A 57,671-nucleotide genomic window follows, 5' to 3' on the forward strand; every position below is an offset into this window, starting at 1 on the left:
GGACCATTGGAGTCGGTGCACAGATTTTGCGTGATGTAGGGGTACAACAGATGCGCCTGCTGAGTTCGCCACTGCGCTTTAATGCCCTGTCCGGTTTTGATCTGGAAGTGGTGGAATATGTGAGTCCTGAACAGCGATAAGTGAAGCACTGCTTCACCGCTGTGCAAGGCGAAGGCTGTGCCTGAGCAAAGAGGGTAAAGCAGATGCAAGACCTTGCGGCATCTATGCCTCATCTGCCCGAGCGCAAGACCGAACTGTAAGCGAAGGTAGAAAGCAGCAAGCAGAGCCACCAAGTCTTGCGAAGCAGTATTTGTCTTCTACTGCTGCGCAGCAATCAATCATATGATGTGACAAATAGGTCTCTCAATGCGCTTAACGTCCAGACAGGCTGATCACGCATTTACATTATTAACTGGTTATTAATTATTTTTGAGGTTAAACATGAGTATTCGTACCGTTGAAGGTCAGTTGCATCAGGGCAGTGAAGACCGTTACGCCATTCTGGTTGGCCGTTTTAACAGCTTTGTGGTTGAACATCTACTGGACGGCGCTGTGGATACCCTCAAGCGTCATGGTGTGAATGAAGCCAACATTACCATCGTCCGTGCTCCCGGTGCCTGGGAGTTGCCAGTGGTGGCCAAAAAGCTGGCAGCCAGTGGCCAGTATGATGCCATTATTGCACTGGGCGCTGTAATCCGTGGCAGCACCCCGCATTTTGATTTTGTGGCCGGTGAATGTGCCAAGGGTCTGGGCGTGGTTGGTCTGGAATACAGCCTGCCGGTGATTAATGGCGTACTGACCACAGACAGCATTGAACAGGCCATTGAGCGTTCGGGCACCAAGGCCGGTAACAAGGGCAGTGAAGCCGCAGTGACTGCAATTGAAATGGTTAACCTGCTCAAGGCGATTTAATAACATGAGTCAGCAGCAAGACACATTTAAGTATCCAACCACATTTGCCGCCAAGCGCAAGGCCCGGCGTTTTGCCTTGCAGGGTTTGTATGAATGGCAAATGACCCATAATCCGGTACATGAAATTGAAGCGCGTACCCGTGCTGAAAATGCCATGCACAAGGTGGATATTGCCTATTACCACCAGCTATTAACGCAGGTGATCCAGCACACGGCAGCACTTGATGAGTTGATCAAGCCATTGATTGACCGTGATTTAAGTGCACTGGATGGGGTGGAGCTTGCCACCTTGCGTCTGGGCACTTTTGAGCTACGTGACCGGCTTGAAGTGCCTTACCGGGTAGTTATTGATGAGGCCATTGAGCTGGCCAAGCACTTTGGTGCAACCGACAGTCATAAATATGTAAATGGTGTACTGGATCGGCTGGCTCAGCAGTTGCGGGCTGCGGAAAAAAACCAGTAAAGGAAAACCTAAGTTTTGAGGCAGGATATGGGCAAGCTTTCTCTTGAACCGTTAAGCAAAATTGACGGCTTTGTTGCAGCAGCAATGGTGGATTGTACAAGTGGACTGACACTGTCCACTCTGGGTGGCGGGATTGACCTTGAGCTGGCAGCCGCAGGAAATACCGAAGTGGTCATGGCCAAGCGTAAAGTGGCTGAAGCACTACAGCTGGATGACAACATTGAAGATATCCTGATTAGTCTCAGCAAGCAGTATCACCTGATCCGGCCACTGGAACGCAACCAGCAACTGTTTTTGTATCTGGTGCTGGACCGTGCAAAGTCCAATCTGGCCATGGCACGTCATGAGCTGCGTAACTTTGAACGAGACCTTGAATTCTCATAATTGTATTCACCAGAACCGTCAGCTTAGCCTTGGCGGTTTTTTTATGCAAAATCAACCTGAGCGCTTGCCGCGGTTGTGTCTTATGATCAGCCCATGAATGAATTTGCCCTAATCCAGCACTATTTTAAGCACGCCGCTTTAGCCGCACAAAATGAACCGGCCAATGGCGTTGTGCTGGGTATTGGAGATGATGCTGCCATTGTGCAGCCGCCCGCCAACCAGCAGTTGGTCATTACCAGCGATACGCTAGTGGCAGGCCGGCATTTTCCGGAAAACACCGCAGCCCATGCCATTGGCTGGAAGTCTGCTGCTGTTAATTTATCCGATATTGCGGCCATGGGCGCGCGCCCGTATGCCGTGCTGCTGGCTATTAGTCTGCCGCAAGTTGACCCGGACTGGCTGGCACAGTTTAGTCAGGGTTTTTTTGCATGCTGTGCGCCTGAGCAGGTTCAATTGATTGGTGGTGATACCACCAGAAGCAACCTGCTGAGTATAACGGTTACGGCTCTGGGCTGGGTAGAACAGGGCAAGGCCATCCGCCGTGATGGGGCAAAGCCCGGTGATCTGGTGCTGGTATCCAATACGGTGGGCGATGCAGCCTATGCGCTTCATCAGCCAAACAGTGATGTGCAGGCCCGTCTGGACTATCCGCAGCCGCAAAACCGTCTGGGCATGGCTTTAAGCGGCTATGCCAGCAGCATGCTGGATGTGTCGGATGGGCTGGCACAGGATCTGGGCCATATTCTTGCGGCAAGCCATGTGGCTGCTACAGTGCAGCTGGAAAACCTGCCGTTGTCATCAACCTTGCAGCAATTGCCGGCACAACAGGCATGGCAGCTGGCCCTTACCGGCGGTGATGATTACGAGCTGTGTTTTACCATGGCGCCGAAGCGCTTTGATCAATTTTGCCAGCGCTATGCCGGACAGTTTCAGTTGCAGGTTATTGGGCATATTACCCAAGGCACAGGCCTTACCCTATGGCATCAGCAGCAACCTTATGACATGAATTTACAAGGATACCAGCACTTTGACTAAGCAGCCCGCGCAAAAAATTGCCGTGGATTTTCGCCAGCTTTCCGTACTGGACAAGATTTTATACAGTCTGGGGGTGGGCTTGGGTTCTGGTCTGGCACCCAAGGCGCCGGGCACCGTGGCGTCTTTCATGGTGCTGTTTTTGGCCCCGCTGTGGCTATGGCTAGGTATAGGTGCCACTATTATTAGCATTGTTTTTATGACGGTGCTGGGCGTGTGGATTTGTGACCGCACCGCCGACATTATGCAGGTGCATGATGATGCGCGTATTGTCTGGGATGAGTTTGCCGGTCAGAGCATTGTATTGCTGCCACTGATGGCACTTAACCAGATGCACTGGCTGGGCATACTGGTGGCATTTGGCCTGTTTCGCCTGTTTGATATCTGGAAACCGTGGCCAATCCGTTATGCAGATCATCAGTTAACGGGCGGTTTTGGCATTATGGTTGACGATATTTTGGCAGGAATCATTGCTGCTGCGGTATTATACGCCGGATTAATCATGGTAATTGATTATCCGGGAATCTAAGAGTTTGGGATACACAGGTTTAGGGTTTAAACAACAATGACATTATCAGTAATTATTCTCGCTGCGGGTAAAGGCACACGCATGAATTCGCGCCTGCCCAAAGTATTGCAGCCGCTGGCCGGACAGCCATTACTGGGCCATGTATTTGCCCAGGCCAGCCGTTTACAGGCAGAACGGGTGATTACCGTAATTGGCCATGGCAGTGCGCATGTCAAAGCCACATTTAGCCAGCAGGCCGTGGACTGGGTAGAACAAACCGAGCAACTGGGAACCGGGCATGCCGTGCAGGTCACGCTGCCGGTATTGCCAGCCACCGGCCAGAGCCTGATTTTATATGGTGACGTACCGCTTATTCGTGCCGAGACCCTACAGCAGTTGCAGGAAGCAGCCAGTGGCGGTATTGCCATGATGACCCTAACAGTGGCTAACCCCGCTGGTTACGGCCGTATAGTACGCAAGGATGGCAAAATCCAGCGCATTGTGGAGCATAAGGACGCTAGCGCGCAGGAACGCGAGATTACTGAAATCAACACTGGCATTTACTGTGTGGACAATGCCTGTCTGCATCGCTGGTTGCCCAAGCTGTCCAATAATAATGTGCAGGGCGAATATTATTTAACGGATATTGTGGAAATGGCGGTGGCTGACGGGCTGGAAATTGGCAGTGTGCAGCCCGAATATGAGTTTGAAGTGGAAGGCGTGAACGATCGCCTGCAACTGGCAGCACTGGAACGCCGTTATCAGGCCTATCAGGCCGAACAATTGCTTAAAGCCGGTGTTACCCTCACTGATCCGGCCCGCTTTGAATTGCGCGGTAACCTGAGTACTGGTCAGGATGTGCGCATTGATGTCAACGTGATCATTGAAGGCGATTGCCATTTGGATGATGGCGTGCAGATTGGTGCAGGCTGTATCCTGAAAAATGCCAGAATTGGGGCTGGTACGGTGATTTTGCCGTATAGCATTCTGGATGATGTGGTGGTGGGCAGTAATGCGCATATTGGCCCATTTGCCCGCTTGCGTCCCGGCACGGCACTTGCAGATGAAGTCCACGTTGGCAATTTTGTGGAAATCAAGAATTCACAGGTGGGTCAGGGCAGCAAGGCCAATCATCTGGCGTATGTCGGCGATGCCATCATTGGTAGCGGCAGCAATATTGGTGCAGGCACCATTACCTGCAATTACGATGGCGCCAACAAGCACAAGACCATTATTGGTGACAAGGCCTTTATTGGTTCAAATTCTTCGCTGGTGGCACCCGTGCAGATTGGCCATGGGGCCACGGTTGGCGCAGGTTCTGTAGTCACCAAAGACGTCCCGGAGACTGCACTGGCTGTTGCGCGCGGGCAGCAACGCAATATTGAAAATTATCAACGTCCCGTTAAAAACCCTACTTAAGAAAAGGTAAAAGCTATGTGTGGTATTGTTGGGGGAATTGCAGAGCGTCATCTGGCTGCTGTATTGATTGAAGGCTTAAAAAAGCTGGAATACCGTGGTTACGACTCTGCCGGGGTGGCGTTGCTGGAAAACGGCCAAATTGCACGCGCGCGGGAAGCAGGTAAGGTAGCCCTGCTGGAAGCCAGTGTTAAAATATCAAAAATAGATGGGAGCATTGGCATTGCCCACACCCGCTGGGCCACGCATGGCAAGCCTACGCAGGACAATGCCCATCCGCACATGTCGGGTGATGTGGCGGTGGTGCATAACGGGATTATTGAAAACTATCAGGAACTTAAAGCCGAGCTTGAACAGGCGGGCTATGTGTTTTTGTCCCAAACTGATAGCGAAGTGGTGGCGCATCTGGTGCATCAGGCACTACAGCAGCAAAACAACCTGCTTAAGGCGGTACAGGCCATTGTGCCGCGCCTGCATGGGGCTTATGCACTGGGCATTATTGATGCCAACCATCCGGATGAACTGATTGCCGTGCGTCAGGGTTCGCCACTGGTACTGGGGCTTGGCATTGGCGAGAACTTTATTGGTTCCGACCAGTTGGCGCTGCTGCCGGTAACCAACCGTTTTATTTATCTGGAAGAAGGCGACATTGTGCGCCTGACCCGTAGCGATATTGAAATTTATCATCAGGGCGAATTGGTCAGCCGTGCCGTGAATGAGCTGGACATTAGTGTCAGCAGTAGCGACAAGGGCGGCTTTAAGCATTATATGCTCAAGGAAATCTATGAGCAGCCGGATGCCATTCAGCACACCCTGTCGGTGGGACTGGATCATGACCAGTTAAAAGATGATTTTTTAAGCAGTGGCAATGCTGTGTTGCCAGCTATTCAGCATGTGCAGATTATTGCCTGCGGGACCAGTTACCATGCCGGCATGGTGGCCAAATACTGGTGCGAACAACTGATAGGCCTGTCCTGTCAGGTGGAAATTGCCAGTGAATTCCGCTATCGCAGTCCGGTGGTGCTGAACAACACGCTGTTTATTTATATTTCCCAGTCGGGTGAAACCGCAGACACCTTGGCAGCCCTGCGCGATATTGACAAGCGCGCTGCAGCAGCCCAGAAAAATATTGTCTCACTGGCGCTGTGTAATGTACCAACCTCATCGCTGGTACGCGAAACCGACCTGCATTTACTGACCCAGGCCGGGCCGGAAATTGGCGTGGCTTCTACCAAGGCCTTTACCACCCAACTGGCCGCCTTAATGCTGCTGGTGTTAAAGCTGGGCAAGATTAACGGCACACTGGATGACGCACAGGAACAGGAACTGGTACAGGCCCTGTGGCAAACGCCCAAGATTATTAACCAGTGTCTGGCGCTGGACAAGGACATTGAAGCCATGTCGCGCCAGTTTGTGGAAAAACGCCACACGCTGTTTTTAGGTCGTGGCACGCAATACCCGATTGCACTGGAAGGGGCGCTCAAGCTCAAAGAAATTTCCTACATTCATGCCGAAGGCTATGCGGCGGGTGAGTTAAAGCACGGCCCGCTGGCACTGGTGGACAATGACATGCCAGTAGTAGTGCTGGCCGCCAATGACTTTATGCTGGACAAGCTCAAATCCAACATGCAGGAAGTGCAGGCGCGTGGTGGTGAGCTGTTTGTATTTGCTGATGAACACAGCGGCATTGCCAACAGTGACCGCCAGCATGTGGTGTATATTCCAACTGCCAATGCCTGGATTGCGCCGATTGTGTATAGCGTACCGGTGCAGTTGCTGTCTTATCATGTGGCGGTATTGCGTGGCACCGATGTAGACCAGCCACGTAATCTGGCCAAAAGTGTGACCGTCGAGTAAAACAAGCATCCATCCGGAATAAACCGTATGCACCTGCACTGGTTTCGCAGCGACCTGCGTATTCATGACAATACCGCACTGGATGCTGCAGCCAGTCAGGGGCCAGTGGTTGCCCTTTACTTCATAACGCCAGCGCAATGGCAGCAGCATGATGACGCTGCCTGCAAGCTTGACCTGTGGCGGCGTCAGCTCATTGAGCTGTCTGCTGAACTGGCACTTTTAAATATTCCCTTACTCATTCGGCATTGTGACTGGTGGCAGGATATTCCAGTGCTTATGCTGGACATTTGCCAGCAATACCAGATTGAGCATGTGCACTGTAATGCCGAATATGCAGTGAATGAGCGCCTGCGCGACACCGCTGTTCAGCAGTGTTTACAGCAACAGCAGATCGGGTTTAGCAGCTATCTGGATCAGTTGCTGTTTGAACCCGGCAGTATAACCACCAAAACTAACAGCTATTTCAAGGTGTTTGGTCCATTTAAGCGGGCATGCCAACAGCGTCTGTATGACCAGTTACCTGTACTGTTGCCTGCACCCAAGCCACAAGCTGCCCTCGCCATTTGCAGTGATCCTGTTCCAGAACACATTGATGGGTTTCAGCCGGTTGATCCACATATCGTGCAATGCTGGCCCGCTGGTGAAACGCAAGGCTGGCAACGGCTGGATGCTTTTGTCGAGGATGCCATTACGGATTATGCCACGCAGCGTGATTTCCCGGCCTTAAGCGGCAGCAGCCAGTTATCGCCGTACCTGACCGCAGGTATTATTTCCATCCGGCAATGCCTGCATGCGGCACTAAAAGCGGCCAATGGCGAGCTGTTTGGCCCTAGTGATGGCATTAATACCTGGATTACGCAGTTGCTGTGGCGTGAGTTTTACCAGCATATTGTAGTAGGCTTTCCGCAAGTTAGCCGTCATCAGCCATTCAAGCCGGAAACCCGTAAACTGGCATGGCGGCAGGTATCCGATGACCTGCAACGCTGGCAACAGGGCCAGACCGGCTTTCCCATCATTGATGCGGCCATGCGCCAACTGCAACAGACCGGCTGGATGCATAACCGCCTGCGCATGATTGTGGCAATGTTTTTAAGCAAGAACCTGCTGATTGACTGGCGGCTGGGCGAGCAATGGTTTATGCAGCACCTGATTGATGGTGATCTGGCAGCCAACAATGGCGGCTGGCAGTGGAGTGCATCTACCGGAACCGACAGCGTGCCATATTTCCGTATTTTTAACCCGGTTACCCAGTCACAAAAAATTGATCCGGACGGCCAGTTTATCCGCCAGTGGCTGCCAGAACTTGCCCATCTGGACAATAAATCCATTCATGCCCCACATTTATCCCGTACTGTACAGGCCGGGACACTGGATTATCCGCCGCCCATGGTTGATCTGGCGACAAGCCGTGAACGGGCTATTGCTGCGTTTGCGGCCTTAAAGGCTTAAGCTTGCCAAAGATTTAACAAAAAATTTGTCCAAAATAAGGGTAAATACTTGGCAAGGCAGATAAAAGCGCTAATCTATGCTCACTTTAGGGTAATGAAAACTGCTGGCCAGTATGATAAAAAGATCATGTCATGCACAGCAGGCACAATGATTGTATTAATGATGGAATTTTTATGAGTAAAGCGCTTCCCGTTGTTCTTGCAGCCATAATCATCGGTGGCGCATTAACCCCGATTTATCTGGCCAATCAGGCCACCCCGGGTCAACAGGCCAAGTCAGGCCAGACCACTGCGGCCACCAGCAATATTCAGAAAATCAGCTATGCGCTGGGCTATCAGGTGAGCAGCCAGACACCGCCGGACATGGACAGCGAGCTGTTTGCTGAAGGCATGCGTGATGGTCAGGCCAAAAAGACCCCGCGTTTTACCGAGCAGGAAATCAATCAAGCCCTGATGGCGTATCAGCAGGACATGCAAAAGCAGCAGCAACAGCAATTGCAGCAGGAACAACAGCAGCAACAGGCCAGTGCGCAAAGCAGTGTTCAGGCCGGGGACGTCTTTTTGGCGACCAATGCCAAGAAGCCGGGCGTGGTGACGACTGCCAGCGGTCTGCAATATCTGGTGATCAAGGAAGGTACAGGTGCCACGCCAACCGCGTCATCAGAAGTAAAAGTGGACTATGAAGGCAAGCTGATTGATGGCACGGTGTTTGACAGTTCCATCAAGCGTGGCGAGCCGCTGGCTTTTGGCTTAAGTCAGGTAATTCCGGGCTGGACCGAAGGTTTGCAACTGATGAAAGAAGGCGCGCATTACCGCTTCTTTATCCCGGCCAAACTGGGCTATGGGGAAGCAGGTGCCGGTGAAGCCATTCCACCCAACAGTACCCTGATTTTTGATGTCATCCTGATTAAGGTAAACCCTTAAGGGTTTTTTCTCCAAAAGACAGCGGCATTAGCCTGTAGCTGGCCGCTGTCTTTTGACCAGGCTGTATTTATTGCAAGAGCTTTGTTTGAAATCGCTTTTATTAAGCTGAGTTTTATTAAAGTGGCTTAAGCAAAAACACTGAACCAAAATCATTGAAGCAAAACCACTTGCCCAATCAAGTAATAACCAACCTGTAAGACACATCAGTACCTGCCCTCAGACTAATGGATAGAATGGAATTGAAGTCATGAAAAAAATTGTTTTAGGACTAACCTGTGGCGTATTGAGCGTTTATGGAACTGCCTATGCTGCACCCGCCAAAAGCACATCGAACAGCGCCGCAGCCAGCAGCCTTACTGAAAAAAGCTCGGAGCTGCAAAAAGTAGGTTACAGCTTTGGCTATATTATGGGTAAAAGTAATACGGAGTCGGTAAAAGACCTGGACGTGAATACGTTTATTCAGGGCTTTCGGGATGGGTATGCCGGCAAGCCGGCCTCGCTGACTGAAGAGCAAATGAAAGCGGCGTTACTGGAATATAAGCACAGGCAGGAAGCGCAGGACATGAAAGCCTTTGAACAGCAGGGCAAGCTCAATGCAGATACGGGGGCCAAGTTTCTGGCGGAAAACGCTAAAAAAGCCGGTGTCACTACTACAGCCAGCGGCTTGCAGTATGAAGTGATCAAGCAGGGAACGGGCAAGCGTCCTGCGGCCACAGACAAGGTGAGTGTGCATTATGAAGGCAAGCTGATTGACGGCACCGTGTTTGACAGTTCCATTGACCGGGGTGAACCAGTAACTTTTCCATTGAACCAAGTGATTACAGGCTGGACCGAAGGCCTGCAACTAATGCAGGAAGGGGGCAAATACCGCTTCTTTATTCCGGCTAAACTGGGCTATGGCGAAACTGGTGCAGGCAATACCATTGGGCCAAACAGCACGCTGATTTTTGATGTTGAACTGCTCAAAGTAGAAGAATAAGCTTTAAGCCATGCTTTTATAAGACGGCATGGCTTGTAAAACTTCGGGCTGTCGCGAACTAAAAAAGCTGAAAACCGGATTAACCCGTTTTTCAGCTTTTTTTATGGCTGGCTGGTTTGCCAGTAATGTAAAAACAACACAGCGACCAACCTGAAAATGGCAGCAGGCTATTTCAGGTTAGCCGTTGACAATCGAACCGCCGTTGACATGGATAATCTGGCCGGTAATGTAACTGGCATCATCAGAAGCCAAGAATAAATACGCTGGTGCCACTTCGCTGGGCTGACCCATGCGGCCCATGGGGGTATCTTTACCAAACTTGGCCACTTGTTCGGCATCAAAGCTGCTGGGAATAAGCGGTGTCCAGATTGGCCCCGGTGCCACGCCATTCACCCGGATGCCGCGCTGCTGCTTCATCAGGTTGGTGGACAGGCTACGGGTAAACGTCGTAATGGCCCCTTTGGTAGAGGCATAATCAATCAGCTGGTCATGACCCTGATAGCTGGTAATGCTGGTGGTGTTAATAATGCTGTCACCTTCCTGCATGTGCGGCAGCACGGCGCGGGTAATATTGAACATGCCAAAGATATTGGTTTTAAAGGTGCGTTCCAGTTGTTCATTGTCGATGTCGGTCAGGTCTTCCTGTGGGTATTGCACCCCGGCGTTATTGACCAGAATATTAATTTTACCCAACTGCTGAATCACCTGTTCCACGGCTTTTTTTACACCGTCATTATCGCCCACATCCTGCTGGATGGTGAGGCAGCGGCGGCCTTCATGTTCCACCAGTTTTTTGGTTTGCGCTGCATCATCATTTTCATCCAGATAAATAATGGCAACATCAGCGCCTTCACGCGCAAACAGCACCGCAGTTGAGCGGCCAATACCACTGTCGCCGCCGCTAATCAGGGCAACCTTACCATCCAGTTTGCCACTGCCTTTATGGCTGGCCTTGATAATTTCCGGTGCCGGATACATGGCATCCTGATCGCCCGGCTGATGGGTTTGTTCTTGTGCCGGCGCGCCTTTGGGATAGTCTGAAACCATATTGTTCATTGCTTTCTCCATCACACAAAATTGTCAAGGCACTACCCTAACAAAGCAGTTTGTGCGAATCATTGAAGGCTGGGTCAGCTTTTGGTAAGACAAGGCAACGGACTGCTAATCTCTGTAGTGCGTGGTTAACGACAGTTATCTAATGTTTAGTTTGGGTGATTAAAACATAGACAAAAATGGCAGGGCTTAGCTTGCCAGTTCCGGCAACTGGGCACGCAGGCGAACCAGTGCCGTGCGCAGGCCTTCTTCCAGTACCGGATGATAAAACGGCATGGCCAGCAGTTGCGGGACAGTCAGACCCTGCTGAATAGACCATGCCAGCAAATGCGCCAGATGTTCAGCCTCATTGACCAGCAGCTCAGCACCCAAAAGCTTATGGGTTTGGGGACAGCCGTAAAGCTGAATCGCGCCTTCGTTTTTATCCTGAATGGTGGCGCGGCCTTGCGAGCGATAGGACACTTCGGCACAGGCAAAGGCTATTTTGGCTTTTTCCAGCGCTTGGTGCGTCTGGCCAGCTGTGGCCATTTGTGGCTGGCTAAAGACAATGCTAAGGCCAGTATACGGCTCAAATTGTTTGATGTCTGGATAACGCACTGCATTAATACCGGCAATCCGTCCGGCATTGGCAGCTTCATGCTGGAGCGCCTGCGTGGTAGACACGTCACCGGCAATAAAAATGGGTAAGTCATCCAGTTGCATTGTGAGGGGGTGCTGGATTGCGCCTTTAATAGTCTGATAGTTAGGGGCGATATTATCCAAGCCTAGCGTATGAATGCTGCTTTCACGGCCAATGGCAGCCAGCAGGTATTCAGCCTCAACCTGTCCGCTTTGCTGGTTGCGCTGGTAATGCAGGATGACCTGATCATCCTGCAGGTATACCTGCTCAATGGTGCTGTGATCAATATAGTTGAGTTCCTTGGTGATCAGCGCCGTGGCCAGCTTGCGCAGGTCAGGGTTGCTTAGGCCACCAATATCACTGCCTTTGCCCATAAGGGTTACTTCAACCCCAAGCCGTGCCAGCGCCTGTGCCAGCTCAATACCAATGGCACCATTGCCCACCACAATGATACTTTTGGGCAATGCTGGCAAATTAAAAATGCTATCGCTGGTCAGCAGCTTGTGCATAAGTGCCTGTTGCCATTGCGGGTCAATGCGTGGCGTAGAGCCTGTGGCAATAATGCTGGTTTTGGTGCAAATGGTGTCCTGACCCACTTCAAGGGTATTGGCATCAAGATAGCGCGCCTTGCCCTGTTTTTTGTGCTCATCCGGCCACTGGTCTACCAGCGCCTGTGCATGACCGGTAAAGTAATCACGCAGTTGCTGCACGCGCTGCATGGTCGCCTTGGGGTCAATACGGGTCTGGTTGTCAATGCCAAATTCGCTGGCATGCTGGCTGGCATGTGCGTACTTGGCTGCTTCAATCAGCAATTTGCTGGGCATGCAGCCAACCCGCGCGCAGGTGGTATCCCATGGGCCAGCATTGACCACCAGCACATTGCTGGTGTGTTTGACCACCTGATTGTAGGCCGACTGGCCGGCTGTTCCGGCACCAATAATGACCACATCGTAGCTATGCTGGCTCATGCCCACGGTATTCCTAAAAAGGTTTTATAGCTTGCTAATATAGCGAACAATGCAGGCAGTAGCAGGCATCCACCGCAAAAATTAATAAAAGCCAAACATTCAAGAATAAGGAATGCTACACAGCCTGCGATACATACAGCAGGGATGGTCACTTCAACACCATACAGGATGCTCCCTACAATCAACCCACAGGCGACTGTTTGTTTGCCGGACAAAAAACGCTATGCTGTGCGGTTTAATAATCTATCTGTAACGCACCTCACTGCATGCAAGGACGGGACCATGAGCCAGCCATTTCAACTTAAAGCCCAGTATCCCCTGTATCTGGCTAACCAGCCGGTTGAAACCGGATCATGGCTGGAGGTTACCGACAAATATAGTGGCCAGGTAGCGACCCGCGTCGCACAAGCCGATACAGACACGCTGAATCAGGCCATTGCTGCTGCAGTGCAGGCGGAAAAAGCCATGGCGGCGTTAAAGCCCTATCAAAAACAAAAAATCCTGCAACATTGTGTACAGCGCTTTAAGGAACGCAGTGATGAGCTGGCACAAATTTTAGTGATTGAAGGCGGCAAGCCGATTGCAGCGGCCAAGGCCGAAGTATTACGCCTGATCAGTACCTTTCAGCTGGCTGCCGATGCAGTGACCCAAATGGATCAGGGTGTGGTCATGCCATTGGCGGTGACTGAAGCCGCGGCCAGTTATCGCGGTATGGTGCAGCGCGTGCCAGTGGGCGCGGTGTCGTTAATTAGTCCGTTTAACTTTCCCTTGAATTTAACCGCGCACAAGATTGCCCCGGCCATTGTGGCGGGTTGTCCGTTTGTATTAAAGCCCGCCAGCCTGACGCCGATCAGTGCCATTATTATGGGTGAAGTGCTGGCAGAAACCGACTTGCCAGCCGGTGCATTTTCCATCATGCCGTGCCACCGCGATGCCGCCGACATTATGGTAACCGATGACCGCTTTAAGCTGCTGAGCTTTACCGGTTCGGATCAGGTGGGCTGGGACATGAAAGCCCGTTCTGGCCGCAAGAAAGTGGTGCTGGAGCTGGGTGGCAATGCCGCGGTCATGCTGGATGAAGATGCGCATGTCGACAAGGCACTGGACCGCCTGATTGCCGGTAGTTTTGGACAGGCCGGGCAGGTGTGCATTAGCGTACAGCGTATTCTGGCCCACGAAAAAATTTATGATGAACTGAAAGACAAGTTTGTGGCACGGGTAAAGCAGCTTAAAGCCGCTGATCCTGCCTTGGCCGATACGGTGGTTGGGCCAATGATCAAGGAAAAGGAAGCGCTGCGCCTGAAACAGTGGGTGGATGCTGCGGTGGATGAAGGCGCAAGTTTGCTGACGGGTGGCGACTTAAATGGTGTCATGCTGGAAGCCACCGTACTGGAAAATGTTGATTCAGAATCAGATGTGTACCAGCATGAAGCCTTTGGCCCGGTGGTTATTCTGGAAAAATACAGTGATTTTGATGAAGGGATAGCACGCATTAACCAGAGCCGTTTTGGCTTGCAGGCTGGCGTTTATACCCATGATTTGAACAAGATGTTCAAGGCATGGGATAACCTGCATGTAGGCGGTGTCATTATTAATGACGTGCCGACCTTCCGGGTGGACAACATGCCGTATGGCGGCGTCAAGGACAGTGGGCTTGGCCGTGAGGGCATCCGCGCGGCAGTGCTGGACATGACCGAGGAACGCGTGCTGGTGATTAAACAGTAAGCCGTATACTGGAAATTTAATGCATTCCCTTGAATAACAACTTGTTCAGGCGATTTAAGATAATCGGCAAAAACTAATTGGCACAAAGTGTGGGATACGCCATGAATTAACCGTGAACGCACAAGGCAGTTTTTTTGCCGTATCCCTACAGGGCAGTAAACCGGTTTTAGGTATAATCTGCCGGTTATTGATTACATCAGGCAAGGACGTTTAGCATGTCACAAGTGCGTGAAAACTGGTCAGCGCGCTCAGGCTTTATTTTTGCTGCTGTGGGTTCGGCGGTAGGTCTGGGCAATATCTGGCGCTTTCCTTATGTTGCCTATGAAAATGGCGGTGGCGCGTTTTTGCTGCCCTACCTGATTGCACTGCTAACCGCAGGCCTGCCTTTGCTGTTTCTGGATTATATTGTGGGGCACCGTTACCGGCGCTCACCCCCATTGGCCTATCAACAGATTACCCCGAAGGCTGAAACACTGGGCTGGTGGCAGGTGATGGTGTGCCTGTTTATTGGCATGTATTACGCCAGTGTGCTGGCCTGGGCGGCAAGCTATGTGTATTTTTCCTTTGGGCAAAAATGGCAGGGCAACCCCGAACAGTTTTTTATGCAGGACTATCTGCAAAGCAATGGCGGTAGCAGTTTAAGCTTTGAAATTATTCCGCACCTGTTTTTTCCAATTTTGGGCATGTGGGTGCTGGTGCTGCTGATTTTGTATCTGGGCGTCAAGCGTGGGGTAGAGCTGTCCAACAAGATTTTTATTCCGCTGCTGATTGTGCTGTTTATGATTCTAGTGGTACAGGCGGTACGCTTGCCGGGTGCGGTGCAAGGCCTGAATGCCTTTTTTACCCCAAATTGGCAGGCCATGACCGACTACAAGGTGTGGCTGGCGGCTTATGGCCACATCTTTTTTTCGCTGTCGGTTGGCTTTGGCATTATGGTGACTTATGCCTCTTACCTTGGCAAAAAATCCAACCTGACTGGCGCTGGGCTGGTGGTGGGGCTGGCCAATTCCTCATTTGAGATTCTGGCCGGGATTGGGGTATTTTCTGCGCTGGGTTTTATGGCGCATGCACAGGGCGTTCCGGTTAAGGAAGTGGTGAGCGGCGGCATTGGGCTGGCCTTTATTGCTTTTCCGCAACTGATTAGCAGCCTTGGCAGCAGTGGTGACTGGTTTGGTTTCCTGTTCTTTAGCTGTCTGGTGGTGGCTGGGGTGACGTCACTGGTGAGCGTGATGCAGGTGCCCATTAGTGCCTTTCAGGACAAGACTGGTTGCAGTCGCCAAAAAGCAGTGCTTGGGATAGGCGGCGGTACGGCACTGTTGTCGATTTTGTTATTTTCTACCGCCAATGCCATTACGCTGGTGGATATTATTGATCACTTTATCAACAATATTGGCATTGTACTGGGTGCGTTGCTGTCCATTACACTGGTGACGTGGCTGATGCGCAGCAAGCTGGATGATTACACCCGGCACAGCAACCAGATTTCCAGTATCAAACTGGGCAAGGTCTGGCAATTGCTGCTGACTATTGTCACGCCACTTAGCCTGCTGATTACGCTAGGCTTAACCCTGAATGGGCTGCTGGGTAGCGGTTATGGCAATTATCCGGGCTGGCTGGTGATGATTTTTGGCTGGGGCAGTGTGCTGTGCTGCCTGATTGGCGCATTTTTGCTAAAACATTTACTGCCGGTGCAAAAGCCGGTACAGCCCGCACAGGATGAGCCTCAAATCCAAACAGGAGAACAACCATGAATGGCAGTGCGCTGGTGATGATGGTATTGTCTATTGTCCTGCTATGGGGCGGCTTGCTGGTGGCTGCCATTCACCTCAGCCGTCATCCGGATGAGTAAACCGCGTTTTTTAGCTCATTAAAATGAACTGGGTGAACGGGCTGCAACAGTGGCCCGTTTGCTACCTGTAAGACCTGTCCGGCTTTGACCAGAATTACCACTAAAACCGGACACGTGGAGGCACGAGAAACCCAAACAACAGATCCCTAACCAAGTGAACTTGAAGTTTAAAAATTTCAGGTTCATGGTAATGATACAGCATGTTTGGAAGCTATTTCATGCCTGAAATTACAGCATCAACCCTATTTATTGCATTTGCCGTTACGCTGGCGGCTGGCCTTGCCACCGTGGTTGGCAGTTTTCTGGTACTGGCCAGCAAAAAGCCCAGTCCGCGCCTGCTGGCCTTTGGGCTAGCCTTTGCCGGTGGTGCGATGGTGTATGTGTCGCTCTCGGAAATTTTAAATAAATCCATTGCAGCCTTTAACAGTGTGTATGGCGACCGGCTGGGTTTTACTTATGGCACGCTGGCATTTCTGGCCGGGATATTTGCCATTTTGTTGCTGGACCATGTGATTCCCAACCCGCATCAGGCGCTGGAAACCAGTGATCCGTTATATCAACAGCACAACACGGCTTATATCAAGCGGGTGGGTTTGCTGACGGCAGTGGCAATTACCCTGCATAATTTTCCTGAAGGGCTGGCCACGTTTTTTTCCATGCTGGACAGTCCCGGTATTGGCGCCCCGCTGGCTGCTGCCATTGCCATTCATAATATTCCCGAAGGCATTGCCATTGCCGTGCCTGTGTATTTTGCCACCCACAACAAATGGTATGCCGTGGGAGCGAGCCTGATTTCGGGTTTGGCCGAGCCACTGGGCGCGCTAATTGGCTATGCCTTACTGGCCCCGTATTTATCGCAAACGGTATTTGGTACGGTGTTTGGCATAATTGCCGGGGTAATGGTATTTTTGGCGCTGGATGAATTGCTGCCCGCGGCCAAGCGCTATGCACAAGGCCATGAAACGGTGTATGGACTGGTCAGTGGCATGGCAGCGCTGGCCATTAGCCTGATTTTATTTAAGTGGTAATTGTTCATTGGTAGATCAGGCTGCCTGTACTACCCTAAAAATACAGAAGGCAAGCGCAGTTGAACTTGTACAGCGCAACCCATGCAGCTTGGGTATAATGCAGTTCCTGATTCATGTTAAGACCAACCAGCCGTGAAACTCATTTTTGCCGGAACGCCCGAATTTGCTGCCATTGCCTTGCAGGCCCTGATTGATGCAGGCCACGAGATTGTGGCGGTGTATACCCAGCCGGATCGGCCAGCCGGGCGTGGCCAGAAACTGACCCCATCGGCAGTCAAGTCGCTGGCGCTTCAGCATGGCTTGCCAGTGCACCAGCCCTTAAGCCTAAAAAGCAGCACCGACGAAGGACTGGCTGCCCAGCAACAGCTTAAGGATTATGCGGCTGATGTGATGGTGGTGGCAGCTTATGGCCTGATTTTGCCTAAAGCCGTGCTGGAAATTCCGCGCCTGGGCTGCCTTAACATTCATGCCTCGCTGCTGCCACGCTGGCGTGGGGCGGCACCAATTCAACGGGCCTTGCTGGCAGGCGATACCGAAACCGGCATTACCATTATGCAAATGGATGTGGGACTGGACACTGGCGATATGCTGTATAAAACCAGTTGCCCGATTGAAGCAGTGGATACCAGCAGCAGTTTGCACGACAAGCTGGCGTTACAGGGGGGGCAGGCCATTACGGCAGTGTTAACCAGTCTAGACACCTTGCAGGATTATCAGGCGCAGCGTGAAGTACAGGACGGCACACAAGCCAGCTATGCCCAAAAGCTGGTCAAGGCTGAAGCCAGAATTAACTGGCAATTGCCAGCGTCCGAGATTGATCGCCAGATTCGGGCTTACCAGCCATGGCCGGTGTCATTTTGCGAGCTGGCTGGGCAAACCTTGCGGGTGTGGTCTGCCAGGCCATTGGCTGAACCAGACCATCCAGCCGTTTGGGAGCCTATAATTGCTGGCAGCGTGATTGCAGTAGACAAACATGGCGTACAAGTGCTGTGTGGTGATCACACGGTTTTACAGCTGACCAGCCTGCAATGGCCCGGTGGCAAGGCATTAAATAGCGTACAAATGCTTCAAGCGCAAAAAATTATTACAGGACAGGTGTTTCAATGAGCGATCGCAATGATAACCCCACAAGCTCCAGCCGCAATCGTCCTAACCACAGCAACCACCCCATGCCGAGTGATGCACGCCGAAAAACAGACAACAAACACTTTGCGCATTTAAACCTGCGTGCGCGCGCCATTGAATTATTGGAGCAGGTTTACAACGGGCAATCACTCAACCAGATTTTGCCGGCTGCCATTGAGCATACCCCGGCCAAAGACAAAGGCTTATTGAATGAACTGGTGATGGGCACTTTACGCCACTGGTTTGCCCTGGATGCACAAATCAAGCCCATGCTCAGTAAGCCACTGATAGATGCGCGCGTGCACATTGCCTTATTGCTGGGCTTATATCAGTTATTGCAAACCCGTATTCCAGCGCATGCAGCCATTAGTGAAACTGTGGAAGCCATTAAACAGTTAAAGCTGGATAAGGCCAGTGGATTGGTCAATGCCCTGTTACGCCGGGCCAGCCGCGAAATGGAAAGCATTAATGCGCAGTTCATGGCCAGCCATGCGTTACCGGCATGGTTGTATAAAAAGCTTAAAAAAGACTGGCCGCAACAAGCTGGTCACATTGCACAAAACCTGCGTAATGCCGCACCGCTGACCTTGCGCATTAATAGTCGCGAGGGTACGCGTGATAGTTATCTGGTTGAGCTGAAAGACTGGGATATTGATGCTGGCGCTTGTAAATTGTCGGATGATGGCATTGAGTTACGGCAATCGGTGTCTATTGTGGAATTGCCCGGTTATCACCAAGGCTGGTTTTCCGTGCAGGATGAACATGCGCAATTGTGTGCGCAGTTCATGGGTGACTTAACTGGCAAGCGTGTGCTGGATGCCTGTGCTGCACCAGGCGGCAAGACTGCGCATTTGCTGGAAAAAAATAGTCCGGCCCTGCTGGTGGCCATTGATAATGATGAAAAACGCCTAATCCGGGTGCATGAAAATTTAGAGCGCCTGCAACTGGATGGCCCGCAGGTTCAGGTCATCACCGCGGATGCCGCCACCTGGCAGCCAGATGCAGGCTTCGACCATATTTTGCTGGACGCACCCTGCACCGCCACTGGGGTAATCCGTCGTCACCCCGATATTCGTCTGCTGCGCCAGCCTTCAGATGTACAACAAACTGTGCAGTTACAGGCAACATTGCTGGATCACTTGTGGCAGCAGCTTAATGTTGGCGGCACCTTGCTATATGTGACCTGTTCCATTTTAAAGCAGGAAAACCAGCAGCAAATGGCGTCCTTTTTAAAGCGTACTGCCAATGCAGAGTTAGTGCCGCTTGAACTGGAAAAATTGCAGCAGGATGCATCCTTACTGGATTTGCAGCCGAACCCCATCGAAGGTCAGCCAATGATAGGCCTGCAACTCTTGCCCCAGCAGCATGGCGGTGACGGCTTTTATTTTTGTGCTTTATTGAAAACGGCGTAAACCCAAGGCGGCATGGCAATATCAGAAATGCGGCAGCATATGTGCTGTATCATAAAGCTTAGTATTGCCATGCTGTTGTAAACCCAACTGATGCAAAATCTTAGCAGGAAAAGATGAATGGTTTAGCCCGATGCTCAGCAAGCCACTGGTTATGGGTGGTTCATGCAAGGCCGCTCTTAATCCCTACATCGTTTAGCGGCACCATTTTTGAATATGGATTAATATTCGGACAGGCAAAACCAGCCCGCTACGGCTGTGGCAACTATTTTGGAAAAATTCAAAATACGAATAATATTGAAAAGGCTCAGCTTTTTGATAAAAATAACTGTTGATATATTGATCAGCAAAGCCGCATACTACGCTTCAGCAGCCCTACAACAAAATTAACCGATTTAAACAAAAATTAACGTTGCGTTACCTATCTGTTGTATTGGTTATTTTATCGTAAAAGCATGTATCCCAATTGATAAAATTAACCGGATCAAATAAAGTTTATCCTGACACAATTGTTGCCTGTAATTTGCAATAGTTCACATTTTTCGTGAGGCGATCTCACCACCTTTAATAAACTGGAATGAGGTAAGGCATGCGCAGGCCTTGGAATCTAAAAAAACGGGTTAATAGAACAACGATAAAAACCACGGGACTAACCAGCCTGTTGTTACTGATCACTCAAGCAGTACAGGCCTTGCCGGTTCCCGGTAGCCAGATTACCAACATTGCCAGCGGTGATTATGTGGATGCACAGGGCAATATGCAGGTGATTAACTCCAACCCGGTATCGCTCACCATTCAAAAGGTGTATGCGCTGACCCTGCAACAAAACCAGCAACAAATTGCCACTCTGGGCGCACCGGTGGCTTTTCCGCATTTGCTGACCAATACCGGCAATAGCCCGGATCAATATTTGCTCACCCTGACCCAGTTAAGCTCGGCCTTTAGCATGACGGGCCTGTCGGTTTATGCCGATCGCAATCAGGACGGCATGGCAGATGACAATGTCAACCTGAACAACACGCAGATTAGTCTGGATTCCGGAGAATCACTGGCCATTGTGGTGGTGGGTTCAGTACCGGTTAATGCCACCGCGGCCAGCCAGTCCAGCCTTACCCTGCAAGCCACCAGCCAGCAAAGCCCGGCCTTAAGCCAGCTGGTCACCGATGTGGTGACCGTGGTGGATCAGGCTGTGATTAATGTGACCAAGTCGCAAAGCATCAGTACGGGTAGCAATGGTGCCATTATCACTTATACCTTTACCTATAATAATACCGGAACTGCTGCCGGGCGTTTGTCCTTGAGTGACTTGCTCAATGCCTCGCTGCAATATCAGGCCGGGAGTGCGGTGTGGTCGAGTGGCACGACATTAACCGATGCCGATGACAACGAAGGCACTGTAAATGCCAGCAACAGCGGTATCAGCTACCGGCTGGTGGGCAGCAGCCAGATTGAGTTTGGACTGGACAGCATTGCCCCGTTAACCAGTGGTTCGGTAAGCTTTAAGGCCGTGGTCCGTAGCAATGCCGACAAGAAAATTCCCAATACCGGCAGCTATAGCCAGTACAACGGCAGCAATACCACCCCGGTAAAAACCACTACCACCAATACCGTGGTGTTTACCCGGCAGGATATACTGGGCGTGGTGCTCAACAATACTTCGCTTGCCAGCAGCAATAACGGCAATCCGGCCAGCAGCCCCGATAACCTGATTGTTAAAAACGGCGTGATAGCGGGGCAGGATGTCAGTTTTGACAACTATGTCTGGAATACTGGCAACACCAGTGACACTTATAACCTAAGCTATTCAGCCAGCAACCTGCCTGCCTGTGCGCAAGTGCAGTTTTTTGCAGCCGATGGCCGCAGCCCGCTGAACGACAGCAATGGCGATGGACTGGTAGATACTGGTTCACTGGCCAGTGGACAGGCCCGGCTGATTAAGGTGGTGGTACTCACCACGCCAACCTGTAGCACTAGCAGTGTCATCAATATTGATGTACAGGCCCGTTCGGCCACCAATGCCACAGTGTCTGATCCGGTGCGCAACCAGATTAACCAGATTGCCAGTCAGGGTATAACCGACCTCAGCAATGCCAATGGCAGCGGTAGTGGTGTTGGCAATATTGACAGTAATGGCAATGCATGGCTCAACAAGCCGGTGGTGGCTGGACAGTCCACGGTATTTCCGCTGGTCATCAATAATACCGGTACGGGCAGCAATAACTACAACCTGTCTGTGTCTGCCAGTGCCATTAACCTGAATAATATTAATGCCGCCAGCAGCCTGCCAACCGGCTGGGATGTCAAATTCTATGATGGCGATGCCAGCTGTAGCACGCTGGGCCAGCAACTGGTGAACTCCGGCACTATTGCCGCCGCCAGTAGCAAGACCTACTGTGCGGTGGTGAGTGCGCCGGTTAATGCCGCACAAACCGAATTGCCGCTCTGGTTTGCCATTTATTCACCGGTTAACGGGCAGGGTGATGTCATTAAGGATCAGGTAAGCCTGCCACAGGCGCGTCGTCTTGAACTGACCAATGACCAGCAGGGGCAGGTGCAGGCAGGTGGTACGACGGTTTATCTGCATACCCTGAAAAACACCGGGGCGGTGACGGAAGGACAAAATAGCGGTGACGTATTACTCAGCCTGCAACCCCTAAATGTTAACGATGGCTTTAGCTACACCCTGTATTTTGATGCCAACAATAACGGCGCGCTGGACAGTGCCGACCCAATTGCCAGTGACTTGCGTGCTATTGCAGGCAGTGGGTTAAGCCCGGATCAGGCACTACAACTGCTGGTTAAAGTACAGGCTCCGGCCAGTGCTACCAACGGCATGCGCAGTCAGGTACAGATTATAGTCACGCCAACCGGACAGGTTGCCGGCTTAAGCGCCACCAGCGTGCAAAATACCGATACCACCACCGTAAATCCCAACCAGTTACGCCTGACCAAGGCACAGTCCAAGAATGAACTGTGTGCTACCAGCAATTTTGCCAGCCTGACCTACAGCACCAGTGGTGTGCGGGTGAGACCCAACCAGTGTGTGGTGTACCGGCTGACAGTACGTAATGAAGGCGTTGAGCCTGTGGATGCTGTGGTGATTCAGGACATGGTTCCCGTCTATACCACCCTGCTGACGCCGCCCGGTGTGAGTGTCAGTCAGGGCAGCGTTACGGTGAGCAATGGCCAGATTGCCGGTAACGTGGGCACATTGTTGCCGCAGCAGGAAGCCTCGCTGTATTTCTCCATCCGGGTTAATCCTTAAGGCGCTAGAGATTAAAGGTAGTTAAACATGATCACTTGTAATACTAGAGCGACTTTTGGTTCCAGACGGTTTTTGTGGGGGCAACTGAGTTTGCTGGCCATAGGCGTTGCCAGCCTGTTTTATAACGATGCCCATGCCGCACCGCTGGCTGGCACGATTATTAGTAACATGGCCGTTGGTGAATATAAGGAAGAAGGTTCAAGCGTGGTGCAAACCAGCCGCTCCAATCTGGTTCAAACCACCATTATTCCAGTCTATACACATACCCTGACTGCCAACCGCAGTGTGCAGGCCACCGCAGGCCAGCGGGTATTTTTCTCGCATGAACTGAGCAATACCGGTAACAGCACGGATCGCTACACTGTCAGCGCGGCCAATCAGACTGGCGATAATTTTGATTACAGCACCATTGTGGTGTATCTGGATGCTAATCGCGATGGTATTCCGGATGGCAATGCCATTAGCAACTATAGTCTGGCCGCTGGTGAATCAATTGGTTTGCTGATTGGAGCCACCATTCCAGCCGGCAGCAGTAATGCCGCGACTGGTGATGTCCAATTGACCGCCACTTCGCAAACCAGCAGCCAGTCCCAGCAAAATACCGACCGCAGCACGGTGAGCAATCAGGCCGTAATTCTGGTGCGCAAGTCATTTTCGGTCAGCACTGTCAACCAGAACCAGATTGTAACGGTGCGGCTGGATTATGAAAATCCGGGCGTGGTGGCCAGCGGGCAGGTCAGCTTAAGTGACACACTCACCGCTGCCCAGCTCTCGTATGTCAATGACGGTACAGAAAACTGGAATGGCCAGATTGTTAATCCGGCCACGGGCAGCAATGACCCGGCAGGCATTAATTATTATTTAAATGGCAACACCATTAATGCAGTGCTCAGTAGCGTTCCTGCTGGCGGCTCTGGCTTTATTCAATTTAAGGTCAGGGTCAATCAGGCATTGCCGGGCCGTATTCCCAATACCGTGCAGGTCGGCTACGACCACGACAGCAGTGCCGCAACAGCAGACATTAGCACCACCAGTAACACGGCCATATTAACCATTAGCCCCAGCTATGGTGTAGAAATCAACGGGATTGCAGGCAGTGCCAGTAGCGCCGCCGCAGACAATCTGGTAACAGCGCCTGCGGTTAGCTCTGGTGGCGAGTTACTGTTTAGAAACTATGTATGGAACACCGGCAATAGTGAAGATCGCTTTAACTTAAGTTTTACCAATGACAGCTTTCCCACACCGCATCAGGTCGAATTTTACCGTGCCGATGGCGTGACGCCGTTGCTGGATAGCAATGGTGATGGCATTAGCGATACCGGTTTATTGCAGCCCGGTGAAAAACTGGAAATTGTGGTTAAGCTGCGCACACCAACTACCTTTGCTGCCAGCAGTACCACCAGCTACAGTATTTTTCCAAGGGCGCAATCACTGGGCAATAGCAGCAAAACCGACACGGTGGAAGACCGGGGCAGCATTAGCATCACTGATGCCAGCCGCTTGGTGGATTTAACCAACAGCCCGGAAACCAGTAACAATGCTAGCGGTAACGGCAGCATCAGCAATGCGGGCAATCCGTGGAAAACCCTGACTGGCAGTTCGTCCGGTAGTGTGGTTTTTCCATTGTCGGTAAAGCATGCCGGTACAGCCACAGCGTATGCCTTGAGTGCTGATGCCGATGGCAATTTTAATACGGTGGACTTGCCGCAGGGTGTGGCTGCCATTCGTTTTTACCAGTCAACCAGTAATAGCTGTGCCACCGTGGGCAGTGAAATTCAGCAAACCCGCTTGCTGGCTGATGGTGAAAGCCAGCTGTACTGTGCAGTGGTAACCCTAAAGGCTGATGTGGCTACGGCCAGCAATGTGCCAGTGTATTTTAAGGTGGCCTCAACGACCTACGTAAGCAGTAACAATGCCAGCAATCCCGGTTTTGATACCCTGATGAATGCCATCAATATCAGCAGCCTGAACAGCATCGGCAACGTGGTGCTGACCCCGGACTTACGTGGGCAAATTGCACCAAACGGCACCATTGTGTATAGCCATAACCTGATTAATAACGGCGCAACTGCCTTAAATGGCAGCTATTATCTGGCAGTAACCAATGACCAGCCCGGTTTTGAAACCACCCTCTATTATGACCTTAACAATAATGGCGAGCTGGACAGCAATGACCTGCTGATTAACGGCACCTACAATATTAATGGCAGCATGATTGCAGCCGGTGCCCAGTTGCGGCTTTTTGCCAAGGTACAAAACACCGGTTACAGCGGGGTAGGGGTGGTCAATACCACCAGTATTGTAATGCGTGATGGCAATAACAATGCCATTGATAGCGTGACTGATATTACGACGGTTAGTGCCACCCAGATTCGCCTGTTAAAACTGCAAGCCAAGGATAACAACTGCGATGGCGTGGCAGAAGGCAGCTACACCGCCGCCACCTTGACCATTGGCCGCAATGCCGATGGTTCCGGCCAATGTGTGCTGTACCGCGTGACTGTACAGAATCAGGGTGCCTTGAATATTGGTGCCTTTAATTTCCGCGATACCACACCAGCCGCCACCGTAATGGCAATTGCGCCAGTGTGCAGCAGTTGCACGGCAAACACCATCAGTGCGCCAGCCATTGGTCAGTCCGGCAGTATTAGCGGCAGCGTTCCAGCCGTTGCCAGTGGCGCCAGCCATGTCTTTGAATTCGGGGTGCGCTATGCCGGCCAATAAGTTTGTCTGTAAAAATTTAAAAGGGTACAACAGCATGCCAGCCCAGCCTGTATTCGCCAGCCCAACTGGTAAAACCAAAAAAGCCGCAGCAATGTCAGGCGTGTTGTTCTCAGCATGGCTAAAAACGGCCATGTTACTTGTGCTGGGGATTAGCTCAGGCGTATATGCTGCACCGCCCACGATTGAGTTGTTCGCAGGGGGAGGTAATCCCTCGACAATGGGCCCTACCACGTCATCTCAGACCAACACGTATCAAGGTAATTTAAATAATCCTACAGATAGTGTGGCAACGACTTATACCCCAACTACTACAGTTACTTATACATTAGCTTCAACTCGAAATTCTTCACGCTACTCATCAGCTAGTGGAGCTTCTACTAATAACCCTGATCTTATGTTTGGGGGAACAGTAACAGGTAGTAGTAATGTTGTAACACAAGCGACGGTATATAGTCCGTTAAACAGCATTGGTGCGCCAACAAATTCAAATTTTGCGGCAACCCTACAAAATGCACCTTCTGGCTGTAGTAATGGTTCAACATGTTCCAGTGGCACAACAGGTGGTATAGATACTGCTTCAAATTATGGCTCAGGCATGTTTGCAGCCACAAAGGGTCTAATTGGCTCGGCTACTAATGGCCGCTATAAAATAGGTTCAATTACCGTAACGTTCAACCGGGCTGTGACTAACCCTATCTTACAGGTTGCGGGTCTGGGTGGTACTACCGGTAATCTGGGCTTGAGTGCTGAATTTGATCTGGTAAGTAACAGTTCACTAAATAACAGCATAGTCATGTCACGTCTGGCGGGTAGTAAAGAATTAACTGTTAATGGAGGCCGGATTAGCAATAATGCTTCAGCAATTAGTGCTACTACGGGTAGTGGTGGTGCCAGTGGCAGTATTTATCTTCAAGGCCGCCGTATTACCACACTTACTTTTGATGTTTATATTCGGGGTGATGGCGGTGATACTAGCTGGGACTCTACAAATAGTGTAGCAGGTGACCGCTTTTTCTTTGGTGTGTCCAGTATTGAAGCGGAAAACGACCTAAGTATTACTAAAACCCAGCGTACAGATACTAGTAGTGGCAGTTTTGTTGGTACTCAGCTTGATGTTGTTCAGGGTTCGCCCGTGCAGTATCGTCTGATACTAGCCAACTCTACATCTATCGCAGTTAGCGGAGCGACTTATAGCGATATTATTCCTGCTGCCATTACCGGAGTAACTGTTGTTAGTACGACGCCAAGCAGCGGCACCACCTGTACGCCTAGCTTAAGCGGCAATACCATTAGTGGTACCTACAATGGCCCAGCAGGCTCTACCTGTACCATTATTATGCAGGGTACAGCATCAACAGTTGGTTTAGTTACTAATACAGCCACTCTGGTTGAAAATTCTACCGATCCTGACCTCAGTAATAATACTAGTAGTGTTAATACCAACATTATTGCAGCAACCAATCTGGCCATTACTAAAACTGGCACAAGCTCGGTAAAAGCCGGGCAACCTGTCAATTACACCATTAAGGTTTGGAACAAAGGCCCAGCGGCTGTTTCTGATGCGGTAATGACCGATGTTGTCCCTAATAATATTTCCGGGGTATATCTAAGATGTACTGCCACGGGCACAGCAACTTGCGGTACACATAACAGCTATGTCAGCGGTAGCAATACACGCACGGCCACCGGCATTAATTTGCCAGTCGATGCAACAGGTAATACCAATTATGTGACCTATACCATTTCGGGTCTGGCCTATCAAACCGGATCTTTTAGCAATACCGCCACGATTAGCTCTGCTGCGGTGCCGGAATCAAACAACTCGGACAATAGTGCGTCACAGGCCACCACGATTACTACCGATGCGCCAGTGACAACAGGTAGCCCAGCCAACCAATGTATGGCCGCGCAAGCCACCAATGTGATTTCACCTTTGGCATTTACTGGCTATTCTGATAATTCCATTACCCAGACTGCCAATTTAACAGTCAATAGTGCAGGTACAGGTTATGGCATTGCCACCAATGGTGCTATTACTGTCAATGGTCGTATTGCCTGGTCTTATGGTATCCCTCGTATTACAGGGGCTACTTTAACGATTTATATCAATGGAACCGCCTATGCAGTAATGACCACGGTTGGTGCCAGTTCAAATGGTGATCAGGCCACATGGACAGCGCTTAATGGTGCCAGTATTACTCCAAGTACCGTGGCTTTGGGTTCTTATGGCAATGTCAATACATCAGTACCTTTTACCTTGACCTTACCCACCAGTGTTACCAGTGTGACTTCAGGCTATGCAGAGTTTAAAAACATCAGCCCGACTGGTTCCAGCACTGTAGCCGGAGATGATATTGGTATTGCCGTTGATTCCATTCTGCAATGTCAAAAACCCATTGTTAAGATTGCCAAGATTTCCAATGGCGGTACAGACACCTTTGGCTTTACCGGCCTAAGTAACCTGAGCAATAGCAGTGGCACGGCAGTGACTACAGACAGTGTCACCACAACCGCTGCGGCTACTGCAAGAACTTCCACCCAGACCAATTACGCTACGGCAAATAATACAGCCGTGGGAATTACTGAAAGTGCAGTTTCTGGCTATAGCCTTACTGCGGCCAGTTGTACTGATGCCAATAGTGCAGTCACTGGTAATACTGGCAGTTTTGGTAATCTGTCCGGCACTACCTTAACCATTCCGGCTGCCAATATAAAATATGGTGCCAACCTGACCTGTACTTTCACCAATACCAAGCAGCGCAATCTAACCTTACGAAAAATCTGGGTGAATGCACGCATTAATGATGCTGCCACTATTACGGCAACTGGTTTAAACAGCTTTGTATCCACCGCCAATACTGCCAGTGAAACTGACACAGCCGCTGCACAAGCGGTTACTGTCGGCAGTACGGTGACTTTGGGCGAAAATATCTCTACTGGTGCGGGCTATTATAATGCCGCGCTGAGTTGTACCCGTAACAGTGATGGTGCCGCTGTGAGTGTAACTGGCACCAACCTGACCATGCCGGACGCAGATGTCACCTGTGGTTATACCAATAGCCGTAAAACAGCTAATTTGACCCTGCAAAAAATCTGGGCAAATGCCAAGATCAATGATGCAGTTACTGTTACGGCAACTGGCCTGACCAGCTTGTCTGCTGTGGCCAACACAGCCAGTGAAACCGATGCAGCCGCAGGCCAAACCGTATATGCCGGTGACAGCATTACGCTGGGCGAAAGCTTTACTGTAGGTAGTGCCAGTAATTACAACGGTAGCCTGGCTTGTAGCGGCAATGCCACGGCGCTAAGTGGTAACGTATTAACCGTAAACACAGCAGATAACGCCATTACCTGTAGCTATACCAATAGCCGGATTGCCCAGCAGTTAAGCCTGTCCAAGCTATGGCAAAATGCCGTCAGTGGCCATACCGCAACGGCAACCACCACGGGCGGCAGCAATAATCCTACCTTTAGCTCCACCTCAACTGGAAACAACACCACAGCGGGTAGCGCAGTCACGGTGTACGCTGGCGATGTTGTCACCCTGCCAGTAGAAACACTGGGCGGCGGTGCCAGTACCGCACAGTACAACAGCACACTGGCCTGTAGTGGTGGCACAGCCTTGGCCAGTGGTGCAGTGGCACGCAGTATTACCATTAGCAACAGCACCACAGCAACCGTGTGTACCTACACCAATGCACGCAAGTCTGCCACATTAACACTGGCCAAAATTTGGTCTGCTGGTAGCATTGCAGGCAATACTGCCACGGTGAGCAGCAGTGGTTTTGGCAACAATGCAAGCTCTGGAACTTCCACTGCAACCGCAGCAGGCAATACCACCACAGGCACTAGCGTTGCCGTGTATGCCGGTGAAAGCGGAACCATTAGCGAAACTTTTGGTACAGGCACGGCCAGCAATTACACTGCAACCTTGGCTTGTAGCGGTAACAGCACCGCGCTAAGTGGTAATACCCTAACAATTAATCCAGCTGATACTGCCATTAACTGTAGCTACACCAATACAGTTATTGGGGCAGACCTTGCCATTGATAAAACTGGTACTAGCGGTGTGACGCAGGGCAATACGGTCAGCTATAGCATCAAGGTATGGAACAAAGGCCCAGCCACAGCCAGCAGCAGTACCTTTACTGATACTGTACCTACCGCCCTGACCAATGTCAGCTGGAGCTGTAGTGCCAGTGGCAGTGCCGTTTGTGGCACAGCCAGCGGCAGTGGTAATGCCATTAGTGTCACCACAGGGGCATTACCGGTCAATGCCAGTAGCACCGCACCGACCACAGGCAGCTACCTGACATTTACCGTAACAGGCACAGCCGGTACGGCAGGTAACATTAGCAACACAGCCAGCATTGCCGTGACTTCAGGCACTGATCCGGTAAGCAGTAATAACAGCAGCAGTGCCAGCACCTCAATTAGTGCCCCGGCTGCGATTATTGCCGACACCCCGCAAAAAGAAGCCCGTTTTGTGATTAGCCCTAACCTGCCGACTATTTATCGTGGGCAGGCGGGTACCCAGTTGGTTACCATTAGCAACCAGGGTCCGGATAATGCCACGGGTACCGTAGCAACCTTCAAGCTGCGTACCCAGACCGGCATTACGGTGACCAGTGTTAAAGTTGCAGGTGGGGCAAATTGTAGCCTGTCTTCGGGTGAGTGGTCATGTCCGGTGGGCAGTGTGGCCAATGGCGGCAGCTTCCAGCTAGAAGTAGGCTATGACACCACTACTTCTGCGGCGCTGGGAACGGCCATTCAGGCAGATATCCGGGTTAGCAGTAATGAATTTAACCCTGGTAGCGGGGTGGGTGAAACCCTGTACAAAGTCTGGGGAAGCAACACAACCAATGAAATCCGCCCCAATGGCGCATTTTGGGCAGGCTTTAAAGGCCCGCAGGGAGCCACCCCGGCCAGCGGCTACGATGATGAAACCACTGCCATTATTAATGCATGGCCATTGACGCAGGCTAGCCCAACCGGAAGCTATCTGGTGAGTGCTGTCTCGGGAGCCAACAACAATATTTATGCTGCTTCCAGTACCAATGCCAGTCCCATGATCAACCGTATCATTACCAGCATGAGCACTGATCCAGCCCGTAGTGTGACCTTGCCATCATTGGATTCTACCAGCGCTGGTGATAACCGCCGTGCCTGGGAATTCAGGACAGGAGTGTTTGTACCACAGGCTACCAATGTAACCCTATGTATTGGCAATACCTCGGTTGGCATTGATGATGGTGCTTATATCATGCTCGATGGTACGAGCATCGGGACACAGGACAGCTATGCCCCGGGCGGTTATGTATCGGCCACTGTGGCATTTACAGCGGGTTACCATAGCCTGAATTACCGGATTCTCAACCAGAACACCTATGGCGGTTCTTCTGAGGTGGCTCAGGGTCTGTACGGTGCCATTGGTATTTTGTACAACGGCACCTGTAACGTCGCGGGCTACGATGCCTGGGTGAATACTCAGATTCCAGCCAGCATCAACATTGTGGAAAAACAGGTCGTCAGCATTACCGGTCAGGTGTTTGAAGACAACAGTGGCAGCACGGCAGTGAGCAGCAATGCCTACAATGGTGTCAAAAATACCGGTGAAGCAGGCATTGCCGGCAGTTCAGTGAGCATTACCAACTGTAATAGCAGCAGCATTGCCACCACGACCACGGATGCCAATGGGGATTACAGCTTTAGCCTGTCACCAACGGATTTGCCAGCGGGTAATTTCTGTATTGCGCAAACCAACCTGACGGGCTATTCCTCAGTCAGCGGCACGACGGGTTATAGCCGCGCCACCGATAGAATTGTCATTAGCAATACGGCTGCAACCAGTTACGGCAATCACAATTTTGGTGATGCCCGCTTAACTGCATTGCTGAGTGAAGATGGACAGCAAACCATTAATGCTGGTGGTGTGGCGGATTATCCGCATCGTCTGACCGCACAAAGTGTGCTGACCATCAGTAGTTTAAACCAGACCACCTCACAGCAACCGGCCAACAGCAGCGACCAGAGCTGGCAAGCGGTGGTGTACCGCGACAGCAACTGTAATGGCAAGGTCGATAGTGGCGAAAGCCTGTTTAGTCAAAGCCTGCCGTTAAGCCTGAAAAATGCGGAAGAGGTGTGTCTGGTGCAGCGGGTGTATGCCCCGGCAACGGCCAGCATGGGCGCGCAGCATATTGGCCAATTGCAGGCCAGCTTTAGCGTGACTCTGGCAGATAACAGCCAGATTACCGGCAGCAGTCTACAGCGACAGGACACCACGCTATTGGGCAGTGCTGGTTTAACGATGCAAAAAGGTGTGCGCAGTGTGGCCAGTTGTCCATCCACCGCAGCGGATACCAGTGGCTTTAGTGTGCAGAATCAGGTGCAAAGTGGCGGTTATCTGGAGTATGAAATTACCTACCGCAATAACACCACCAAAAACCTGGTTGATGTCAGCTTAAAGGACAGTGTTCCGACCGGAACTGTTTATAAGTCAGTGTCATGTTTATCCAGTCCATCGGGTAGCTGTAATGCCAATCATAACAATGGTGCATTACTCTGGCAGACTGGCGGAACATTACTGCCTAACCAGCAGGGCAAGGTTCGCTTTTGTGTGCAGGTGCCTTAATGGGCACCTGTATGCAGCTCAATAACTACAGCTCTACATCTTTAGTCTAAAGGGTCTTGAAAATTTACCAAAAGAACCGGCGGTTTTGCCCCAATTTGGGGCTTTCCCTACCAGTGGGTAATTAAAACATGCCGTCCATCTGTATATTATTTGTGTAGTTAAGTAACAGTGGAAATTTTTTTGTTAAAAAGCTATATTTGTTCGTAATATTGTGACGTGTGCAACATTTTGTTGCACATTGACGATCTTTTTATCAATAAAGTGCTAGGTTCCTGAGGTAACAAGAGTTTTCGTTATCGTGATGCTTAGCCTTGGGAGTAATTATGCGTGCATTGAGTTACATTGCAACAACAATGGCAGCAATCGCATTCATGTCTGGCATTGCACAGGCAGAAGCACCAGCCGCCAAGCCACCGGTTTCTATTGAGTTGTCTGCTTACCAGATGACCATCAACCAGAAAGGCGAAACATCTGCCAAGCCGGTTAAGCAAGCCAAGCCAAATGACATTATTGAGTACCGGGCAACCTATACCAACAATACGGCAAAAACCATTAAAGGTCTGGTTGCGACCTTGCCTATCCCTGCGGATACCCAGTTTTTAGCAAAATCTTCACCTGCGCAGGCTCAAGCCAGCACTGACGGGGTGAATTTTGCAGCGATGCCATTAAAACGCAAAACCGGCTCGCAAACCGTAAATGTACCATTGCAAGAGTATCGTGCATTACGCTGGACCATTGCTGAACTTCCTGCTGGAAAATCCATCACTGTGACAGCTCAAACTCGCGTCAATAGCACTATTCGTGCCGTTGGCCAGTAATTTACCCGTCTAACAAACAACTAGGGGCAACAAGATGTCAAAGCACATCACACTACCGCGCTTAAATCAACTGGCTGCGTCCATTGCAGTCGTTGTCGGGGGTCTGGCGCTTGTACCTGCAGCACACGCTGCAGCACCAGCAGCAGGAACCAACATTAGTAACATTGCCAGTGCATCGTATACCGATGGTGCTGGTCGTAGCCAGACTGTAACGTCCAACGAAGTCAAGACGACTGTTATTCAGGTCGCCAGCTTTACACTGGAAGCGGACCGTTCTACCACGGCTAACCCGAATGGCCAGGTATCACTGGTTCATACCCTGACCAACACGGGTAATGGTTCTGACACCTTCACCATTAACACCGCAAACGTTAATGCTGGCGATGATTTCGACTTTGCCAGCATTAAAGTTTATGCTGACAAAAACGGTGATGGTGTTCCTGATAACACCAATAACCTGAGCGGCCAAACGGTTGCCCTGAATGCAGGTGAGTCAATTAATCTGGTTGTGGTCACCACCACGCCTTCAACTGCAACTGCCCTGCAACAAGGCCAGTTGACTATTAGCGCAACCACCAGCGTTAGTGGTACAGCAGCAGCTGACCAGACCAAAACCAACACTGATACGGTTAACGTCACCAGTAATGCAACGATTGTGCTGACCAAGTCTGCCAGCGTTTCTGCCGTACAGGTTGGTGACACGGTTGAATATACCTTAACGTATAAAAACACCGGTAACACCACAGCAACTGACGTTATCGTTACTGATGTGATTCCAGCAAACCTGACCTATACTGGTAGCAGTGCCGTATGGAGTGGTTCAGCAACGGGTCTGACCGATGCCAGCGCCACTGATGACAACTATGATTTTGGTGTTACTCAGGCTGGCCGCTTAACCTTCAAGATTGCCAGTGTTGCGCCAAACACCACCGGTACTCTGAAGTTCAAGGCAACAGTTGATACCACTGCACCAGCAGGCGACATCATTAACGTGGCAAATGCCAGCTATGATCCAGATGGCAACCCAGTCACCAATGATACAGAAACCACGCCGTCCAACCCGAGCAAGGTAACTGTAGCAGCCACTTATCTGGGTGCAATCAACGATTCGTCAACCGACAACTATAACGATGCTGGCCGTACCGGTACCTTGACTGATACACAGTCACTGACCATTGCACAGGGCCAGACTGCAACGTTCAATACTTATGTATGGAACCGTGGTAACAGCACTGAAAGCTATAACCTGACTGCGATTACTGCTGGCTTGCCAGCGGGTACGATTGTTCAGTTCTTCAAGGCTGACGGTGTAACCCCGTTAACAGACACCAATAGCGACACCACGGTTGATTCTGGTCCTCTGGCACCAGCTACCAGCCAACTGGTTGTGGTTAAAGTAACTGGTCCAAGTACTTACAGTGGCAATGGCAGCGTAACCGTAACTGCAGATCCGGTAAACAACACCGCAATTGCTGCAAACGATACCACCCTTTTAAATGTGACTGTAACGGCTTCTACCGTTGACCTGACCAAAAACGGCAGCACTCAGGCTGTTGATGGTGATGGCCCGTATGATTCCAACACCATTGTACAAACTGCAACTATAGAAGCGGGTCAGCCTGCTACCCTGCAACTGGCTATTACCAACGACGGTACCAGCCCGGACAACTTCAACCTGTCTGTTGATCCTGCCACCCTGCCATCAGGCTGGACAGTGACTTTCTATGAAGCTGATGACACCACTGGTGCATGCTCTAATACCGTGATTACCAATACCGGTACAATTGCTGCTGGTGCAACCAACAAGATCTGTGCGGTTGTTACCCCGCCAGCCAATGCGCTGCCAGGTAATACCGATCTGGTGTTTGTGGTGAATTCTCCAGCGACCGGCCTAAGCGATAGCTTGAAAGACCGCGTAATTGTTGACGAAAACCGCAGCTTTGTATTTACCCCAGACCGTAATGGTCAGGTAGCGCCAGGCGGTACTGTGGTTTATACCCATACCCTGAAAAACACTGGTAACGTGACTGAAGGTGATGCTGCTGGTGAATTACCAGTTGCGGTAAACAATACACTGGCAGGCACTAACACCACCTTGTTCATCGACCTGAACAATGACGGTATTGCACAGTCCAATGAGCAAATCGTTGGTGGTGATATTCATAGCGTATTGCCAGCCGGTTTGATCCCAGGCCAAACCATCACCCTGTTGGCTAAGGTTGAATCTCCTGCCAGCGCAACTGATGGTCAGCAAGACGTTGCTGTGATTACTGTTACCCCAACAGGTGCCATTAATGGCGAAGCTGCACCGACTGCCCTGAAAGTAACTGACACCACCACCGTAAACGATGGTCAGGCCCGTCTGTTAAAAGAGCAGGCGCGTGATGCTGACTGTGACGGTACAGAAGATGCGTCTTATACCACCAGCACCATCAATGCCAAGCCGGGTGAGTGTGTGATTTATCGCATCACTGCAACCAACGACGGTAGTGTTGGCGTAACCAATCTGGTCATCAATGACTCGGTACCGGTTTACACCACACTGGCAGCTAACCCTGCACCAACCAATGACGCAACCATCGGTACCATTGGTGGCGCAACCACAGCGGGTTCTACAGGCAACGTCAGCAACAGTGTTGGTTCACTGGCACCTGCTGCATCTGCGCGTCTGAAGTTTGCTGTACAGGTTAACAAGTAATTGATTTTTATTGATTACTTGAAGTAATTGTGATTGCAGGCATCATTAAAAAATGGTGCCTGCAATTCTGTCTGGCGACTTAAAAAGGTATATTGCTGTGTTGCGACATACGAAAAATAACGCATACCAAGCGACATTCTTGCTGTCTACTCTCACGGCTTCGGTTTTAATGGCGCAGCAGGGTTATGCTGTCACGCCTGTTATTCCGGCGGCTGGCGTAGGAATCAAGAATACAGCATATGCTACTTATATTTCTCCCGAAGGGACTTCGGTTCAAACCCAGTCCAATACTGTGCAGGTTGATGTTGCTGCACTGTTTGCCATTTCACTAAGCCAGCCGCCTGTTCAGGAAATAGAGGCCGGTGCCCGTGTGGTATGGCTCAACACCCTAACCAATACCAGCAACACCCAAGCCAGCATCAATATTGAAAAACTGGCAGCCAATGGCTTAAGCAATATCAAGATTTATGTTGATAAAAACAAGAATGGCGAATTTGACGCCAGTGATGAAGTCCTTAGCGGTTCCATTGTACTTGACCGTCTGCAATCCATTAATCTGTGGGTGGTTGCTACGGCATCGGCCAGCTTACAGGACAAACAGCAATTAAAGCTGCCTATTAAGGCCGTGGTGGTTGAAGACAGCAATGTCACTGCAACTGCAACAGACAGTCTGGTGGCGTATGTGCCGGAACTGTATGCCAGCAAAAGCGTTGATCAGGAAACCTTTAGCCCCGGCAGTGGCAAAAGCTATGACCTGAACTATACCCTGACGCTGGAAAACAAAGGCTCACAGGCCATTCGCCCTACCCGGGTTTTTGTTGACGGGCAGGCACAGGACCTGGTGATGCTGATTGATTCACTGCCAGCCAATACCATTTATAAAACTGCCCAAAGCAGCAATCCCAAAGCGCTGATTTTATTTAAAACTGGTGATAATACTTATACACGCCAGCAGCCGGCTGACCTAAACAGCATTAATGATGTGATTGTGGTGTACCCGGCAATTGAAGCGCACAGCGTTGAGCGGGTACAGCTTAGCGTGACCATGAACACCAACATTGCCAGCACCACCTTAAACAACCAGTTTCAGGTTAAATACCAGCTGGCCAGCGGTGAAAAAACCACCCTGTCCAACATTGCCAAAACGGTAGTGTCCGGCAAGTCTGCAATTACCAACAATACTGGCAACTACAACCGTATTCTGGCGACGGGCAGCCTGAACAAACCCTTGTATATTTCTGCTGACAGTGCGGTGTGCAATGCCAGCCGTACCGTAAGTGATCAGGTTAAAATCCGTATCAAATCCACAATCACTGGTGATGTGGTTGAAGTGGTTGGGGTAGAAACCGCGCCAAATAGTGGCCTGTTTCACTACCAGCTGGCTACGGTTGAAAGCACCACGGCCAATCCGAATGACCAGATTCTGCAAACAGTCAAGCGGGACAAGGTGCTGGTTAGTCTGGTGAACTGTCTGGATGCTAGCGGTAACGCAACGGCTAGCATTGATGACGTCAATACCAGTGTATTGATTGACCCTTATGGCATTGTATTTGACGCCAAAACTGGCAAGCCAGTGGTGGGTGCCAAGGTGACGCTAATGGATGCCAGTGGCAATCCGGTTGGCAATAATGTGGCCTTTAATGTCAATGCGCAAACTGGCGAACTCATTCCAATTCCAGCTACCCAGCTGACCAATGAACTGGGCGAATTTGTTTACCCGCAGGTGATTGCCGGCACTTATAGCCTGCAAGTAGACACTTCAACCATTCCCGGTTCAACCAAATATACCTTTGTTAGCGACAAAGCCGTTTATCCGAGTTTTTCCAGCGACAAGGCCATACATCCGCAGTGGTCGTATGGCGGCAACTTTGCCCTGAATAATGGCGATCCAGCGCTTAATATTGACATTCCGGTTGATCCGGTACTGTCCAGCCCAACCTCACCGCTGTTTGTGAAAAAAGTTGCCACGCACACCACCGCAGAACTGGGTGACTTTGAAGAATATACCGTGACCGTGGCCAACCGTGGTGAAACGGTAGCGCAGGAGGTATCCATTAAGGATACCCTGCCACGCGGCTTTATTTATGTGGCAGGTACGGCACGGGTAAACGGGGTTAAAGTTAACGATCCGCTAGGTGGCAAAGGCCCGTATTTGACGCTGGGTCTGGGTAATCTGGATGCCAATAAAGAAGTTAAAATCCAGTACCGCGTGCAGATTGGCCCCAATGCCTTGAATGGCGATGGCATTAACCGCGTGCGCGCCCGTGATGCCAGCGGCGTGGAGTCCAACGAAGCCTCGGCCAAGATTGAAGTCACCCCCGGCGTGCTGATGTCAGATGCCTTTATTGTCGGCAAGGTCTTTATGGACTGTAACCGTAATGGCATGCAGGATGCGGGCGAGCGTGGTGTTCCCGGCATTCGCCTGTTTATGGAAGATGGCAGCTATGTCGTCACCGACCGTGAAGGCAAGTATGACTTTTACGGGGTAAGTGCCAAAACCCACGTACTCAAGCTGGATCGCAGTACCCTGCCGGGTAATGCTGAAATGGTATTGCTGGGCAACCGCAATGCCGGTGATGCCGGAAGCCGTTTTGTTGACCTGAAGCGTGGCGAGTTGCATCGTGCCGATTTTGCCATTGCCGATGGTGCAGGCACCTGTACCCAGCCGCTGGTTGAACAGGTTGACAAGCGCAAGGAAAAAATTGAACAACAAAACCTCAATCTGGAACAGGTACTGCGTGCCGACCTGTCATTAGACCCGCTGCGTTATAGCGTGGGCGATGTGCGCAGCCAGCCGGCCAGTGGCTGTATCAGTGCGCAGGGCGTCACTGCCAACTGTAATATTGAACTGTCCAAAGACCAGATTAAAGAATTGCGTGCCGTACAGATTGAACCAGTCAAGGCACCGGTGTTGCTGGACATGGAGCAGGCACTGGCTGAAGCCAACAGCAACCAGCTGGCCATTTTAAACTTAAACGACGGCCAGACCCTGCCATATGCGCAAACCACCATTCAGGTGAAAGGCGTGGCGGGTGCAGTTATTGAACTGTGGGTCAATGGCCAGCAAATTGATGACAAGCGCATTGGCAAAAAAGCCATTCTGCCGGATTTCCAGATTGCCGGTTTTGACTATATCGGCGTGGACCTTAAGCCGGGCAAAAACCAGATTGAAGTGCGCCAGCTCGATAGCATGGGCAACCTGCGGGAACAGCAAAAGATTCAGGTGATTGCACCGGATCAAATGAGCAAGCTGGCCTTGAGCGCGCCCAAGCAGGAAGCGCAGGCCAACGGTTCTGATGTGTTCAGTGCCGTGCTGAAAATTGTCGATCACCATGGCACCATGGTGGCCAGCCGCACGCCGATTACGCTGCAAAGCACCATTGGCCATATTGGGCTTAAAGACCTTGATGCCACCCAGTCCGGCATTCAGGTGTTTGTGGAAGGCGGAACGCTGCTGGTGCCGATTACTGCACCCAGTGAAGCTGGCGAAGGCACCCTGAATGTCACCAGTGGCATTTACAATGCCAACCTGCCAGTGCGCTTTTTGCCTGCGCTGCGTCCCATGATTGCAGTCGGTATTGTTGAAGGGGCAATTTCCTTCCAGAAATTTGATCCCAAGCAGTTAAGTCAGGTTAACCGTAACGATGGCTTTGAAGAAGAGCTGAATGATCTGGCCTCCAGCAATGGCGGTAAAACCAACGCGACTGGCCGCGCGGCTTTATTTTTAAAGGGCAAGGTTAAGGGCGAGTACCTGCTGACGCTGGCCTATGATTCCGACAAGGACAAAAACCAGCGCCTGTTCCGCGATATCCGTCCCGATGAATATTATCCGGTGTATGGCGATGCGGCGGCCAAGGGATTTGATGCGCAGTCCACCAGCAAGCTATATGTGCGGGTTGACAAGGGCCGCTCTTACGCCATGTATGGTGATTATGTCACCCGTACCGACAACGATGAAGGCTTGTCCTTAGGCCAGTACAACCGTTCATTAACTGGCGCGCGCACTAATATTGAAACCGATCGCGCCAAAATCACCGGCTTTGTGGCACAAACCAATGCCACCCAGATTGTTAATGAACAGCGTGGCTTGGGCATTACCGGTCCTTATTCACTGGGTCAGGTCAGCAGTGATGATGTGCTGCGCAACAGTGAAAAAGTGGAAGTGATTGTACGTGACCGGAATAATCCGGGCCTGATCATCTCCCAGCGCACACTGGCACGCTTTACCGACTACGAAGTTGACACCTTTAGCAACAGTATTTATTTAAAAGAAGCCGTATCCAGTGTGGATAGCGACTTAAACCCGATTTACCTGCGCATCACTGTTGAAGCCGATCAGGGCGGTGAAGAATATACCGTGGGTGGCGTGTCCGGCTCGGTGAAGCTTGGTAATAATGTACAAGTGGGTGGTTCTTACGTTAAAAGTGATGACCCACTGACTGACGAACAACTGGCCAGTGTCAATACGGTGATCAAGCTGAGCGAGCGTGCCAAGCTGGTGGCTGAAGTGGCACGCAGTGAAAATACCATTGATCCGGCCAACAGTTTATCAAACATTAATGCCAGCACGGCAGCAACCGGTGAGCAGTCGGGTAATGCAGGCCGGATTGAGCTGAATTACAGCATTAATAATATTGAATTGCGGGCTTATCATAATCAGGCAGATCGTGGTTTTTATAATACCGCTTCACCGATTACAGCGGGCCGTAAGGAAAGTGGTATCAAGGCGCAGGCCCGGGTGGAAAAACTGGGCCTAACCCGTTTTGAAGCCATTCGGACCGAAGATGAAGCCAATCAGGGTGTGCGTCAGGGCATTTCCGCCAGTGTGGAACGTGCCTTAAACCGCCTGATGTCACTGGAACTGGGTGTGCGTTACTACGAAGAAACCGTGAGCGCCGCCAGTGCCAGTACCGTGCAGGTGACTCCGTATGACGGCACTACAGTACGCGCCAAGCTGAACAGTGCGCTACCGTGGGAAGGCTCCAATGCCTTTATTGAATACGAGCAGGACATCAGCAATGCGGATCGCCGGATTTTTGCCTTGGGTGGCAATTACCAGATTAGTCCAAAAGCCCGCTTGTATGCACGTCAGGAAATTATTTCCAGCATCAATGGCCTGTATGAACTGAACGACACCCAGCGCCGCAACACCACTGTGGTAGGGATTGACAGCAATTACAGTCAGGATGGTTCGGTATTTAGTGAATACCGGGTACGCGATGGCATTAGCGCGCGCGAAGCCGAAGCCGCCATTGGAACACGTAACCGCTGGCAAGTGGCCAAGGGCATTTATGCCAATACCAGTTTAGAAAAAGTCAAATCCATTGCCGGTACTGACAACCAGTCACTGGACAGCACGGCAGCCTCGGTTGGCGTGGAATACCTGACCAACCCGGACTGGAAAGGCGTAGCGCGCTTAGAGATGCGCTGGGCAGATCAGTCGGATACCTTGCTCAATACACTGGGTCTGGCTTACAAGCTGACCGATGATGTCACCCTGCTGACCAAAAACGTGTTTAGTCAGATTGACAACAAGGGCGATACCACGGGTGACCGCGTGATTGACCGCTTCCAGATTGGTGCGGCCTACCGTGACTTTGACCAGAACCGCTTTGATGCGCTGACCAAGCTGGAATACCGTTATGAAAATGACGAAACCAACCTGTACAGCCCATACCTGCGCAACGTGTATATTTTGTCCAACCATGCCAACTTCCATCCTAATCGCAAAACCACGCTGTCCGCCCAGTATGCAGTCAAGTATGTCAAGGCAGACTTTGAAGGCATCAAGTCTACGGGTGCCACCCAGTTGCTGAGTGGCCGTGCCATGTATGACATCAGCGAACGCTGGGATGCTGGTATCAATGCCGGCCTGCTGTGGAGCGATGCCAGCGAGGGTCGTCGCCTGTTGCTGGGTGGTGAAGTCGGTTACCTGTTGGCCGCCAATTTGTGGCTGTCTGCCGGTTATAACTTCTCCGGTTACAAGGACAAGGATCTGGCAGATAGCAGCACCACCATTCAGGGGCCTTATTTACGGTTCCGCTTCAAGTTTGATGAAGACCTGCTGAACTTTGACCACAGCAGTGTCAATAAATCGCAGGAGCCAGACGATGCAGGCCACTAAGTTGAAAGTTCTACTAACGGCCTGTATGACCAGCGGTTTGGCATTGGCCATGCCTGCCATGAGCCAGCCGATAGCAAATCCGTCTGTTGCCCAGACAGGGCAAAACAGTGTCGCTAAAAGCAGTATCACTCAAAAGCAAGTGGCTCAAGATGGTATGGCAGTGCTGCAACAGCGGGTTGAGCCATTTTTGCAAAGTAGTGATGCGCTAACCCAATACCATGCGCAAAAAGCACAAATGTGGCTGACCTATGCGGCTAACCAGCACAGTGAAGGCAGCTTAACGGCGGCTGAACAGCAGGCACAGGCGCAAGCATTACAACTCATTGAACAGTTGGAACAACAGCAGCCTGTTTCTACTACCACGCCAGTGATTCAGGCATCCAAAGTCATGCGTCGTGATTTATGGGTCAATGCCGAATTGCTCAAGCAGCAAGCAGGGTTTGACTGCGCTCCCACCGAAATCGCACAGGCTGAAGTGATGCTGGTGTGGGCCGCTGCCGAGCATTGTGAGCTGGGCTGGCGGCATTCGCGTGAGCTGTTTGCAGCGGCCGAACGCCTGATTGACAAAGCGAATTATCAGGTGGCCAATTGTCATGCTACAGCGCAATCACTGGCTGCCCAGCCTTTACCAGTATGGAACAAGGCCAGCTATCCCAGCCTTGAGCAGTTAAATGGCACAGAAAAAGGCTGTCATGGGGTGATTGGCCCATGGCCGTTGATTGCACCAGCGTTGGTGGCTCAACCGGAAGCTCCGGTTATAGTCGCTACCCCAGATGCGCCAGCGGCTGAGCCAACAGCGCAGGAAGTTTTACCCAATGTGGTACATTTTGCACTGGATCGTGCCACGCTATCGCCAGCCTCACAACAGGTGCTGGGCGATATTGCCACTGTGCTGGGCAAAAACAGCAATTATTCACTGACTCTTTATGGCTATACCGATGCCCGTGGCAGCACTGCCTATAATCAGGACCTAAGCCAGCGCCGCGCAAGCACAGTTGAAAACTTTTTAATTCAGCAGGGCGTTGCTGCCAGCCGTATGGCCAGTGTTGCTGCTGGTGAGCAACAGTTGATTACCGACCCTGTTGCAATCAAGGGCTATGCCTTAAGCCGCCGGGTTGCACTGGTTTATGCCAGCCCGGATGGCCAGGAAATCAAGACCACCGGCCAAACCAGCGACTTACAGCTTGAGCGGTAGTGCTGGCTGCTGGCTATAGGCCTTTGAGATAGGTTTTGTTAGAGAGGATTGCTCAAGATAGAGTGGTTTGGTCGTCTAGGGATTGATCGCATTATCATCAGTAATAACATCAGGCACGTTTTTTGTTGTTTTGCCAAGTGCCTGAATTTTTAATTTTAGAATCTTCTTTTACTATGTTACTGGCATGATTATCGTTGGCATGGTCATTACTGGCACGCCTTGGCTTGCTGAATTACCTGCAATGCCGCCAGTTGCTGGTTGAGCGCAGCCGCAGCTTGTGGTGTTGCTGTAGAGGTGGTGGCAGCCAGTGAACTGGCCTGCTGTGCCATTTCTCCTGCCTGCTGAAGGGCCTTAACATCCACACCAGCCAATGCGCCTACCGAGGCAAACAGTCCACCGGCCTTGCCCAGCATGCCTGCGGTTTTGCTCACCTGATTTTCCTGTGGGGCTGCCTGTAACTGCTGTGCCAGTGTTCCTGCCATAACCTGTAAGCTGGCACAATCCAGTGCGGCATAGCTTTGCATCAGCTGGGAATGATCTGCAGCCAGTTGTGCCGGGGCAGGCGTTGCTACCGGAACATTGGCGCTGTTTCCACGCACAGTATTAACCGCCTGATTGACCTTGCTTAGGGTATCCAGCAGTCCGGCATGTGCTGTGGTTGTGCCTGCTATCATAACAATTAGGGCAGCCAAAAAAGACTTGTTCATTGTGTTCATCCTGAACGGTTGGGTTGAGTTAAATGGTACGGCGCTGCCAGAAAATTCCTATCACCCAAACAGGGGGGTGGACGGTTTTTTTCGGGCTTGTTTCATAAATTTTTCAATCTCCCGTGTTAAGGACTTTCGTAAAAATACAGACAACTATAGAATGAGCGCTTTCTTTATTTAGCCAAGGCTTTTTGCCCAGCCGTCGGAGTACTTCATCATGAGCAATGACAATCTACGCAAATATTCATCTCAGGTGGTCGATGGCGTGGAGTGCGCCCCAGCCCGTGCCATGCTGCGCGCGGTGGGTTTTACCGATGAAGACTTTAAAAAACCTCAAGTGGGCATTGCATCCACCTGGGCTAATGTCACGCCATGCAACATGCACATTGACGGCTTGGCCCGTGATGCCGAAAGCGGTGTGAATGCCGCCGGTGGCAAGGGCGTAATCTTTAATACCATCACCATTTCTGACGGCATTGCCAACGGTACCGAAGGCATGAAATATTCCATGGTATCGCGCGAGATTATTGCCGATTCCATTGAAGCCGTAGCCGGTTGTGAAGGCTTTGATGCACTGGTTGCCATTGGTGGCTGTGACAAGAACATGCCGGGTTGCATCATGGGCTTGGCGCGCTTAAACCGCCCGTCCATTTTTGTGTATGGCGGTTCCATTCAGCCGGGCAAGGGCCATACCGATGTCATTTCAGTATTTGAAGCGGTAGGCCAGCATGCCAAGGGCGAGCTAAACGAAATTCAGGTCAAGCAAATTGAAGAAGTGGCCATTCCGGGGCCGGGTTCCTGCGGTGGCATGTATACCGCCAACACCATGGCATCTGCCATTGAAGCACTGGGCATGAGCCTGCCGGGTTCCAGCGCGCAGGATGCCGTGTCACAGGAAAAACAGGATGATTGTACCCGTGCTGGTGAAGCGGTACTCAACCTGCTGCGTCTGGACATTAAACCCAGCGACATTATGACCAAGGCTGCGTTTGAAAACTCCATTAAAGTCGTGATTGCGCTGGGCGGTTCCACCAATGCGGTGCTGCACTTGATTGCCATGGCGCGTACCGTGGATGTGGACTTAAGCCTTGACGACTTTGTACGTATTGGCAAGGACACCCCGATGCTGGCTGATGTGCGTCCATCCGGTAAATACATGATGAGTGAGCTGGTGGCCATTGGCGGAATTCAGCCTTTAATGAAGCGCATGCTGGATGCCGGCATGCTGGATGGTTCCTGCCTGACGGTGACGGGTAAAACACTGGGCGAAAATCTGGCCAATGTGCAGGATTATCCGGCGGATCAGCAAATTATTATGCCGTTTGATGCACCAATCAAAAAAGATTCTCACTTGGTGATTTTAAAAGGCAATCTGGCCTCAGAAGGCTCGGTGGCCAAGATTACCGGTAAGGAAGGCTTGCGCTTTGAAGGCCCGGCCCGTGTGTTTGAAGGTGAAGAAGGGGCTATGGCGGGTATCTTGAATGGTGAAGTCCAAGCCGGTGAAGTGGTAGTAATTCGCGGCGAAGGCCCTAAAGGCGGCCCTGGCATGCGCGAAATGCTCAAGCCAACCTCAGCGATTATGGGCAAGGGTCTGGGCCAGTCGGTGGCACTGATTACCGATGGCCGTTTTAGCGGTGGTAGCCATGGTTTTGTGGTGGGCCACGTGACGCCAGAGGCCTTTGAAGGTGGCCTGATTGGTTTGGTCAACACCGGTGACCGCATTAGTATTGATGCAGAGACCCGTGAAATTACCCTGCATGTGGATGACGCCGAACTGGCGACCCGTCGTGCCAACTGGACCCGTCCGGCGCCTAAATATACCCGCGGCGTGCTGGCCAAATATGCGCGTCTGGTGTCCAGTGCATCTACCGGTGCATTAACGGATATCAATCTTGATTAAATACCTCGACTAAAAGATTGTAATTTGCTGACTGAAATTGGCAATCAAAAAATGCCCTGTCATGGTTTGTTATATGACAGGGCATTTTTTGATTTAAAAATCCGATTGATCAGGATTCACCTTAGCTAAAAAATGGTATCGAAGAACCCTAAAAATACTGACTATTTGGGCCGTACCAGCTCTACCTGTTGCGATGGCTGCAACTCAATGCCTTGGCGCAATTGCCGAATGGTAGCCTGTAAGGCCTGCGCTACCATTACGGCTTCATCCTGTACTGCCTGATCCTGATCCAGTGCTTCATGGCTTTCGGCATAGGATTCATAGTAGCCAATATAGCGATCCAGCCGCCCCTTAAAGCCAGCGGCAATAAAGCCCATCCAGTCCAGTTGGTCACACAGGTTGCGACGCTGTGCCTCAACGCCAGCCACATCGCCATGTACCATCACGGCATAGGCACGATTTGGCAAGTGCTTGGGATAATCCCAGCCGTCCAGCTCAATTTGTTTGGCTTTAATGGCTTTTTTGCCATGGGTACTGCTGGGGTCAGTATTGCCACCATCAATACACACCAAGCGATCCATCAGGTTTTTAAGGGCACCGGGTGACTGATACCAGTAGGTGGGCGTCACAATCAGCAGGCCATGCGCCGCCGCCAGTTTGATATAAATGTCATTCATCCAGTCGCCGGTCTGGTTGAGGGAGTGATTGGGATAGCAGCTACAGGGAAAATGGCATAACGGCATGGCTGTAGCCACGCAACCCTTGCAGGGGTGAATGTTCAGGCCATATTCAGAGGTCAGGCGGCTTAAATCAATGACATCACATACCGTTCCCTCACGTTCAAGCTCTTGTCTGGCAATATTGGCCAGTCGCCAGCTTTTGCTGACTTCACCGGGGCAGGTGTCATCATTGCGATGGCTGGCAATGATAATCAGCACCTGATTAGGTGTATTTTGATCCTGCTGGGTTTGCTTGGCGGTATCAATGGCGGCCTTGGTGTCCAGCCATTCCACCGCAATTTCATAGTCCGGGTCGGCATAGCCAGCACCGGCAGCACGGGTAACCGGGGCTTTGCGGCCATCCTGATAGTTTTGCCAGGCAATCTCTTCCAGTTGGGCAATCTGTGCACTGGCTTGGTCAAAGCGTGGGTCGGCAAAGGACTGGCGAAAACGCTGGCCAAATGTCGCACGATCCAGATGACCGCCGCCTTGTCCCGTGCGGGGAACCGGCGCGGCGCGGCGCGGTTTGGTGGTGGAATTGGCAGAAGCTTCGGGTGACGACATAATAAGCGTATCAATTGAACAGGTTATGCCTATCACAAACTGAAAACTGCTGAGTTACTAGCCATGCCCGGTAAGGAATTGTTGTGGTTAATCACTATATATCTTGCTGAACAGTGTCCCTGATGTGGCACAATAAATTTTTTAACCCGGTTTTTCACCTGCTAAACTTGCGTCATTGCCATTAGTATTCTAGATTGATAACCCTTAACAACTGCTGTGCAATCCTAAGGAAATATTCATGTCGCTGGCGCGAAGGTGGTTAGATCCAATCCGTTCCCGATGGTTTTTTAACCGGCCTTACCGGCAGCGTCACCTGTCTTCGCGCAATGGCATTACGGTTTACCTGCGTTTTGATGATGCCTATAGCTATTTGCTGGTGCAGTTGTTGCCACAGCTGGAAGAATTACTGATTCCGCGCTTAAAGCCATTAAAAATTGTCATTTGTACTCAGGCCAGCTCGCCGCCCAATGGTTTAACGGCACAGGCCTGGCAGCGTTATATGCTGGACGATGCCGCTGCACTGGCCGCGCAGCATCGCTTTGTATTTGATGTGAATAACCCTGCACCTACCAGTTTGCCCAGTGCGGCCCTGATTCAGCAAGCCACCGATATCTTGCAAACCTCACCCTTGCGCGGCACGGATTACCTGCATTTGTTGCAGGATATTTTTCACATGCTGTGGCAAAACCAGCAGGGCAAGCTGAACACCCTGCACTATATGGCAACGCGGCGTCCGGCCAGCGCGATATCTGCCAAAAGCTCTAGCCATGATACCCCGGCAATCCGTTTTATGGATGAAGCCATTCCCAGTGGTTTTTTGCTATTTGGCGGACGGCATTACCGCGCCATCGATGATTTTTTAAGGCTAACCCGTCGCTTAAAACAGCAAAAATTACTCAATAACGAACCAATTTTTTTAATCAATCACATTGAGTGGGGCGAGCATCTGGTCAATGACCCGGAAAGCCTGAATGAAGTGCAGGCGCTGCATGCCCAACTGGATATTTATCTGGCGCTGGAAGACCCGGTAAGCTGGCTGATTCTGGCGTATATCAAGCGTGAACTGGTGGATTATTACAATATCAGCTTAAACGTGCATCCCTTGCCGTATCAGGGCCGTGATGAGTTTGACTGGGGCTTGATTGCGCGTTTGTCGCGGCGTACCGAAGTTGGCATTGCGCCATTTTGCCGGCCTACGCAGGCGGCTACACTCAATCTGGCTCATATTTTATATCGGGTGGATGAAGAACAGCGCAGTGAAATCCTGCTGGATTTGCTCAAGTGCATCTGGTGCAAGGGGCTGGATGCCAGCTTTGCGCCGCATGTGCAACGCTTAACCAGTATGGCACTGGAGCCTGCATCACCCACGTTGCTACCTGTAGACTTGCCGGAAATCCAGGCCTGGCTTGATAGCAATCAGCTTGCCTGTAATGCCTACCAGCAGCCTGACCTGCCAGTCATGGTGTTACAAATTGGCGAACAACGGCAGGTGTTTAACAGCCTGTATCGGGTCTGGCGCATTGAAAGCCTGCTGGCTGAGGCGCTGGAAGAAAGCTAGCCTAATTTTCTAAAAACCAGCTTTAACATATCAAGAATTTCTTTTCATTTGTTCAATTTACCCTGACCCATTGCTTTAACGGGCATTAGTCAGGGCTTGTCGTTTATGATTTTTTTGGCGAAACCCACATGGTAATCAAGGCACGAAACACCACCTCACCTTGCGTGTCCTGAACCACAACATTGACTTTATATTCACCGGCTGTAGACCAGTCTATGGCGGATGCAGGCGTTGCGATTGCAATCAGGTCTGTTTTGGCTTTTTTGAGGTATTCAACCGTCATTCCATTGGGAATCCAGCGGTGGGTCGCAGGCACTGTCACTTCAGTCATCGTGCCGCCCGCCAGTTCTGCCATATTGCACATGGCAATGGCATGTACCGTGCCCAGATGATTCAGTACTGCCCGGCGTTTAGGCATGCTGATTCTGCAATATTCTGGCCGTAATTCCTCAAACTGGGGACTGATACTGCCAAAATACGGTGCCTTTAAACACAGTAGACGGGAAAAAGTCCATTTGCCACCCGGCTTGGAGGCCAGATTGCGCCATATCGTTAACGTGCTGTTTGCTTTACTCATGATGTTCTCCTTTAAAAATACCCATTAGTGATGGCGGATATTCATGGTAATACGTGCAGTAAATACTTCTTGGCCTGTGGTATCGGTAATGGTGACAGGAACGTCTACATCGCCTGCGCTGTTCAAGTCAATCTGGCTACCATCGGCCACGGCAATGACATCTGATTTGGCTTTGGCCAGATAATTTACCTGCATGGCTTTGGGAATCCAGCGCGCACCATCAGGAATGGAAACATTGGTCATCATGCCCGCAGCCAGTTCGGCAGCATTGCATAATGCAATGGCATGCACCGTGCCTAAATGATTGGTAATTTCGCGACAAAACGGCACCTGAACGGATGCAAAACCTGCACGCAGGTCAGTTAGCAACGGATTAATGGTGCTGAAGTAGGGCGCCATTTGACAGGTCATTTTGCTAAATGCTTCAGGGCCGGTACTGTTAAACATGCCTAACACTTGATTCATGAGGGTTCCTTAAAACTGCAATATTCATCTTTTGGCAAATACAGAATTATATTCTTTATTAGAACATTATTCTGTATTTGGCAAGCTGTCAAGAGATTTGCATTTGGCGTAGACTTCATATTTGCCGTATCATTATTTTTTTGATGTGTGATAAGAATGGAAACATTGGAACTTCTGGAGCGCCACTATCCGGGACGGAGAGCTGAGCTAAAACGCATCATTTTGGAACAAGCCCTATGTTGCTTTAATGAACAAGGCATTGAAGCGACAACCATTGAAATGATCCGTGCTGCCTGCGACACCAGCATCGGTGCGATTTACCATCATTTTGGCAATAAGGAAGGGTTGGTTGCTGCCTTGTTTTTTACAGCACTAGAGGATCAGGCAAAGTTGCGTGCGCAATATCTTGAAGATGCACACACCATGCAGCAGGCGGTGCATGCGCTGGTTTATAGTTATGTGGACTGGGTGGATCAGTATCCTGAATGGGCTAAGTTTCAGTTTGCTGCGCGTTTTTCCGTGGCGCGAGGCCCGCATCAGCAAACGCTGGTGGAGCGGAATAAAACAAGGAACAAGCAACTGTTCCTGCAATTTGCTCAGTTGTCGCAAACGCAGGAACAGAATGAGCAGAATGATTTGCCGGCCGAGTTGTTGCCTTCACTGATTATTGGCCCTGCTGAGAACTATTCCCGCGCATGGCTATCGGATCGGGTCATCAAAAGTCCAAAGGTGTATCGGCAGCAACTGGCTGAAACGGCGTGGCGCGCAATATGCAAATAGCCTAAGTTTAAAACCGTTGAAAATCAAAGGTGCAGGTTCCAGTATTTTTAAAATAATTGATCAATAGCCATTGGCATTACGAGTTTCAACAGCATGCTGACAATCTTTTAAAGAGCGGTAGGCATAAACTGACAACTGGGTTGTTTCCAGCTTAAGGGCATCCAGATTGGCACCGAAGGCATTTTCTGACACGGCGCATTTAAACGGCTTGAGCTTAAAGTTACTGACAGGCTGGCAGCTTTCTTCAATTTCAGTATCGGTAAAGCCGCTGAGGGTTTGTAGCTTCAAGTTTGCACAGCTGGTATCAACCTGATGGCTGGGTGAGTTGTTTACTGCTGTGGCATGTGCTGTTATATCAGGGGTTGTGGCACCATCAGGTTGCTGCGCTGATTGAGCAATTTTGGGAGGGTTTGTTGCATCATCCGGTGATTCATTAGATGTTTCTGAACAGGCTGCCAAGGTTAAACTTACCAGCAAGCCTGCTAAAGCCATTAATCCTGGCATGACCTGAAACCTGATCTGCACCTTAATCTTCCAGCCGGGCAATCATGCCTTCAACATTGGCACGCCAGTTGGGATATTCCATACTATTTTCCTGCCACAGTTCATTGAGTTCTGACTGGTCAGACAGGACAACTTTAAGCCCTGCCAGCACCGCAGGCTTAAACTGATCCACGCTATCCCTGCTTTGCTGATCCAGCCATTGTGCAAAGGTTTCGTCATTCTGCTCATAAACTGTGCCATTGAGCAGGTAATCCAGGATCACCCCCGCAATAATGATTTGATGCGCCCGGTCATACTCCAGGTATTCTTCATCGTCCGCAGTCATAAGAACTTGTTGCAGAAAATCCTGTACCGTGCTGTCCATGGCTTCTTCCATGGCATCCAGTGCAGTGTCATCCTCAAAAATTCCAGTGCCCCATGCACCCATACGATTCTCCTGTGTTTAAAGTAGATCCTAATCAAGCAATGATAGCGCAGGTTTAGCAGTTGTTTAATGGGCCAAACCTGCTTTTCCGTGTTAACCCGTATTGCGCAAGCCAGCGGCAATGCCCGCAATGGTTACCATCAGGGCATGGTCAAAGGTGTTGTCGTCATGCTCACGGCGGCGCTGCATCAGTTCGGCCTGCAACAGGTGCAGCGGCAAAATATACGGCGTGCGTACATTGATCGAGCGCTTTAGCACGGATTCATGCTGCAACAGGGCAGGCTGGTCAATCACTTCCAGCAGGGTTTGAGTGGCACTATCCAGCCTGCGCCGTAATTCCTTGCCCAGCTCAATCAACTGTGGATCTTGGGTCAGGCGTGATTCATAGTAGGCTGCAATGGCCGGGTCGGCTTTTACCAGAACCATTTCCAGCATGTCCAGCAGGGTCTGGAAATATGGCCAGTGCTGGTTCATGTCTTCAATGGTACAGCGCTGGCCTTCTGCCAATGCGGTGCGCAAGGCACGTCCGGTTCCCAGCCAGGCTGGTAGCATCAGGCGCACTTGTGTCCAGGCAAATACCCACGGAATGGCGCGCAATGATTCTATGCCACCACTGACTTTACGGCGTGCCGGACGTGAACCCAGCGGCAGCATTTGCAGTTCCAGCTCGGGGGTTACGGTACGCAGATATTGAATAAACAAGGGGTTTTCACGCACGGTTTGCCGATAGGTAGCCACCGAAACCTTGGTCATGCTGTCCATCAGCGCACGCCATTCCGGCTTGGCGGCGGGCGGCGGCAATAGCGTGGCTTCCAGCGTGGCACTGGCATACAGTTCCAGATTGCGCAGGGCAATCCCTTGCATGCCAAACTTAAAGCGGATCATTTCACCCTGTTCGGTTACCCGGATTTTGCCTTTGACTGAACCCGGCGGCTGTGACAGCAGGGCCTGATAGGTCGGTGCGCCACCGCGGCTAATGGAACCACCGCGCCCATGAAACAGCGTAAGCTGAACGCCATGCTGCTCGGCCACTTGCATCAGTTGTTCCTGCGCGCGGTACTGGGCCCAGTTGGCGGCCAGAAATCCGGCATCCTTGGCCGAGTCGGAATAGCCAATCATGATTTCCTGTTTAGCTTGTTGTTTAGCTTCCTGCCGCGCCTGACCGTCACTGCTGGTAATGGCCTGCTTGTACCAGTCAATCTCCAGCAGTTGCTGTAAGCTGCTGGCTGCATTGTTCAGGTCTTTTAAGGTTTCAAACAGGGGCACCACCCGCATGGGCCGCGCAATTTCAGCTTCCTTTTGCAGCAACATCACTGCCAGCACATCGCTAGGGTATTCCGCCATGGAAATCACATAAGCCCCCAGCGACTGATGCGGCTGGCGCGCCAGCATGTCAAAGGTGGCCATGACTTCCTGCACATTGTCCGACCAGCCGCTATGCGATTGATCCACATGCAAATCATGCGGCAACAGGGGGCGCGGGTTATTGAGTTCCTGCAATAAAAACTGCTGGCGCTGTGCTTCATCCCATTCCAGGTAGGAGCCCAGTTTTAAATATTCAGTAATGGCATTTAGCGCCTCGCGGTGCCGTCCCGATTCCTGCCGCACGTCCAGCTTAAGCAGTTCAATGCCAAAGCAGGATACGCGCCGGATCAAATCCAGCAACTCGCCATTGGCCACATCCTGCATGTTGCAATCCACCAGCGAGTCATAGCACAGCAGCAAGGGTTGCAGCAGCTCATCGGTATCATGGTAAACCGCACTGTTATCAGCCGGTGCGCTATTGCTCATGGCACTGGAAAAACCACTGTTTACACCCTGATCTACACGCTGGCCTGCACCACGAATCTGGGCATGCAGCCAGTTACGGGTGTGTTCTAGCCGGTTGCGCACCGTGCGCAAAATATCGCGGTAGGGTTCGCGGGACTGTTCGCCAACCACCTCGCGCAAGGCGGCATTGCAATCTTCCATGGATAAGTCCCAGCGCAGGGCATCCACGTCGCGCCAGTACAAATCAGCGGCCTGCCAGCGTGACAGCAACAGCACTTCCTGCGTCACCTGATGGGTGACATTGGGGTTGCCATCGCGGTCACCGCCCATCCATGAGGCAAATCGTACCGGCGCATGGGTGAGGGGCAAATGCTGTCCGGTGTGCTGAAAAATCACAGCATCCAGTTCACGCATAAACTGCGGAATGGTAAACCACAGGGTTTGTTCAATGGCAGTAAAGCCCCACTTGGCTTCATCCACTGGTGTGGGCTTGTGGCTACGGATTTCATCGGTATGCCAGGCGGCAATAATCTGGCGCTTGAGCCGCTCCAGCACCGCCTGTTTTTCCTGCATGGTTAAACGCTGTTGATCCAGAATTTGCAGGCATTCGGTAATATCATCATATTTCTGGATTAAGGTACGGCGGCTGATTTCGGTGGGATGCGCGGTCAATACCAGCTCAACATTCAAGTCCAGCGCCGCTTGCCATAATTGGTCGGGCGTACAATTGGCTGCCAGCAGGCGTGGAATCAGCTCTTGCAGCGAACCGGCTTGTGCGGGCGCATCTTCACGGCTTTGCCAGTCACGGCGGCGGCGCACCCGGTGATATTGCTCGGCAATATTGGCAAAGTTTAAAAACTGGGTAAATGCCCGTGCCACCGGCAACAGTTCCTGTTCACTTAAGTTGGATAGCACCTGATCCAGTTGTATTTTGGCCTGTTCATTACCATCACGGGTTTGCTTGGCCAGATGGCGGATTTGCTCGACTTTTTCAAACAGGGCCTGTCCCACCTGCTGCTTGAGGGTGTCGCCCAGCAAATTGCCCAGCAGGCGCACATCATCCCGTAGCGCCGCGTGCGGATCGGTTTGGTCACCGTGGTGTTGAGTGGCGCTGTGTTGACTGGCATGGGAATCGGCAAGGTCGTTGGCATTAAACATAGGCACTCCGCAGTTAGGATTTTCAAACCATTTTTCATGAGTCTGGTTTGAATATATGCCAGTTTCAGACCAGCTTAAATTTTTAATTGCAAATTATTTTTACCAGCCTCACACCCCCATACAGCACAAGCGATGCATTTAGCCTGTTTAAAGCAAATAAACCAAATTTAAATTTTAGAGTAATTACTCTAGATTTTAAGCATCAAATGAATTATCTTCAATTAGAGCAATTACTCTAATTATTGGTAAAACAAAATGCACAACAACAATGAAACCACCACCATGCCGCATGGCGCACCGCTGGGCAGCTACTTATGGACCCAGCGTAGTCATGGTCGTTTAAGCATGAAAGAAAAACAGGCGCTAATCCGACGCGCCTTGTTGCCCAGCATGACGCAGTTTTTCAGAACCATGCTGCATCTGGATCAGCCCAAAATTGACCTGACCTTAAAGGGCATTGCGTTACCGGATAGCCGTTTTGTCAGGGAAGCCATCCGTGAGTTGGAAGCTTGTGCCACGCCGGCACTCATTGGCCATTCATGGCGTACCTATTATTGGGGGGCGGCGCTGGGCCAGATCAAACAGTTTGCATTTGATCCTGAAAGCCTGCTGATAGGCTGCCTGTTCCATGACCTTGGTTTTACGGATGCGCATGGCCAATCACCTGCCGGACAGCGTTGTGGCTGTTTTACCCTGGCCAGTGCCGAGGCTGCAAAAACATGGAGCCGGAAAGTAAACTATCCAGCAGACAAGGCTGACGCGGTGGCAGACATGATTTGCCTGCACATGAATGCGCATCTGGATGAACAGGAAAGTGTGGAAAGCCGCTTACTGCAACAGGGTGCTGCCTGTGATGTGATTGGTGCGCGGTTTTATCAGCTCAACAGTGAGTACCGTCAAGGCGTGCTACGCAAATATCCGCGCCAGGGTTTTGATCAGCAATTTAGCCAACTAATTGCACAGGAAGCAGCGCGTAATCCGCATTCACGCACGGCTTTGCTCAAACAACTGGGCTTGCCACTGATGATCCGGCTAAATCCGTTTAAAGATTAAGCCTAACCTCCAAAGCAGCTTATGGCTGGCAGGCATACGCCCGTACAAAAAAGGCAATGTTGTCCTGTGCCAGTTGCTGTTGCTGGGCAGGATTGGGTGCCGCCTCTATATCAAACAACACGCGCATATGACGATGACCACAAAACAGGCTTAAAAAATGCTCGGCGGCCTGCTGGCTATTCAGGATCGTTAGCTTGTGCTGGGCATGCGCCCGTTCCAGCAGTCGGGTCATGTGGCTAAGCACCCGCGTTGGCCCGGCGGCAAAAAACTTGTGAACCAGCTTGGGATTATGCTGGGTCATGCTGCACATCAGGCGGTGCAGTTCCAGCCCTTCCTTGCTGTAAATAATCGACTGAAAACGCAGGGCAATGCGGCCAAGCGCCGTTTCAATGGTCATGTCGCTTTTTAAGTCAAAATCCAGCGCAGGCAACTGGTTTTCACAGTGGTTTTCCACCGCAGCAATAAACAGGGTTTCCTTGTCGTTAAAGTGGTTATACACCGTGAGCTTGGACACCCCGGCGGCCAAGGCGATGACATCCATACTGCTGCCTTCGTAGCCCAGTTTTAAAAACAGGCATTTGGCGGCATCCAGAATGGCTTGCCGTTTGGCCAGATCCTTTGGCCGGCCCGGTGTGGCCGTGTGACGTAAATTGCTCATGCGTAACCGCTTGCATCCTGACGTGGCATATATGCAGTAATTGTACCCGATTTAACCGATCAAATTACTGTACTGATTGGTTTACTTTATTTTATAAACTCATTAGTATAAAAATTAGCAAAATTTAACAAATGAATAGTAAATCATGGGTCACAACACGAAATCTGGCGTAATGAACCACCTTGGGGAACGGCTCATGCGCCGTTTGGGAACGCAACTGCGGGCCAGTCTGCTAACGGCAGGCGTGGGCATTGGGCTGGGTGCCGGGCTTGCCGCCTGCCAGAAAGCCGATCCACCTCCAGCACCATTGCGGGCCGTGATGGTGGCCCAGCCCATAAGCAGCAATAGCGGGCAAAGTAATTATTCCGGTGAGGTTCGGGCACGGCAGGAAGCCGATTTGTCTTTCCGGGTGGCGGGCAAGGTTACCCAGCGGCTGGTGGAAGTGGGTGACCGGGTTCGCAGCGGGCAGGCTTTGGCCGTGCTTGATCCGACCGATGCCAACCTGCAACTGGGTGCCGCACGCGCGCAACTGGACAGCGCATTGTCGGTGGAACGCACAGCCAAAGGCGAGCTGGAGCGCTATCGCCAGTTGTTGCCTGCCAATGCCATTAGCCGCTCGCAGTTTGACCAGATTGAAAACCAGTACAAAACCGCGCGCAGCAATGTACAGCAGGCGCAGGCCAACTTTAATGTGGTCAGCAATCAGGCCAGTTATTCCACCTTGCGTGCCAATAAAAGCGGGGTAGTAGTGAGCCGAAATATTGAAACCGGACAGGTGGTGAGTGCTGGTCAGCCCGTGTATCGTCTGGCACTGGAAGGCGAGCGCGAAGTGCTAATTGGCGTACCTGAACAGATGATTGAGCAGTTTAAGCCACGCCAGCCGGTACGGGTGTCGTTGTGGTCGAATCCGCAACAATTGCTCCCGGCCTATGTGCGTGAAATTTCTCCGGCAGCCGATGCCTCGCGTACCTTTGCAGTACGGGTGGCGTTTGCCAACGCAGGCGCACCCGTCAAAATTGGCCAGAGCGCACGCGTTTTTGTGACTACCAGCAGCAGTAGCCCGGCCTTGGCTGTACCACTGGCTGCTGTAACTGCCGAGAAGCAACAAAGCTATGTACTGGTGGTCAATCCAGCCAATTCCACCCTGGTCAAAAAACCGGTACGCATTGGCGCCTATGGCCGCGATAGTGTGCCCGTACTGGCCGGTTTAAGCCCACAGGACTGGGTGGTGATTGGCGGCGTGCATTTATTGCAGCCGGGGCAAAAAGTGCGTGCGGTGAATCGCAACAACCAGCCTGCTTTTCAACAGAATGCCCAGGCAGTTGTTCAGCCAGCACTGGCCAAAAAGGACTAGATCATGCGTTTTAATCTGTCTGAATGGGCGCTCAGCAACCGCCAGCTGGTGCTGTTTTTTATGATTTTGCTGGCCATTATTGGCTTTGTGTCCTATAGCAAGCTGGGGCAGAGTGAAGACCCGCCATTTACCTTTAAGGTGATGGTGATTCAAACCTACTGGCCAGGTGCCACAGCCGAGCAGGTGTCATTGCAGGTCACTGACCGTATTGAAAAAAAGCTAATGGAAACCGGCGAATACGACAAGATTATTGCCTATTCACGGCCCGGCGAATCCATGATTACCTTTATGGCGCGTGATTCCATGCGCTCCAAGGATATTCCCGA

At 51.2% G+C, this 57,671-nt stretch carries 40 protein-coding genes and 1 pseudogene (2 of these 41 cut by a window edge); 31 read left to right on the forward strand and 10 right to left on the reverse strand.

Translation table 11 applies throughout. The annotated features are described in order from the left end of the window. From ribBA to BKE30_RS06350, 11 genes are all read left to right on the forward strand, one after another. Positions 1-140, forward strand: partial view of a bifunctional 3,4-dihydroxy-2-butanone-4-phosphate synthase/GTP cyclohydrolase II gene (gene ribBA, locus BKE30_RS06300; RefSeq protein WP_076877749.1) — the 3' portion only. The gene continues 967 nt to the left of window position 1, outside the view; 140 of the gene's 1,107 nt are visible here — the last part of the coding sequence; its start codon lies beyond the left edge, outside the window; the stop codon is at positions 138-140. A 301-nt stretch (positions 141-441) separates the two neighbouring features. Next, positions 442-912 carry a 6,7-dimethyl-8-ribityllumazine synthase gene (gene ribH, locus BKE30_RS06305; RefSeq protein ID WP_076877750.1) on the forward strand — a complete coding sequence of 157 codons (471 nt, stop codon included), beginning with the start codon at positions 442-444 and terminating at the stop codon, positions 910-912. A 4-nt stretch (positions 913-916) separates the two neighbouring features. Beyond that, positions 917-1,375: a transcription antitermination factor NusB gene (gene nusB / locus BKE30_RS06310; protein WP_076877751.1), complete on the forward strand. Its 459-nt coding sequence runs from the start codon at positions 917-919 to the stop codon at positions 1,373-1,375. Between the two features lie 27 nt (positions 1,376-1,402). Further along, the gene (locus BKE30_RS06315) at positions 1,403-1,759 is read left to right on the forward strand and encodes a hypothetical protein (RefSeq protein WP_076877752.1); all 357 of its coding nucleotides are present in this window, start codon (positions 1,403-1,405) and stop codon (positions 1,757-1,759) included. Positions 1,760-1,852: 93 nt separating this feature from the next. Further along, positions 1,853-2,794 (forward strand): thiamine-phosphate kinase, encoded by a 942-nt coding sequence (gene thiL / locus BKE30_RS06320; protein ID WP_076877753.1) that lies wholly within the window; start codon positions 1,853-1,855, stop codon positions 2,792-2,794. Then, the gene (locus BKE30_RS06325; protein ID WP_227518360.1) at positions 2,787-3,320 is read left to right on the forward strand and encodes a phosphatidylglycerophosphatase A family protein; all 534 of its coding nucleotides are present in this window, start codon (positions 2,787-2,789) and stop codon (positions 3,318-3,320) included. Before thiL ends, BKE30_RS06325 begins: the two co-directional genes overlap by 8 nt. A gap of 36 nt (positions 3,321-3,356) precedes the next feature. Beyond that, a complete protein-coding gene (gene glmU / locus BKE30_RS06330) occupies positions 3,357-4,718 on the forward strand; it encodes a bifunctional UDP-N-acetylglucosamine diphosphorylase/glucosamine-1-phosphate N-acetyltransferase GlmU (RefSeq protein WP_076877755.1) in 1,362 nt (453 codons plus the stop codon). 15 nt (positions 4,719-4,733) lie between these two features. Further along, entirely contained in the window at positions 4,734-6,572 is a 1,839-nt protein-coding gene (gene glmS / locus BKE30_RS06335; protein ID WP_076877756.1) for a glutamine--fructose-6-phosphate transaminase (isomerizing), read from the forward strand. Positions 6,573-6,599: 27 nt separating this feature from the next. After that, positions 6,600-8,021, forward strand: coding sequence for a deoxyribodipyrimidine photo-lyase (phrB, locus tag BKE30_RS06340; protein ID WP_076877757.1), 1,422 nt, complete (start codon positions 6,600-6,602; stop codon positions 8,019-8,021). Positions 8,022-8,194: 173 nt separating this feature from the next. After that, a complete protein-coding gene (locus tag BKE30_RS06345) occupies positions 8,195-8,944 on the forward strand; it encodes an FKBP-type peptidyl-prolyl cis-trans isomerase (protein ID WP_076877758.1) in 750 nt (249 codons plus the stop codon). A gap of 247 nt (positions 8,945-9,191) precedes the next feature. Beyond that, a complete protein-coding gene (locus BKE30_RS06350; protein ID WP_076877759.1) occupies positions 9,192-9,923 on the forward strand; it encodes an FKBP-type peptidyl-prolyl cis-trans isomerase in 732 nt (243 codons plus the stop codon). Between the two features lie 177 nt (positions 9,924-10,100). Here the strand turns inward: BKE30_RS06350 and BKE30_RS06355 are convergent, their stop codons facing one another. Next, positions 10,101-10,979 carry an SDR family oxidoreductase gene (locus BKE30_RS06355; protein WP_076877760.1) on the reverse strand — a complete coding sequence of 293 codons (879 nt, stop codon included), beginning with the start codon at positions 10,977-10,979 and terminating at the stop codon, positions 10,101-10,103. A 186-nt stretch (positions 10,980-11,165) separates the two neighbouring features. Further along, positions 11,166-12,563: a dihydrolipoyl dehydrogenase gene (locus BKE30_RS06360; RefSeq protein ID WP_076877761.1), complete on the reverse strand. Its 1,398-nt coding sequence runs from the start codon at positions 12,561-12,563 to the stop codon at positions 11,166-11,168. A gap of 282 nt (positions 12,564-12,845) precedes the next feature. Between BKE30_RS06360 and BKE30_RS06365 the strand changes: the two genes are divergently transcribed. The 14 genes and pseudogenes from BKE30_RS06365 to BKE30_RS06430 all read left to right on the forward strand — a co-directional run bounded on the left by BKE30_RS06365 (position 12,846) and on the right by BKE30_RS06430 (position 43,154). Then, entirely contained in the window at positions 12,846-14,288 is a 1,443-nt protein-coding gene (locus BKE30_RS06365) for an aldehyde dehydrogenase family protein (protein WP_076877762.1), read from the forward strand. 215 nt (positions 14,289-14,503) lie between these two features. Further along, positions 14,504-15,970: pseudogene (locus tag BKE30_RS06370) on the forward strand (sodium-dependent transporter); the annotation flags it as partial. Positions 15,971-16,035: 65 nt separating this feature from the next. Next, on the forward strand, positions 16,036-16,137 hold the full coding sequence (locus tag BKE30_RS06375; protein ID WP_076877764.1) for a methionine/alanine import family NSS transporter small subunit: 102 nt from the start codon (positions 16,036-16,038) through the stop codon (positions 16,135-16,137). A gap of 218 nt (positions 16,138-16,355) precedes the next feature. Next, a complete protein-coding gene (gene zupT / locus BKE30_RS06380; RefSeq protein ID WP_076877765.1) occupies positions 16,356-17,165 on the forward strand; it encodes a zinc transporter ZupT in 810 nt (269 codons plus the stop codon). 132 nt (positions 17,166-17,297) lie between these two features. Then, complete coding sequence (gene fmt / locus BKE30_RS06385; protein WP_076877766.1) at positions 17,298-18,272, forward strand: methionyl-tRNA formyltransferase; 975 nt, start codon at positions 17,298-17,300, stop codon at positions 18,270-18,272. 62 nt (positions 18,273-18,334) lie between these two features. Next, positions 18,335-19,702, forward strand: coding sequence for a 16S rRNA (cytosine(967)-C(5))-methyltransferase RsmB (gene rsmB / locus BKE30_RS06390; RefSeq protein ID WP_076877818.1), 1,368 nt, complete (start codon positions 18,335-18,337; stop codon positions 19,700-19,702). Between the two features lie 113 nt (positions 19,703-19,815). Then, positions 19,816-20,034 (forward strand): hypothetical protein, encoded by a 219-nt coding sequence (locus BKE30_RS06395; protein ID WP_076877767.1) that lies wholly within the window; start codon positions 19,816-19,818, stop codon positions 20,032-20,034. 254 nt (positions 20,035-20,288) lie between these two features. Beyond that, positions 20,289-22,964, forward strand: a complete 2,676-nt coding sequence (locus tag BKE30_RS06400; protein WP_076877768.1) for a DUF11 domain-containing protein — start codon at positions 20,289-20,291, stop codon at positions 22,962-22,964. A gap of 27 nt (positions 22,965-22,991) precedes the next feature. Beyond that, positions 22,992-25,688, forward strand: coding sequence for an autotransporter outer membrane beta-barrel domain-containing protein (locus tag BKE30_RS06405; protein WP_076877769.1), 2,697 nt, complete (start codon positions 22,992-22,994; stop codon positions 25,686-25,688). A gap of 34 nt (positions 25,689-25,722) precedes the next feature. After that, positions 25,723-32,319, forward strand: a complete 6,597-nt coding sequence (locus tag BKE30_RS06410; RefSeq protein ID WP_158073166.1) for a prealbumin-like fold domain-containing protein — start codon at positions 25,723-25,725, stop codon at positions 32,317-32,319. A 353-nt stretch (positions 32,320-32,672) separates the two neighbouring features. Then, positions 32,673-33,137: a hypothetical protein gene (locus BKE30_RS06415; RefSeq protein WP_227518363.1), complete on the forward strand. Its 465-nt coding sequence runs from the start codon at positions 32,673-32,675 to the stop codon at positions 33,135-33,137. A 34-nt stretch (positions 33,138-33,171) separates the two neighbouring features. Next, positions 33,172-35,835 carry a beta strand repeat-containing protein gene (locus BKE30_RS06420; RefSeq protein WP_076877772.1) on the forward strand — a complete coding sequence of 888 codons (2,664 nt, stop codon included), beginning with the start codon at positions 33,172-33,174 and terminating at the stop codon, positions 35,833-35,835. A gap of 97 nt (positions 35,836-35,932) precedes the next feature. After that, positions 35,933-41,959, forward strand: a complete 6,027-nt coding sequence (locus tag BKE30_RS06425; RefSeq protein WP_076877819.1) for an SdrD B-like domain-containing protein — start codon at positions 35,933-35,935, stop codon at positions 41,957-41,959. Further along, a complete protein-coding gene (locus tag BKE30_RS06430) occupies positions 41,946-43,154 on the forward strand; it encodes an OmpA family protein (protein ID WP_076877773.1) in 1,209 nt (402 codons plus the stop codon). Before BKE30_RS06425 ends, BKE30_RS06430 begins: the two co-directional genes overlap by 14 nt. 206 nt (positions 43,155-43,360) lie before the next feature. Here the strand turns inward: BKE30_RS06430 and BKE30_RS06435 are convergent, their stop codons facing one another. Continuing rightward, the gene (locus BKE30_RS06435) at positions 43,361-43,861 is read right to left on the reverse strand and encodes a hypothetical protein (RefSeq protein ID WP_076877774.1); all 501 of its coding nucleotides are present in this window, start codon (positions 43,859-43,861) and stop codon (positions 43,361-43,363) included. Between the two features lie 217 nt (positions 43,862-44,078). Between BKE30_RS06435 and ilvD the strand changes: the two genes are divergently transcribed. After that, on the forward strand, positions 44,079-45,761 hold the full coding sequence (ilvD, locus tag BKE30_RS06440) for a dihydroxy-acid dehydratase (protein ID WP_076877775.1): 1,683 nt from the start codon (positions 44,079-44,081) through the stop codon (positions 45,759-45,761). Between the two features lie 161 nt (positions 45,762-45,922). Here the strand turns inward: ilvD and BKE30_RS06445 are convergent, their stop codons facing one another. Continuing rightward, positions 45,923-47,044: a flavodoxin family protein gene (locus BKE30_RS06445; RefSeq protein WP_076877776.1), complete on the reverse strand. Its 1,122-nt coding sequence runs from the start codon at positions 47,042-47,044 to the stop codon at positions 45,923-45,925. A 238-nt stretch (positions 47,045-47,282) separates the two neighbouring features. Here BKE30_RS06445 and BKE30_RS06450 point away from each other — a divergent pair, with 238 nt between their 5' ends. Continuing rightward, positions 47,283-48,602 carry a hypothetical protein gene (locus BKE30_RS06450; protein WP_076877777.1) on the forward strand — a complete coding sequence of 440 codons (1,320 nt, stop codon included), beginning with the start codon at positions 47,283-47,285 and terminating at the stop codon, positions 48,600-48,602. A 103-nt stretch (positions 48,603-48,705) separates the two neighbouring features. Here the strand turns inward: BKE30_RS06450 and BKE30_RS06455 are convergent, their stop codons facing one another. Both BKE30_RS06455 and BKE30_RS06460 read right to left on the reverse strand, forming a co-directional pair. Continuing rightward, complete coding sequence (locus tag BKE30_RS06455) at positions 48,706-49,179, reverse strand: hotdog fold domain-containing protein (RefSeq protein ID WP_076877778.1); 474 nt, start codon at positions 49,177-49,179, stop codon at positions 48,706-48,708. Between the two features lie 24 nt (positions 49,180-49,203). After that, a complete protein-coding gene (locus tag BKE30_RS06460; RefSeq protein ID WP_076877779.1) occupies positions 49,204-49,644 on the reverse strand; it encodes a hotdog fold domain-containing protein in 441 nt (146 codons plus the stop codon). Between the two features lie 156 nt (positions 49,645-49,800). Between BKE30_RS06460 and BKE30_RS06465 the strand changes: the two genes are divergently transcribed. Continuing rightward, positions 49,801-50,424 carry a TetR/AcrR family transcriptional regulator gene (locus BKE30_RS06465; protein WP_076877780.1) on the forward strand — a complete coding sequence of 208 codons (624 nt, stop codon included), beginning with the start codon at positions 49,801-49,803 and terminating at the stop codon, positions 50,422-50,424. A gap of 60 nt (positions 50,425-50,484) precedes the next feature. Here BKE30_RS06465 and BKE30_RS06470 read toward each other — a convergent pair whose 3' ends face one another. The 3 genes from BKE30_RS06470 to ppc form a co-directional block, all read right to left on the reverse strand. Next, positions 50,485-50,928, reverse strand: coding sequence for a hypothetical protein (locus tag BKE30_RS06470; RefSeq protein WP_076877781.1), 444 nt, complete (start codon positions 50,926-50,928; stop codon positions 50,485-50,487). Between the two features lie 22 nt (positions 50,929-50,950). After that, positions 50,951-51,355, reverse strand: a complete 405-nt coding sequence (locus tag BKE30_RS06475; RefSeq protein WP_076877782.1) for a DUF4259 domain-containing protein — start codon at positions 51,353-51,355, stop codon at positions 50,951-50,953. A gap of 90 nt (positions 51,356-51,445) precedes the next feature. Further along, the gene (gene ppc, locus BKE30_RS06480) at positions 51,446-54,280 is read right to left on the reverse strand and encodes a phosphoenolpyruvate carboxylase (RefSeq protein WP_083698464.1); all 2,835 of its coding nucleotides are present in this window, start codon (positions 54,278-54,280) and stop codon (positions 51,446-51,448) included. A 255-nt stretch (positions 54,281-54,535) separates the two neighbouring features. Here ppc and BKE30_RS06485 point away from each other — a divergent pair, with 255 nt between their 5' ends. Next, positions 54,536-55,333: an HD domain-containing protein gene (locus tag BKE30_RS06485; protein ID WP_083698465.1), complete on the forward strand. Its 798-nt coding sequence runs from the start codon at positions 54,536-54,538 to the stop codon at positions 55,331-55,333. Between the two features lie 19 nt (positions 55,334-55,352). On the opposite strand, the gene BKE30_RS06490 is transcribed toward BKE30_RS06485, so the two are convergent. Next, positions 55,353-55,991 (reverse strand): TetR/AcrR family transcriptional regulator, encoded by a 639-nt coding sequence (locus tag BKE30_RS06490; protein ID WP_076877783.1) that lies wholly within the window; start codon positions 55,989-55,991, stop codon positions 55,353-55,355. Positions 55,992-56,187: 196 nt separating this feature from the next. Here BKE30_RS06490 and BKE30_RS06495 point away from each other — a divergent pair, with 196 nt between their 5' ends. Then, positions 56,188-57,345 (forward strand): efflux RND transporter periplasmic adaptor subunit, encoded by a 1,158-nt coding sequence (locus tag BKE30_RS06495; protein ID WP_076877784.1) that lies wholly within the window; start codon positions 56,188-56,190, stop codon positions 57,343-57,345. A 3-nt stretch (positions 57,346-57,348) separates the two neighbouring features. Further along, a protein-coding gene (locus BKE30_RS06500) for an efflux RND transporter permease subunit (protein ID WP_076877785.1) crosses the window boundary here: on the forward strand, positions 57,349-57,671 show its start. Its footprint extends 2,893 nt past the window's final position; the window shows 323 of its 3,216 coding nt (coding positions 1-323); its start codon is at positions 57,349-57,351; its stop codon lies off the right edge, out of view.

It is taken from the genome of Alkanindiges hydrocarboniclasticus (genome assembly GCF_001982605.1).
Classification (GTDB): domain Bacteria; phylum Pseudomonadota; class Gammaproteobacteria; order Pseudomonadales; family Moraxellaceae; genus Alkanindiges; species Alkanindiges hydrocarboniclasticus.

Excerpts from the sequence above, each read along its gene's own strand:
- BKE30_RS06450 (WP_076877777.1), top strand. The coding sequence starts at position 47,283 with ATGTCGCTGGCGCGAAGGTGGTTAGATCCAATCCGTTCCCGATGGTTT.
- BKE30_RS06495 (WP_076877784.1), top strand. The coding sequence starts at position 56,188 with ATGCGCCGTTTGGGAACGCAACTGCGGGCCAGTCTGCTAACGGCAGGC.
- BKE30_RS06435 (WP_076877774.1), bottom strand. The coding sequence starts at position 43,861 with ATGAACAAGTCTTTTTTGGCTGCCCTAATTGTTATGATAGCAGGCACA.
- rsmB (WP_076877818.1), top strand. The coding sequence starts at position 18,335 with ATGCCGAGTGATGCACGCCGAAAAACAGACAACAAACACTTTGCGCAT.
- BKE30_RS06350 (WP_076877759.1), top strand. The coding sequence starts at position 9,192 with ATGAAAAAAATTGTTTTAGGACTAACCTGTGGCGTATTGAGCGTTTAT.
- glmS (WP_076877756.1), top strand. The coding sequence starts at position 4,734 with ATGTGTGGTATTGTTGGGGGAATTGCAGAGCGTCATCTGGCTGCTGTA.
- BKE30_RS06315 (WP_076877752.1), top strand. The coding sequence starts at position 1,403 with ATGGGCAAGCTTTCTCTTGAACCGTTAAGCAAAATTGACGGCTTTGTT.
- BKE30_RS06490 (WP_076877783.1), bottom strand. The coding sequence starts at position 55,991 with ATGAGCAATTTACGTCACACGGCCACACCGGGCCGGCCAAAGGATCTG.
- phrB (WP_076877757.1), top strand. The coding sequence starts at position 6,600 with ATGCACCTGCACTGGTTTCGCAGCGACCTGCGTATTCATGACAATACC.
- BKE30_RS06365 (WP_076877762.1), top strand. The coding sequence starts at position 12,846 with ATGAGCCAGCCATTTCAACTTAAAGCCCAGTATCCCCTGTATCTGGCT.
- BKE30_RS06410 (WP_158073166.1), top strand. The coding sequence starts at position 25,723 with ATGCCAGCCCAGCCTGTATTCGCCAGCCCAACTGGTAAAACCAAAAAA.
- BKE30_RS06485 (WP_083698465.1), top strand. The coding sequence starts at position 54,536 with ATGCACAACAACAATGAAACCACCACCATGCCGCATGGCGCACCGCTG.
- BKE30_RS06375 (WP_076877764.1), top strand. The coding sequence starts at position 16,036 with ATGAATGGCAGTGCGCTGGTGATGATGGTATTGTCTATTGTCCTGCTA.
- ilvD (WP_076877775.1), top strand. The coding sequence starts at position 44,079 with ATGAGCAATGACAATCTACGCAAATATTCATCTCAGGTGGTCGATGGC.
- thiL (WP_076877753.1), top strand. The coding sequence starts at position 1,853 with ATGAATGAATTTGCCCTAATCCAGCACTATTTTAAGCACGCCGCTTTA.
- BKE30_RS06455 (WP_076877778.1), bottom strand. The coding sequence starts at position 49,179 with ATGAGTAAAGCAAACAGCACGTTAACGATATGGCGCAATCTGGCCTCC.
- BKE30_RS06470 (WP_076877781.1), bottom strand. The coding sequence starts at position 50,928 with ATGCCAGGATTAATGGCTTTAGCAGGCTTGCTGGTAAGTTTAACCTTG.
- BKE30_RS06360 (WP_076877761.1), bottom strand. The coding sequence starts at position 12,563 with ATGAGCCAGCATAGCTACGATGTGGTCATTATTGGTGCCGGAACAGCC.
- BKE30_RS06445 (WP_076877776.1), bottom strand. The coding sequence starts at position 47,044 with ATGTCGTCACCCGAAGCTTCTGCCAATTCCACCACCAAACCGCGCCGC.
- BKE30_RS06420 (WP_076877772.1), top strand. The coding sequence starts at position 33,172 with ATGTCAAAGCACATCACACTACCGCGCTTAAATCAACTGGCTGCGTCC.
- ppc (WP_083698464.1), bottom strand. The coding sequence starts at position 54,280 with ATGTTTAATGCCAACGACCTTGCCGATTCCCATGCCAGTCAACACAGC.
- glmU (WP_076877755.1), top strand. The coding sequence starts at position 3,357 with ATGACATTATCAGTAATTATTCTCGCTGCGGGTAAAGGCACACGCATG.
- BKE30_RS06405 (WP_076877769.1), top strand. The coding sequence starts at position 22,992 with ATGATCACTTGTAATACTAGAGCGACTTTTGGTTCCAGACGGTTTTTG.
- BKE30_RS06475 (WP_076877782.1), bottom strand. The coding sequence starts at position 51,355 with ATGGGTGCATGGGGCACTGGAATTTTTGAGGATGACACTGCACTGGAT.
- BKE30_RS06415 (WP_227518363.1), top strand. The coding sequence starts at position 32,673 with ATGGCAGCAATCGCATTCATGTCTGGCATTGCACAGGCAGAAGCACCA.
- BKE30_RS06355 (WP_076877760.1), bottom strand. The coding sequence starts at position 10,979 with ATGAACAATATGGTTTCAGACTATCCCAAAGGCGCGCCGGCACAAGAA.
- zupT (WP_076877765.1), top strand. The coding sequence starts at position 16,356 with ATGCCTGAAATTACAGCATCAACCCTATTTATTGCATTTGCCGTTACG.
- BKE30_RS06345 (WP_076877758.1), top strand. The coding sequence starts at position 8,195 with ATGAGTAAAGCGCTTCCCGTTGTTCTTGCAGCCATAATCATCGGTGGC.
- BKE30_RS06430 (WP_076877773.1), top strand. The coding sequence starts at position 41,946 with ATGCAGGCCACTAAGTTGAAAGTTCTACTAACGGCCTGTATGACCAGC.
- BKE30_RS06400 (WP_076877768.1), top strand. The coding sequence starts at position 20,289 with ATGCGCAGGCCTTGGAATCTAAAAAAACGGGTTAATAGAACAACGATA.
- BKE30_RS06460 (WP_076877779.1), bottom strand. The coding sequence starts at position 49,644 with ATGAATCAAGTGTTAGGCATGTTTAACAGTACCGGCCCTGAAGCATTT.
- BKE30_RS06465 (WP_076877780.1), top strand. The coding sequence starts at position 49,801 with ATGGAAACATTGGAACTTCTGGAGCGCCACTATCCGGGACGGAGAGCT.
- BKE30_RS06395 (WP_076877767.1), top strand. The coding sequence starts at position 19,816 with ATGAATGGTTTAGCCCGATGCTCAGCAAGCCACTGGTTATGGGTGGTT.
- ribH (WP_076877750.1), top strand. The coding sequence starts at position 442 with ATGAGTATTCGTACCGTTGAAGGTCAGTTGCATCAGGGCAGTGAAGAC.
- nusB (WP_076877751.1), top strand. The coding sequence starts at position 917 with ATGAGTCAGCAGCAAGACACATTTAAGTATCCAACCACATTTGCCGCC.